Annotated in this window: 58 protein-coding genes, 1 tRNA gene and 2 pseudogenes (1 of these 61 running past the window's edge); 43 read left to right on the top strand and 18 right to left on the bottom strand. The window is 68.8% G+C overall.

Annotated features, from left to right (window positions below):
- Both ACWCXB_RS02940 and ACWCXB_RS02935 read left to right on the top strand, forming a co-directional pair.
- Positions 1–2,221 carry the 3' portion of a bifunctional FO biosynthesis protein CofGH gene (locus ACWCXB_RS02940; RefSeq protein ID WP_450718330.1) on the top strand. The gene continues 359 nt to the left of window position 1, outside the view, so 2,221 of the gene's 2,580 nt are visible here — the last part of the coding sequence; its start codon lies beyond the left edge, outside the window; the stop codon is at positions 2,219–2,221.
- A 303-nt stretch (positions 2,222–2,524) separates the two neighbouring features.
- Positions 2,525–3,640 carry an ADP-ribosylglycohydrolase family protein gene (locus ACWCXB_RS02935; protein ID WP_450718328.1) on the top strand — a complete coding sequence of 372 codons (1,116 nt, stop codon included), beginning with the start codon at positions 2,525–2,527 and terminating at the stop codon, positions 3,638–3,640.
- A 70-nt stretch (positions 3,641–3,710) separates the two neighbouring features.
- Here ACWCXB_RS02935 and ACWCXB_RS02930 read toward each other — a convergent pair whose 3' ends face one another.
- Positions 3,711–5,291: a sodium:solute symporter family protein gene (locus tag ACWCXB_RS02930; protein WP_450718326.1), complete on the bottom strand. Its 1,581-nt coding sequence runs from the start codon at positions 5,289–5,291 to the stop codon at positions 3,711–3,713.
- Between the two features lie 201 nt (positions 5,292–5,492).
- On the bottom strand, positions 5,493–6,275 hold the full coding sequence (locus ACWCXB_RS02925; RefSeq protein ID WP_450718324.1) for an SDR family oxidoreductase: 783 nt from the start codon (positions 6,273–6,275) through the stop codon (positions 5,493–5,495).
- An 81-nt stretch (positions 6,276–6,356) separates the two neighbouring features.
- Between ACWCXB_RS02925 and ACWCXB_RS02920 the strand changes: the two genes are divergently transcribed.
- Positions 6,357–7,199 (top strand): hypothetical protein, encoded by an 843-nt coding sequence (locus tag ACWCXB_RS02920; RefSeq protein WP_450718322.1) that lies wholly within the window; start codon positions 6,357–6,359, stop codon positions 7,197–7,199.
- Positions 7,200–7,367: 168 nt separating this feature from the next.
- Here ACWCXB_RS02920 and ACWCXB_RS02915 read toward each other — a convergent pair whose 3' ends face one another.
- The 3 genes from ACWCXB_RS02915 to ACWCXB_RS02905 form a co-directional block, all read right to left on the bottom strand.
- Positions 7,368–7,568, bottom strand: coding sequence for a DUF397 domain-containing protein (locus ACWCXB_RS02915; RefSeq protein ID WP_450718320.1), 201 nt, complete (start codon positions 7,566–7,568; stop codon positions 7,368–7,370).
- Positions 7,569–7,754: 186 nt separating this feature from the next.
- Complete coding sequence (locus ACWCXB_RS02910; protein WP_450718318.1) at positions 7,755–8,612, bottom strand: helix-turn-helix domain-containing protein; 858 nt, start codon at positions 8,610–8,612, stop codon at positions 7,755–7,757.
- 278 nt (positions 8,613–8,890) lie between these two features.
- Positions 8,891–9,613: a GOLPH3/VPS74 family protein gene (locus ACWCXB_RS02905; RefSeq protein ID WP_450718316.1), complete on the bottom strand. Its 723-nt coding sequence runs from the start codon at positions 9,611–9,613 to the stop codon at positions 8,891–8,893.
- A 193-nt stretch (positions 9,614–9,806) separates the two neighbouring features.
- Between ACWCXB_RS02905 and ACWCXB_RS02900 the strand changes: the two genes are divergently transcribed.
- Together ACWCXB_RS02900 and ACWCXB_RS02895 are read left to right on the top strand one after the other, a co-directional pair.
- On the top strand, positions 9,807–12,218 hold the full coding sequence (locus ACWCXB_RS02900; protein WP_450718314.1) for a D-alanyl-D-alanine carboxypeptidase family protein: 2,412 nt from the start codon (positions 9,807–9,809) through the stop codon (positions 12,216–12,218).
- Positions 12,219–12,473: 255 nt separating this feature from the next.
- A complete protein-coding gene (locus ACWCXB_RS02895; protein WP_450718936.1) occupies positions 12,474–14,189 on the top strand; it encodes an MFS transporter in 1,716 nt (571 codons plus the stop codon).
- A 142-nt stretch (positions 14,190–14,331) separates the two neighbouring features.
- Here ACWCXB_RS02895 and ACWCXB_RS02890 read toward each other — a convergent pair whose 3' ends face one another.
- Both ACWCXB_RS02890 and ACWCXB_RS02885 read right to left on the bottom strand, forming a co-directional pair.
- Positions 14,332–15,162: a MerR family transcriptional regulator gene (locus ACWCXB_RS02890; RefSeq protein ID WP_450718934.1), complete on the bottom strand. Its 831-nt coding sequence runs from the start codon at positions 15,160–15,162 to the stop codon at positions 14,332–14,334.
- Between the two features lie 213 nt (positions 15,163–15,375).
- Complete coding sequence (locus ACWCXB_RS02885; RefSeq protein WP_450718312.1) at positions 15,376–15,723, bottom strand: hypothetical protein; 348 nt, start codon at positions 15,721–15,723, stop codon at positions 15,376–15,378.
- A 136-nt stretch (positions 15,724–15,859) separates the two neighbouring features.
- On the opposite strand from ACWCXB_RS02885, the gene ACWCXB_RS02880 reads away from it, so the two are divergent.
- Entirely contained in the window at positions 15,860–16,327 is a 468-nt protein-coding gene (locus tag ACWCXB_RS02880) for a hypothetical protein (RefSeq protein ID WP_450718310.1), read from the top strand.
- 159 nt (positions 16,328–16,486) lie between these two features.
- Positions 16,487–17,305 (top strand): adhesin, encoded by an 819-nt coding sequence (locus ACWCXB_RS02875; protein WP_450718308.1) that lies wholly within the window; start codon positions 16,487–16,489, stop codon positions 17,303–17,305.
- Between the two features lie 74 nt (positions 17,306–17,379).
- On the opposite strand, the gene ACWCXB_RS02870 is transcribed toward ACWCXB_RS02875, so the two are convergent.
- The gene (locus ACWCXB_RS02870; protein ID WP_450718306.1) at positions 17,380–18,315 is read right to left on the bottom strand and encodes a hypothetical protein; all 936 of its coding nucleotides are present in this window, start codon (positions 18,313–18,315) and stop codon (positions 17,380–17,382) included.
- A gap of 267 nt (positions 18,316–18,582) precedes the next feature.
- Here ACWCXB_RS02870 and ACWCXB_RS02865 point away from each other — a divergent pair, with 267 nt between their 5' ends.
- On the top strand, positions 18,583–19,578 hold the full coding sequence (locus ACWCXB_RS02865) for a hypothetical protein (protein ID WP_450718304.1): 996 nt from the start codon (positions 18,583–18,585) through the stop codon (positions 19,576–19,578).
- A 58-nt stretch (positions 19,579–19,636) separates the two neighbouring features.
- Here the strand turns inward: ACWCXB_RS02865 and ACWCXB_RS02860 are convergent, their stop codons facing one another.
- Positions 19,637–20,131, bottom strand: a complete 495-nt coding sequence (locus ACWCXB_RS02860) for a hypothetical protein (RefSeq protein WP_450718302.1) — start codon at positions 20,129–20,131, stop codon at positions 19,637–19,639.
- A 463-nt stretch (positions 20,132–20,594) separates the two neighbouring features.
- On the opposite strand from ACWCXB_RS02860, the gene ku reads away from it, so the two are divergent.
- From ku to ACWCXB_RS02845, 3 genes are all read left to right on the top strand, one after another.
- Positions 20,595–21,515, top strand: a complete 921-nt coding sequence (gene ku, locus ACWCXB_RS02855) for a non-homologous end joining protein Ku (protein ID WP_450718301.1) — start codon at positions 20,595–20,597, stop codon at positions 21,513–21,515.
- 219 nt (positions 21,516–21,734) lie between these two features.
- Positions 21,735–22,433 carry an SDR family oxidoreductase gene (locus ACWCXB_RS02850; RefSeq protein ID WP_450718299.1) on the top strand — a complete coding sequence of 233 codons (699 nt, stop codon included), beginning with the start codon at positions 21,735–21,737 and terminating at the stop codon, positions 22,431–22,433.
- Positions 22,434–22,820: 387 nt separating this feature from the next.
- Positions 22,821–23,423 (top strand): DUF4328 domain-containing protein, encoded by a 603-nt coding sequence (locus tag ACWCXB_RS02845; protein ID WP_450718297.1) that lies wholly within the window; start codon positions 22,821–22,823, stop codon positions 23,421–23,423.
- A 528-nt stretch (positions 23,424–23,951) separates the two neighbouring features.
- Here the strand turns inward: ACWCXB_RS02845 and ACWCXB_RS02840 are convergent.
- Complete coding sequence (locus ACWCXB_RS02840; protein ID WP_450718295.1) at positions 23,952–24,524, bottom strand: GNAT family N-acetyltransferase; 573 nt, start codon at positions 24,522–24,524, stop codon at positions 23,952–23,954.
- A gap of 269 nt (positions 24,525–24,793) precedes the next feature.
- Here ACWCXB_RS02840 and ACWCXB_RS02835 point away from each other — a divergent pair, with 269 nt between their 5' ends.
- On the top strand, positions 24,794–25,099 hold the full coding sequence (locus tag ACWCXB_RS02835) for an immunity 53 family protein (protein ID WP_450718293.1): 306 nt from the start codon (positions 24,794–24,796) through the stop codon (positions 25,097–25,099).
- 123 nt (positions 25,100–25,222) lie between these two features.
- Here ACWCXB_RS02835 and ACWCXB_RS02830 read toward each other — a convergent pair whose 3' ends face one another.
- Positions 25,223–25,621, bottom strand: coding sequence for a hypothetical protein (locus tag ACWCXB_RS02830; protein ID WP_450718291.1), 399 nt, complete (start codon positions 25,619–25,621; stop codon positions 25,223–25,225).
- Positions 25,622–26,104: 483 nt separating this feature from the next.
- Between ACWCXB_RS02830 and ACWCXB_RS02825 the strand changes: the two genes are divergently transcribed.
- The 8 genes and pseudogenes from ACWCXB_RS02825 to ACWCXB_RS02790 form a co-directional block, all read left to right on the top strand.
- Positions 26,105–26,527: a hypothetical protein gene (locus ACWCXB_RS02825; protein ID WP_450718289.1), complete on the top strand. Its 423-nt coding sequence runs from the start codon at positions 26,105–26,107 to the stop codon at positions 26,525–26,527.
- A gap of 90 nt (positions 26,528–26,617) precedes the next feature.
- Positions 26,618–27,361 (top strand): ATP-binding cassette domain-containing protein, encoded by a 744-nt coding sequence (locus tag ACWCXB_RS02820; protein ID WP_450718287.1) that lies wholly within the window; start codon positions 26,618–26,620, stop codon positions 27,359–27,361.
- Positions 27,362–27,430: 69 nt separating this feature from the next.
- Positions 27,431–28,621 (top strand): DUF7224 domain-containing protein, encoded by a 1,191-nt coding sequence (locus tag ACWCXB_RS02815; protein ID WP_450718285.1) that lies wholly within the window; start codon positions 27,431–27,433, stop codon positions 28,619–28,621.
- On the top strand, positions 28,618–29,208 hold the full coding sequence (locus tag ACWCXB_RS02810) for a hypothetical protein (RefSeq protein ID WP_450718283.1): 591 nt from the start codon (positions 28,618–28,620) through the stop codon (positions 29,206–29,208). The genes ACWCXB_RS02815 and ACWCXB_RS02810 overlap by 4 nt, the downstream gene beginning before the upstream one ends.
- Positions 29,209–29,394: 186 nt before the next feature.
- Positions 29,395–29,715: pseudogene (locus ACWCXB_RS02805) on the top strand (transposase); the annotation flags it as partial.
- A gap of 787 nt (positions 29,716–30,502) precedes the next feature.
- Positions 30,503–30,829: a hypothetical protein gene (locus tag ACWCXB_RS02800; protein WP_450718281.1), complete on the top strand. Its 327-nt coding sequence runs from the start codon at positions 30,503–30,505 to the stop codon at positions 30,827–30,829.
- A gap of 595 nt (positions 30,830–31,424) precedes the next feature.
- The gene (locus tag ACWCXB_RS02795; protein WP_450718279.1) at positions 31,425–31,598 is read left to right on the top strand and encodes an excisionase family DNA-binding protein; all 174 of its coding nucleotides are present in this window, start codon (positions 31,425–31,427) and stop codon (positions 31,596–31,598) included.
- Positions 31,598–31,944, top strand: a pseudogene (locus ACWCXB_RS02790) (site-specific integrase); the annotation flags it as partial. The gene ACWCXB_RS02795 and the pseudogene ACWCXB_RS02790, both read left to right, overlap by 1 nt.
- A 131-nt stretch (positions 31,945–32,075) precedes the next feature.
- Here ACWCXB_RS02790 and ACWCXB_RS02785 read toward each other — a convergent pair.
- Positions 32,076–33,665 carry an MFS transporter gene (locus tag ACWCXB_RS02785; protein WP_450718277.1) on the bottom strand — a complete coding sequence of 530 codons (1,590 nt, stop codon included), beginning with the start codon at positions 33,663–33,665 and terminating at the stop codon, positions 32,076–32,078.
- A gap of 12 nt (positions 33,666–33,677) precedes the next feature.
- On the bottom strand, positions 33,678–34,376 hold the full coding sequence (locus tag ACWCXB_RS02780) for an SDR family oxidoreductase (protein WP_450718275.1): 699 nt from the start codon (positions 34,374–34,376) through the stop codon (positions 33,678–33,680).
- 108 nt (positions 34,377–34,484) lie between these two features.
- Between ACWCXB_RS02780 and ACWCXB_RS02775 the strand changes: the two genes are divergently transcribed.
- The 7 genes from ACWCXB_RS02775 (at position 34,485) to ACWCXB_RS02745 (ending at position 39,032) form a co-directional block, all read left to right on the top strand.
- Positions 34,485–34,976, top strand: a complete 492-nt coding sequence (locus ACWCXB_RS02775) for a winged helix-turn-helix transcriptional regulator (protein ID WP_450718273.1) — start codon at positions 34,485–34,487, stop codon at positions 34,974–34,976.
- Positions 34,977–35,408: 432 nt separating this feature from the next.
- On the top strand, positions 35,409–35,675 hold the full coding sequence (locus ACWCXB_RS02770; protein ID WP_450718272.1) for a DUF6959 family protein: 267 nt from the start codon (positions 35,409–35,411) through the stop codon (positions 35,673–35,675).
- Positions 35,676–35,970: 295 nt separating this feature from the next.
- Positions 35,971–36,552: a DUF6932 family protein gene (locus ACWCXB_RS02765; protein WP_450718270.1), complete on the top strand. Its 582-nt coding sequence runs from the start codon at positions 35,971–35,973 to the stop codon at positions 36,550–36,552.
- The gene (locus ACWCXB_RS02760) at positions 36,549–37,457 is read left to right on the top strand and encodes a hypothetical protein (protein WP_450718268.1); all 909 of its coding nucleotides are present in this window, start codon (positions 36,549–36,551) and stop codon (positions 37,455–37,457) included. Before ACWCXB_RS02765 ends, ACWCXB_RS02760 begins: the two co-directional genes overlap by 4 nt.
- A 257-nt stretch (positions 37,458–37,714) precedes the next feature.
- On the top strand, positions 37,715–37,981 hold the full coding sequence (locus ACWCXB_RS02755; protein WP_450718266.1) for a hypothetical protein: 267 nt from the start codon (positions 37,715–37,717) through the stop codon (positions 37,979–37,981).
- 249 nt (positions 37,982–38,230) lie between these two features.
- Complete coding sequence (locus ACWCXB_RS02750) at positions 38,231–38,557, top strand: hypothetical protein (RefSeq protein ID WP_450718264.1); 327 nt, start codon at positions 38,231–38,233, stop codon at positions 38,555–38,557.
- A gap of 205 nt (positions 38,558–38,762) precedes the next feature.
- Entirely contained in the window at positions 38,763–39,032 is a 270-nt protein-coding gene (locus tag ACWCXB_RS02745; protein ID WP_450718262.1) for a barstar family protein, read from the top strand.
- Between the two features lie 71 nt (positions 39,033–39,103).
- Here ACWCXB_RS02745 and ACWCXB_RS02740 read toward each other — a convergent pair whose 3' ends face one another.
- From ACWCXB_RS02740 to ACWCXB_RS02730, 3 genes are all read right to left on the bottom strand, one after another.
- Positions 39,104–39,562 (bottom strand): hypothetical protein, encoded by a 459-nt coding sequence (locus ACWCXB_RS02740; protein WP_450718260.1) that lies wholly within the window; start codon positions 39,560–39,562, stop codon positions 39,104–39,106.
- A 352-nt stretch (positions 39,563–39,914) separates the two neighbouring features.
- On the bottom strand, positions 39,915–40,139 hold the full coding sequence (locus ACWCXB_RS02735; RefSeq protein ID WP_450718258.1) for an e9imm peptide: 225 nt from the start codon (positions 40,137–40,139) through the stop codon (positions 39,915–39,917).
- A gap of 5 nt (positions 40,140–40,144) precedes the next feature.
- Entirely contained in the window at positions 40,145–40,609 is a 465-nt protein-coding gene (locus ACWCXB_RS02730) for an NUDIX hydrolase (RefSeq protein ID WP_450718256.1), read from the bottom strand.
- An 18-nt stretch (positions 40,610–40,627) separates the two neighbouring features.
- Here ACWCXB_RS02730 and ACWCXB_RS02725 point away from each other — a divergent pair, with 18 nt between their 5' ends.
- The 13 genes from ACWCXB_RS02725 (at position 40,628) to ACWCXB_RS02665 (ending at position 48,496) form a co-directional block, all read left to right on the top strand.
- Positions 40,628–41,407, top strand: a complete 780-nt coding sequence (locus tag ACWCXB_RS02725; RefSeq protein ID WP_450718254.1) for a GntR family transcriptional regulator — start codon at positions 40,628–40,630, stop codon at positions 41,405–41,407.
- Positions 41,408–41,545: 138 nt separating this feature from the next.
- Positions 41,546–41,878 carry an SCO3933 family regulatory protein gene (locus tag ACWCXB_RS02720; protein WP_450718252.1) on the top strand — a complete coding sequence of 111 codons (333 nt, stop codon included), beginning with the start codon at positions 41,546–41,548 and terminating at the stop codon, positions 41,876–41,878.
- Between the two features lie 3 nt (positions 41,879–41,881).
- On the top strand, positions 41,882–43,225 hold the full coding sequence (locus tag ACWCXB_RS02715; protein ID WP_450718250.1) for an FtsK/SpoIIIE domain-containing protein: 1,344 nt from the start codon (positions 41,882–41,884) through the stop codon (positions 43,223–43,225).
- A 4-nt stretch (positions 43,226–43,229) separates the two neighbouring features.
- Positions 43,230–43,871 (top strand): DUF2637 domain-containing protein, encoded by a 642-nt coding sequence (locus ACWCXB_RS02710; RefSeq protein WP_450718248.1) that lies wholly within the window; start codon positions 43,230–43,232, stop codon positions 43,869–43,871.
- Positions 43,872–43,882: 11 nt separating this feature from the next.
- Positions 43,883–44,140 (top strand): hypothetical protein, encoded by a 258-nt coding sequence (locus tag ACWCXB_RS02705; protein ID WP_450718246.1) that lies wholly within the window; start codon positions 43,883–43,885, stop codon positions 44,138–44,140.
- Between the two features lie 13 nt (positions 44,141–44,153).
- Positions 44,154–44,342 (top strand): mobile element transfer protein, encoded by a 189-nt coding sequence (locus tag ACWCXB_RS02700; protein WP_450718244.1) that lies wholly within the window; start codon positions 44,154–44,156, stop codon positions 44,340–44,342.
- Positions 44,343–44,361: 19 nt separating this feature from the next.
- Positions 44,362–44,517 carry a hypothetical protein gene (locus tag ACWCXB_RS02695; protein ID WP_450718242.1) on the top strand — a complete coding sequence of 52 codons (156 nt, stop codon included), beginning with the start codon at positions 44,362–44,364 and terminating at the stop codon, positions 44,515–44,517.
- 23 nt (positions 44,518–44,540) lie between these two features.
- Entirely contained in the window at positions 44,541–44,831 is a 291-nt protein-coding gene (locus ACWCXB_RS02690; RefSeq protein WP_450718240.1) for a SpdD protein, read from the top strand.
- An 89-nt stretch (positions 44,832–44,920) separates the two neighbouring features.
- On the top strand, positions 44,921–45,478 hold the full coding sequence (locus ACWCXB_RS02685; RefSeq protein ID WP_450718238.1) for a diguanylate cyclase domain-containing protein: 558 nt from the start codon (positions 44,921–44,923) through the stop codon (positions 45,476–45,478).
- 96 nt (positions 45,479–45,574) lie between these two features.
- Positions 45,575–45,769: a hypothetical protein gene (locus ACWCXB_RS02680; RefSeq protein WP_450718236.1), complete on the top strand. Its 195-nt coding sequence runs from the start codon at positions 45,575–45,577 to the stop codon at positions 45,767–45,769.
- Positions 45,766–47,160 carry a replication initiator protein RepSA gene (gene repSA, locus ACWCXB_RS02675; protein ID WP_450718234.1) on the top strand — a complete coding sequence of 465 codons (1,395 nt, stop codon included), beginning with the start codon at positions 45,766–45,768 and terminating at the stop codon, positions 47,158–47,160. Before ACWCXB_RS02680 ends, repSA begins: the two co-directional genes overlap by 4 nt.
- Entirely contained in the window at positions 47,157–47,345 is a 189-nt protein-coding gene (locus tag ACWCXB_RS02670) for a helix-turn-helix domain-containing protein (protein WP_450718232.1), read from the top strand. The genes repSA and ACWCXB_RS02670 overlap by 4 nt, the downstream gene beginning before the upstream one ends.
- Positions 47,345–48,496 (top strand): site-specific integrase, encoded by a 1,152-nt coding sequence (locus tag ACWCXB_RS02665; protein ID WP_450718230.1) that lies wholly within the window; start codon positions 47,345–47,347, stop codon positions 48,494–48,496. Before ACWCXB_RS02670 ends, ACWCXB_RS02665 begins: the two co-directional genes overlap by 1 nt.
- A 68-nt stretch (positions 48,497–48,564) precedes the next feature.
- Here ACWCXB_RS02665 and ACWCXB_RS02660 read toward each other — a convergent pair.
- Positions 48,565–48,640: transfer RNA gene (locus tag ACWCXB_RS02660), tRNA-Arg, on the bottom strand.
- Between the two features lie 378 nt (positions 48,641–49,018).
- Here ACWCXB_RS02660 and ACWCXB_RS02655 point away from each other — a divergent pair.
- Positions 49,019–50,719 carry a class I adenylate-forming enzyme family protein gene (locus ACWCXB_RS02655; RefSeq protein WP_450718228.1) on the top strand — a complete coding sequence of 567 codons (1,701 nt, stop codon included), beginning with the start codon at positions 49,019–49,021 and terminating at the stop codon, positions 50,717–50,719.
- On the opposite strand, the gene ACWCXB_RS02650 is transcribed toward ACWCXB_RS02655, so the two are convergent.
- The gene (locus ACWCXB_RS02650; RefSeq protein ID WP_450718226.1) at positions 50,692–51,960 is read right to left on the bottom strand and encodes a M6 family metalloprotease domain-containing protein; all 1,269 of its coding nucleotides are present in this window, start codon (positions 51,958–51,960) and stop codon (positions 50,692–50,694) included. The two genes, ACWCXB_RS02655 and ACWCXB_RS02650, sit on opposite strands and share 28 nt — an antisense overlap.
- 312 nt (positions 51,961–52,272) lie before the next feature.
- On the opposite strand from ACWCXB_RS02650, the gene ACWCXB_RS02645 reads away from it, so the two are divergent.
- Positions 52,273–52,923 carry a TetR/AcrR family transcriptional regulator gene (locus ACWCXB_RS02645; protein WP_450718224.1) on the top strand — a complete coding sequence of 217 codons (651 nt, stop codon included), beginning with the start codon at positions 52,273–52,275 and terminating at the stop codon, positions 52,921–52,923.
- A 244-nt stretch (positions 52,924–53,167) separates the two neighbouring features.
- The gene (locus tag ACWCXB_RS02640; RefSeq protein WP_450718222.1) at positions 53,168–54,718 is read left to right on the top strand and encodes an MFS transporter; all 1,551 of its coding nucleotides are present in this window, start codon (positions 53,168–53,170) and stop codon (positions 54,716–54,718) included.
- Positions 54,719–54,902: the final 184 nt, after the last annotated feature.

Here is a 54,902-nt window from a genome sequence, read left to right as displayed (position 1 = left end):
ACTGGGCTGCAAGGAAGCGCTGATCACGCTCGGGGACAAGCCCGAGGACCGCTGGCCCGAGGCCCGGGAGTGGCTGGAGGCCGAGGGGTACGACGACACGATCGCGTACGTACGGGCCATGGCGATCCGCATCCTGGAGGAGACCGGGCTGCTGCCGCACCTCAACCCCGGAGTGATGACCTGGACCGACTTCCAGCGGCTCAAGCCGGTCGCCCCGTCGATGGGGATGATGCTGGAGACCACCGCCACTCGCCTGTGGAGCGAGCCCGGGGGGCCGCACTACGGCTCGCCGGACAAGGAGCCGGCCGTGCGGCTGCGGGTGCTGGAGGACGCGGGACGGTCCTCCGTGCCGTTCACCAGCGGGCTGCTGATCGGGATCGGGGAGACGTACGAGGAGCGTGCGGAGTCGCTGTTCGCGCTGCGCCGTGTCTCGCGGGCGTACCACGGCATCCAGGAGCTCATCATCCAGAACTTCCGCGCCAAGCCCGACACGGCGATGCGCGGTATGCCGGACGCCGAGCTGGACGACCTCATCGCGACCATCGCCGTCGCCCGGCACATCATGGGTCCCTCCGGCTGTCTGCAGGCGCCGCCGAATCTGGTGGACGCGGAGTACGGGCGGCTCATCGCGGCCGGGATCGACGACTGGGGCGGGGTGTCGCCGCTGACTCCCGACCACGTCAACCCCGAGCGGCCCTGGCCGCAGATCGACGAGCTGGCCGCCAGGTCGCGGACCGCCGGCTTCGAGCTGCGGGAACGGCTCGCGGTGTACCCGGAGTTCGTGCAGCGGGGCGAGCCCTGGCTGGACCCCCGGCTCCTGCCGCATGTACGGGCGCTCGCCGACCCGGAGACGGGGCTCGCGCGCCCCGAAGCGCTCCCCGTCGGTCTGCCGTGGCAGGAGCCCGAGGAGGCGTTCACGTCCGCCGGGCGCACCGATCTGCACCGCACGATCGACACCGACGGGCGTACGAGCGATCGCCGCGACGACTTCGACGAGGTGTACGGCGACTGGGAGGCGCTCCGCGAGGCCGCCGCGCCCGGCATGGTGCCGTCCCGCATCGACACCGACGTGCGCGCCGCGCTCGCGACCGCCGCCGACGACCCGACGAAGCTCAGCGACGACGAGGCCCTCGCCCTGCTGCACGCCGACGGGCCCGCGCTGGACGCGCTCACCCGGATCGCCGACGACGTCCGCAGATCGGCCGTCGGCGACGACGTCACGTACATCGTCACGCGGAACATCAACTTCACCAACGTCTGCTACACCGGCTGCCGCTTCTGCGCCTTCGCGCAGCGCCGCACGGACGCCGACGCGTACACCCTCTCGCTCGACCAGGTCGCGGACCGGGCGGCACAGGCGTGGGACGTCGGGGCCGTCGAGGTCTGTATGCAGGGCGGCATCCACCCGGACCTGCCCGGCACGGCGTACTTCGACATCGCCCGGGCCGTGAAGGAGCGGGTGCCCGGCATGCATGTGCACGCCTTCTCGCCGATGGAGGTCGTCAACGGGGCGACCAGGACCGGGATGTCGATCCGCGAGTGGCTCACGGCTGCGAAGGAGGCGGGGCTCGACTCCATCCCCGGGACGGCCGCCGAGATCCTCGACGACGAGGTGCGCTGGGTGCTCACGAAGGGCAAGCTGCCCACCGCCACCTGGATCGAGGTCGTCACCACCGCCCACGAGCTGGGCATCCGCTCGTCGTCGACCATGATGTACGGGCACGTGGACCAGCCCCGGCACTGGCTCGGGCACTTCCGTACGCTGGCCCGCATCCAGCAACGGACCGGCGGTTTCACCGAGTTCGTGACCCTGCCCTTCATCCACACCAACGCGCCTGTGTATCTGGCGGGCATCGCCCGGCCCGGCCCGACGACCCGCGACAACCGGGCGGTGACGGCCATGGCCCGGCTGCTCCTGCACCCGTACATTCCGAACATCCAGACCAGCTGGGTGAAGCTCGGCACCGAAGGCGCTGCGGAGATGCTCCGCTCCGGGGCGAACGATCTGGGCGGCACGCTCATGGAGGAGACCATCTCCCGGATGGCGGGCTCCAGTTACGGCTCGTACCGCTCGGTCAAGGACCTGGTCGCCATCGCGGACGCGGCGGGGCGGCCCGCGAAGCCGCGTACCACGCTGTACGGGGAGGTGCCGGAAGAGCGGGTCGCGGCGGCAGCGGCGTCCGACGGCCATCTGCCGGAGCTGCTGCCGCTGGCCGACTGAGTCCCGGCCCCGTCACCACCGTGCAGGGTCCTGGGCAGGAATCCGGCCCCGGTGCCCAGGGGTCCGGCCCCTGGTCCCGGGCCGGGTCCCGGGCAGGACCCCGGTTCCGGGCAGGACCCAGCCGGTCAGCAGGTCCCGCGCCAGTACGGGTGCGCCGAGGTGGAGTCGGGCGCGGTGAGGGACAGCGATCAAAACCGGCCTGAAGGGCGACCGGTCACATACCCTTCCGGCTTGGTTCCGCCCATGAACCGATCTCACGCGGTCGATTACAGTGCTGCGCACAAGTGGGGGAGGGGCAGCCGCGTGACCACAGCAGCCACAGCCGTCTGGGGCCGTACCGAGCAGCAGGACTTCCGCGCCCGCGTACGCGGCTGTCTGCTCGGCGCCGCCATCGGTGACGCGCTCGGCGCCGGTGTGGCGGAGCTGACGGTCGAGGAGATACGCGCCGCCCACGGCCCCGACGGCGTCACCGACTACGTGCCCGCGTACGGCCGCCGCGGCGCCGTCACCGCCGCGACCCAGCTGACCCTCTTCACCGTCGACGGCCTGATACGCGCCCAGGTCCGCCGCGACACCGGCGCCTGGCACCCGCCCACCGACGTGCACCGCGCCCATCTGCGCTGGGCGGCGACCCAGCGCGACTGGGGCCCCGACGAGCGCCGCAAGGACAACGGCTGGCTCGCCCGCGAGGAATGGCTGTACGCCCGCCGCGACCCCGACCGCTCCAGCCTCACCGGGCTCGCCGACGAGACCCTCGGCACCCTCGACAGGCCCAAGAACCCCACCGCGCGCGACGCGGGAGCGCTCGTCCGCTCGGCGCCCTTCGGGCTGCTGGTCGGCTGGGAGCCGCAGCTGGTCTGCCAGCTCGCCGTCGAGTGTGCCGCGCAGACCCACGGCCACCCCACGGCGTATCTCTCGGCCGGAGCCTTCGCCGTGATCGTGCACGGCCTGGCGCGCGGCGAGACCGTCGACGGGTCCGTCCAGCGCGCCCTCTCCCTGCTCGCGCCCCGCCCCGGCCACCAGCCCGTCACCGACGCACTGAAGCAGGCCCTCGGTGCCGTACGCCAGGGCATCCCGAGCCCCGCCCGCATCGCGGCCCTCGGCAACCCGCAGCACGCCGAGGACGCCCTCGCGGTCGCCGTCTACTGCACCCTCGTCAGCGAGGACATCCGCCACGGTCTCCGCCTCGCCGTCAACCACGACGGCCCGTCGCACACCACGGCCACGCTCTGCGGCGCCCTCCTCGGCGCGCTCCACGGCGAGACCGCGCTGCCCCCGGCCTGGCTCGCGGAGCTCGAGGGCCGCCCCACCATCCTCGAACTCGCCGACGACTTCGCGATGGAGATGACCCAGGGCCCGGCCCTCCACGGCCCGTCGGTCTCGGCGCCCGGCTGGCTGCTCAGGTACCCGCGCGGCTGAGGTCGAAGCACACGTACAGAGGGGCGGGCGGCCCTCGTTCGGACCGCCCGCCCCTCTCACGAGTCCGCCGCTAGTCCTTGGCGGCCGCCGGCTGCGTCACCGTGTCGCCGGCCACGGCCGGCTCCGGGACGGCCGCGGTGCCCGCCCCGTCTCCGCTGCCCGGGTTGAGCTGCGCGAGGATCCCGTCGCGCTCCGGCGTGTCCTCCGGCTTGATGTAGCCGATGAGGACGAAGAGCACCAGCGAGACCGCGAGCGGGATGGACACCTGGTACTGCAGCGGGACACCGCCCTCGACGTTCCAGTTGATCGGGTAGTTGACCAGCCAGAAGGTCACCAGGCCGAGGCCCCAGCTCAGCAGCGCCGCCGTGGGGCCGCTCTTGCGGAACCAGGGGAGCAGGCCCAGCATCAGCGGGATCGCGATCGGGCCCATCAGGCCGGCCACCCACTTGATGACGACGGTGATGATGTCCCCGAAGAAGTCCGAGTTGACCTGCGTCGCGATGGCCATCGACAGACCGAGGAAGAGCAGCGTCGACCAGCGGGCGGCGACCAGTCCGGCGCGCGTGTCCCACTCGCGGACCTTGCGGGAGACGGCGGGCATGATGTCGCGGGTGACGACCGCCGCGATGGCGTTGGCGTCGGAGGAGCACATCGCCATCGTGTGGGAGAAGAAGCCCACGACGACGAGGCCCAGCAGACCGTGCGGCAGCAGCTGCTCGGCCATCAGTGCGTACGAGTCGGCCGGGACGACGTTCTGCTCGTCGCTGAGGATCACCGGCGCCACCCACATCGGGAAGAACAGCACCAGCGGCCAGATCAGCCAGAGCAGGGCGGACAGCCGGCCCGAACGCTCGGCCGACCGGGCGGAGTCGGTGGCCATGTAGCGCTGGGCCTGGTTCCACATCCCGCCGTTGTACTCGAAGGTCTTGATGAAGAGGTAGGCGATCAGGAAGACCATCATGTACGGGCCGGCGAGCGGCTCGGTGTGGCCCGACAGCACCGGCTCGTCCCAGACGCTCCAGAGGCTGCTGAAGCCGCCCAGCTCGGCCATGACGGCGACCAGCATCGCGATACCGGCGACGAACTGGATGATGAACTGACCCAGTTCGGTGAGGGCGTCCGCCCACAGGCCACCGACGGTGCAGTAGACGGCGGTGACCGCGCCGGTGATCAGGATGCCCATGTTGAGCGAGACACCGGTGAAGACGGAGAGCAGGGTGGCGATGGCGGCCCACTTGGCGCCGACGTCGACGATCTTCAGCAGAACGCCGGACCAGGCGAGGGCCTGCTGGGTCGGCAGGTTGTAGCGGTCCTTGAGGTATTCGAGCGGTGAGGAGACACGCAGGCGTGAGCGGACCCGGTTGAGCCGGGGGGCGAAGAGCCGGGATCCGATGGCGATGCCGATCGCGATGGGGAAGGACCAGGTGACGTACGAGGTCACGCCGTAGGTGTAGGCGATTGCCGCGTAGCCCGTGAACATGACCGCGCTGTAGCCGGACATGTGGTGCGAGATGCCCGACAGCCACCACGGCATCTTGCCGCCGGCGGTGAAGAAGTCGCTGACGTTGTCCACACGCTTGTGGGACCAGATGCCGATGGCGACCATCACGCCGAAGTAGCCGATGAGTACGGTCCAGTCGAGACTGTTCATGTCCCCCTCCAGGGGTCCGCCTTGTGAACGCCGTTCATGGTGTGGCTATATGCGCAGCCACGACAACGCGTCGAAAGGTCAAGAGCAAGTAAAATTGTTCGAGTTATTGACCTTCGTTCACATCCATGACCGGGGATCGGGCGAAAAGGGGCCGCACGGCGGTGATCGACCGTGCGGCCCGAGGGGGAGGTGCGGCGTGGGTTACCGCATCAGCTCGCCGGCGTTGACCAGGAGCGACTGGCCCGTGATCGCCCGCGCCCGGTCGGAGGCGAGGAAGGCGACCGCCTCCGCCACGTCCCCGTCCGTGGCCAGTTCCGGCAGGGCCATGCGCTCGGTCAGCCGGCCGAGCACCTCCGACTCCGGTACGCCCTCGGTGTGCGCGGTGAACTGGACGTACGCCTCGACCGGCGGCCCCCACATCCAGCCGGGCAGCACGGTGTTGACCCTGATCCGGTGCGGGCCGAGCTCGCGGGCCAGGGAGTACATCGCCGAGGTGAGGGCGCCCTTGGACGCCGCGTAGGCCGCCTGGCGGACCTGGGAGGGGGCGGCCACCGACGACTGGGTGCCGATGATGACGACCGAGCCGCCGTGCTCCTTCAGTGACGGGAGGCAGGCCCGGGTCATGCGCAGCGTTCCCAGCAGGTTGACGTCGACGACCTGCTGCCAGGTCGCGAAGTCGGCGTCCTCCAGGCCGCCGAAGTAGCTGTCCCAGGCGGCCACATGGACGACCGCGTCGATCCGCCCGAAGCGCTCGGTGGCGAGCGCCGCCAGTGCCTCGCACTGGGCCTCGTCGGTGATGTCGGTGGGACGGTGGGCGGTGTGCCCGCCCTCGGGGTCGATCTCGGCGGCGGTCTTGGCGAGATTCGCCTCCGTGCGCGCGCCGAGGACGGCGTTGCCCCCGTCCCGTACGACGGTCGCGGCGACCTGGTGCCCCAGCCCGGCGCCGACGCCGGACACGATGACGGTCTTTCCCTGCAGCAGCATCTCGGCGGCTCCCGGCTCTGGTCCTTCATCTGACGGTGCGTCAGAGTAGGTGCGTCCACCGGAGGAGGGAAGGGGAGCGTCGTGAGCGAGGACACTCGGTCCGAGGTGTACGGGGAACTGGCGGCCGTCGGCCCCTACGGAGTCCACCCGGGCCATGCCCTGATCACCATGGTCGAGCCGCATCCCGGCCATGAGTACGCGTACAACCGCTGGTACGAGGACGACCACTACTACGCGGGCGCGATGGCGATGCCCTGGATGTACGCGGGGCGGCGATGGGTGGCGACCCGGGAGCTGCAGCTGCTGCGGTACCCGGAGAAGTCGGCGGTCGCCCAGCCGGTGACCGCGGGGTGCTACATCTCCACGTACTGGATCACCGAGGGGCGCTATGACGACCACATGAAGTGGACCGTCGGCATCAACAAGCGGCTGAACCGCGACGGACGCGTCTATCAGGACCGTACGCACGTCTTCACCGCGTTCCAGAACCATGTGGCGACTGTCTACCGGGACGGCGCCGCCGGCCCGCGCGACTATCACGCGCTCGACCACCCGTATGCGGGGCTGGTGGTGGAGGTGATCGACGCAGAGGGGCCGGAGCGGCGGGCGGAGCTGCTGGAGTGGCTGCGGTCGCGGGAGCTGCCGAAGCGGCTCGCGCCCAAGGGGGGTGTCACAGCCCCGGCGGCGATGGTGACGGTCTTCCGGCCGACGCCGCTCCCGCTGGACCGGATGTCGTACGTCAAGCAGGTGGAGGGCGTCGACACGCGGCTGACACTGCTCTGGTTCCTGGACCAGGACCCGCGCGTCTGCTGGGAGGACGGGTTCGCGGACCTGGAGGCGGGGGAGCTGGGGAGGGTGGAGCTGGTGGCGCCGTTCATCCCGACGGTGCCGGGGACGGACCGCTATGTGGACCAGCTGCGCTGACAGGGGAATTGCCGAGCCCCCTCGGCCGGGACGGCGGACCAGTCGAGAGGGCTCTGTCGTTGAAATCCGGTATTTTCCGTGACTTCCGGTATTTCCCTGTTCCTTGAGGTCGAGGTGCTTGAGGTCGAGGTCCAGGAGGTCGAGGTCCAGGAGGTCGTCCTGGAGGTCCTAGAGGGAACCCTTGCTCACCTCGTGCACGAAGGCGTTCCACGAATCCGGGACGAAGGTGAGCGAGGGCCCCGTGGGGACTTTCGAGTCCCGCACGGCGATCGCTTTCACGACGGGGGACTTGACCTCGACGCAAGCGCCGTTACCGCCGGAGTACGAGGACTTGGTCCACGTGTCCAGGGTGCCCTTTTGAATAGCCATGTGCATCTCCGGTTCCAGGTTGGTCGTTGCCGCCGACGTTCTTGACGGCGTGATCACGACGCTACTTGGCGGGCTCTCCCGATGAGAACGCCCGTTCACCCGACCGGATGGCATATTCCGGGGTGGCCTTCCAGGAAACGCTTGTCACGGTGTACCGTGCGCGCCCGCGGCCTCGTTACCCGGATGTCACCTGGCGTATCCCTTGGCGATGTCCTCGATGAACTCCCGGGTCTGGTCCACATTCAGCGCCTGTGCACGCAGGTGCTCGTACATCACGGTGTATTTGTGGACGTCGTTGGCCTTCTCCAGATAAAGGTCGCTGGTGACGCCCTCGATGTAGACGACGCTCGAGTCCGATGCGTCCGGGAACTCCAGCACCGCGTAATGCCCGGTGATGCCGGGATGCGCGCCCATGCTGAACGGCAGTACCTGGACCGTGACATGCGGCAGCTGGGACTGCTCGACCAGGAACTCCAGCTGGTCGCGCATCAGCTGCTCATTGCCCACCACGCGGCGCAGCGCGGCCTCGTCGACCACCGCCCACAGCCGCAGCGGATTGTCGGGCGTCGCGATGCGCTCCTGCCGGCGGAGCCTGACCTGCACCCGCTTCTCGACGTCGCTGACCGGCGTCTCGGGCAGCGCGCCGGCGATCAGGGCCTCCGCGTACTGCCTGGTCTGGAGCAGACCGGGCACGATCTGCGGCTCGTACACACGCAGACTCGCGGCGTCGGTCTCCAGGCCGATGTAGACGCTGTACGGGATGTCGCCGAAGGCGTGCCACCAGCCCTGCTGGCGGGAGTCCTTGGCCATCTGCATCAGCGAGTCCACGACCCGGTGGTCATCGACCTCGTACACCCCGCAGAGATCGCGGACATCGCGCTGGCTGATCGAGCGCCGGCCGTTCTCCAGTCGGCTGATCTTCGACTGGGATACGAGAAGGCGCTCCGCCACCTCCTCCGCGGTCATGCCCTTGAGCTCGCGGAGCCGGCGCAGCTCCTGGCCCAAGCGGCGGCGCCTTACGGTGGGGTTGACACTGGACGCCACGGGAACTGCACCTCCGGCTATGTACTTCTCTGTTCGTTGCTGTGCGTATCTAGGTCTCTGCAGACTGCCACCAATGGTGCTGGCTGCGCTGGAAAATGACGACACGCGCGACAACGCGAACACGCGGAGCAGTCTCGATGACTGCCCCGCGCGTTCATGCGGCTCCCGAACCGGGTCTTCGATGCGTGGTGTTGCTCGTATTGCTCGCTTTGCTCGTGTTGCCGGCGTTGCTCGTTCCTGCTCGGGTTTGCAGGGTTTGCTCGACCGGCGGGGCTTGCTCAGTGCACTGCGGCGCGGGCCATGCTCCCGCGGCGCGACTGCACCGGTACGGCGGGCTGGCGACCGGGCGCCGCCGCCGAGTTACGGCGGGGCTGTGCGGCCACACCGTTCTGGACGTCCATCACGGCGTGCGCCACGAGGCCGCCCATGGGGTCGTGCCTGATCAGATCCCGGAGCCTGGAGCGCGATGAACGCCCCTCGTTCCCGGGATACAGGTGCTTGCCGAGGCCGACCGCATGGGCCAGCGCGGCGAGCGCCGCGGTCCGCGGGTCCGGCGGTACGCCGGTGCGGATCGCACTGTCCAGCCGGGCCCTGATGTCCCGGCTGATCGCCGTGTCCGTCGCCTGGTAGCGAGTCGTCGGCAGCACCCCGCACATCTGGCCCGCCACGGCATGCACCATGCCGCACCGCTCCAGGTGCGCGAGATAGATCTGGCGCAGCCCCAGCCGGGGCCCGCCGATCCAGTGGACGGCCCGGACCGGACTGCCGCGCCTGCGCAGCAGTTCCAGTGCGGAGTCCAGTGTCGGATCTCCTGTCGGCCGTGGCATCACCACGGCGATACGATCCCCGTCAGGGGCTATCCGTCCTGCCAGCGCCAGCTCCACTAGCTGTGCTCCGGCCAGGCCGAGGTCGAGCGACTGCGGCTGCGCTGTGGTACCCGTGGCCGGGTCCAGAGCGAGCAGCAGAAGCTCCTCCGGAAGTGTTCTGCGGCTCCTGCCCATCCATGCCTCCCCGCGTGGATGAATGACAGGGTGACGCCTCTCACATTGGTCTGTCGAGAGTGCCTGGGTGCTTCGTACGGGAACCAGTAGGTATGTCGTTCTCGTCTTGCACGGGGGCCAAGCGCTCACACAGGACACTGGTAGATGGTTCGGACAGCGACGTTTCGCGGCGCGCAGGCATGAAGGAGGCACGGTGGCGGGCGAGTCCCCCGACAAGTCGGAGCAGCAGAAGTCGTCGGGGGAGACGGCTTCGGGCGAACGCGATCCGAGGCTTGCCGTGTTCCGTCCGACGGGGGCGGCGTCGCGCACGGAGGGGCGTGTCGACCAGCCGACGGCGGTGTTCAAGACGCTGCCGTCGCCTGCTGGGCGGGACGCGTCGGAGTCGGCTTCCGGTTCCGATTCCGGTTCCGGGTCTGATTCCGGGCCTGATTCCGGGCCTGATTCCGGGTCGGCTTCGACTGGTTCGTCCGATGTGCTTGATGTGGTGGAGGAGTCCGACTCGCACGACCCGTCTGATGCCTCGTCGGACCGCGACAACGCGCGACTGAGAGCTGCGGTGGCGGCGTGGGTCTCCGGCTCGGACGATGGCGAAGCCGATGCCGAGGACGGCGACGACCCGGATGCCGTCCAGGAATCGGAGACCACCGGTGAGGCGGCGGACCCGGCCACGTCCGAGACGTCCGAGCCGGCTGAAGACGACGACGATGACGACGATGACTCGACCCCGGACGATGAGGACGGTGACTCCGCTCCTGGCGAGCCCGCGCCTGTTTCGTCGGAGTCCGACGAGCCCGAGTCCGACGAGCCCGAGGCTGAGGTCGAGGAGCTCGAGTCCGACGAGCCCGAGGCTGAGGTCGACGAGCCCGAGTCCGAGGCTGAGGTCGACGAGCCCGAGGCGTCGGCCGCCGCTGCCGATGACCCCGACGCGCCCGACGCCGACTCCGACGAGCCGAAGGACGGGAAGGCCGACGTCAAGGCCACGGTCGAGGAGCAGGCCGAGCAGCCGGTCGACCAGCCGACCGCCGTCTTCAAGGCGCTGCCCCGGCCGGCTGTGGATCAGCCCACCACCGCGCTGAAGATCACCCCGCCGCCCGCGTCCAAGCCGGAGGCCGCACGCCCGTCCAAGCCGGAGGCCGCACCCGCACCCGCGCCCAAGCCCGAGCGCGAGCCCGAGCGGACCAGCAAGTTCGTACCGCTGCGCCGTGACGAGGCGTCTCCCGCCGCGTCCGCGCCCGCCGCGCCCGCCGCGACCGAGTCTGCCGCGCCCGCGCCCGCATCGCTCACCGAGGTCGAGCGGACCAAGCAGCAGCCGCTGCCGCCCAAGCCGCCGCTCGATCTGCTCGCCGAGCTGACGAACACGCCGCCGCCGCCCCAGACCCCGGTCCGGACCGTCATGCGACGGATCAAGATCTGGACGCCGCTGGCCGTCGTTATCCTGATCGTCTTTGCGATCGTGCAGCTCGTGCGCCCTCTCCCGGACCCGGTCCTCGAGCTCACCGCCACGTCCGAGTACACGTTCGACGGCGACGCCCTCGCCCTGCCGTGGCCCGCCGAGGGCCAGTCGGCCGTCGAGGTCGAGGGCGTCGGCAGCCTCGGCACGCGCGGCGCCCAGAAGCCCGCGCCGATCGCGAGCGTCACGAAGACGATGACCGCGTACGTGATCCTCAAGGACCACCCGATCAAGGGCGACGAGACCGGCCCGCAGATCGAGGTGGACAAGAAGGCCGAGGACGAGTCCAAGGCCGAGGACGAGTCGACGGCACCCATCCGCGCGGGCCAGAAGTTCACCGAGAAGCAGATGCTCCAGCTGCTGATGATCCCGTCCGGGAACAACGCGGCACGGCTGCTCGCCCGCTGGGACTCCGGGTCCGAGGCCGCGTTCGTCGACAAGATGAACGCCGCGGCCAAGGAGCTCGGCATGAGCGACACCACGTACACGGACCCGAGCGGTCTGAAGGCCACGACCGTGTCCACGGCCGGCGACCAGCTGAAGCTGGCCAAGGCGGTCATGCAGTACGACGTGTTCCGGGAGATCGTCAACACGCCCGACATCGAGATCCCGGGCATCGACCAGAAGATCTACAACAACAACAACATCCTGCTGAACCCCGGCGTCAGCGGCATCAAGACCGGTTCGTCCACGCCCGCCGGCGGCAACCTCCTCTGGTCCGCCGACACCGTTGTCGACGGCAAGGAACGCCGGATCTACGGCGCCGTCTTCGGTATCCAGCGCGGCGCCACGCTCGACGCCAAGCTCCAGTCCGCGCTCCAGGACAGCCTCAAGCTGATCCAGGGTGCCCAGAGGGCGGTCACGTCGGCGACCGTCGTGAAGAAGGGCGATGTCGTCGGGTACGTGGACGACGGCCTCGGCGGCCGCTTCCCGGTCGTCGCGACCAAGGACGTCAAGGCACTCGGCTGGCCGGGCCTGAAGGTCGACCTCCGCGTCGACGCGGGCAGGGCCGCGCTGCCGCACGCCGCGAAGGCCGGCACGGTCGTCGGCGAGGTGTCGGTCGGCTCCGGCACCGGCAAGGCGTCGTCGCCCCTCGTGCTCCGGTCCGACCTGGTGGAGCCCGGCCTCGGCGCGAAGCTGACCCGCGTCGGCTGAGGCCTGTGCCGCCCGGACCACGGAACGCGGCCCCGGTACGAAGCACCCCCCGTACCAGGGCCGCGGACCGCGGACCGAGGACCTGCCGCACCAGAACTCCCGTGCTAGCGTCCGGGCAACGTGACATCCCCGCAATGCGTCCCTGTACGTACGGGGTCGGGCCCGTGGGAACGGACGGGGAGAGCCGAAGTGATCACCGCTGAGCCGCCACCGGCGTACGCCGACCCCGAGGTCGAGCCGTACGTCCGTGACGGCCTGCGGCAGCGCGCCCTCCGCCACCCGGTGGCCGTCGCCACGGTCGTCGCGGGCGTCGCCCATGTCGTCTGGTTCTTCGTCTTCGCGAACAGCGGAGGGGACCTCGCCGCCCAGGACGCCTGGGCCGAGTTCGCCGGGCGGCACCCCGACTCCGCGTACAACCTCGCCTGGTACGGGGGCATGCACCCCGTCTCCTACAGCGTGGTGTCCCCGTATCTGATGTCCATCCTCGGCGTGCGGACGACGATGATGATCGTCGGCACGCTCTCCGCCGCCCTGACGGCGCTGATCCTCATCCGCGTCCGCGCCGTCCGCAATCCGCTGGCCTGCGCGCTCGCCGCCGTCTTCGCGTTCCTGTGCAACGCCCTGTCCGGGCGGGTCACCTTCGGGCTCGGGATGCTCTTCGCACTGGGCGCGGTCGCCGCCGTGTTCTGCTGGCCGTACCGCTGGCGTACGAAGCGATGGGCGAAGGCCGCCGTCGCCGCGCCGCTCGCGGGGCTCGCGACCGCGTCGAGCCCCGTCGCCGGGCTGTTCCTCGGGGTCGTCGCGGCGGCGCTGTTCCTGAACAAGCGGCGCCCGGGTGCGTACGCGCTCGGTCTCGCCCCGGCGGCGGTGGTGGCGCTGTCGGCGTGGCTGTTCCCGTTCTCCGGTACGCAGCCGATGTCGCTGGCGTCGACGTCGCTGCCGTTCCTGTTCGGCGTCCTCGTCCTCGTTCTCGTACCGAAGGACTGGCGGACGGTCCGTACCGCCGCCGCCGTGTACAGCGCAGGCACCCTCCTCACCTTCGTCGTCGACTCGCAGATCGGCTCGAACGTCTCACGGCTCGCGATGCTGTTCGCCGGTGTCGTGCTGCTGGCGGCGCTGCCGTACGCCGCCCCGCGCACGCTCAAGTGGTATGCGGTCGTCCTCGCCTTCACCGGCCTCAACGGTTGGATCGGCTTCAAGAGCGTCGACGACATCGTCCGTACGGCACCGGCCGCGTCCTGGACGCGCGAGCTCGCGCCGCTCGTGAACGAGCTCCAGGAGGTCGGCGCCGAGAAGGGCCGCGTCGAGGTCGTCCCGGCCAGCAGCCACCGCGAGGCGTCCGCGCTCGCGCCGTACGTCAATCTCGCGCGCGGCTGGAACCGCCAGGCGGACATGGAGCGCAACCCGCTCTTCTACGACGACACCCTCGACGCCGCCAACTACCGCGAATGGCTCGACCGCTGGGCGGTGCACTACGTGGTGCTGCCCAAGGGCAGTCCCGACTCGGGCGGCGGCCAGGAGGAGGCGGAGCTCATCGAGCGCGGGCTGCCCTACCTCAAGCGCGTCTGGTCCGACGCGAACTGGCAGCTCTTCGCCGTCCGCGACCCGATGCCGCTCGCCGACCCGCCCGCCACCGTGGACCGTGCGGGCGCGGGCGAGCTGACGATCCGCGTGCGCTCGGCGGGCCGGGTACTGATCCGCATCCCGTACTCGCCGTGGCTCGGCCTCGTCGACGAGGAGGGCCGGAGCGTGCCCCAGCCGGAGGAGACCGAGGCGTCGAAGGCACGGTCGGGCGACGAGCCGCGCACGTACGCGAACGTGGCCGGCTGCCTGCTGAAGGCGGAGGAGGACGCGGAGGGCGACGAGTGGACGGAACTCGTCGCCCCCCGCCCGGGCGTGTACCGCCTGGCGGCGCCCTATCAGCTACCGCGGGGGACACCGTGCCCGGAGGAACTCCGCGAAGCGCGCTGACGTCGTCGGCGCCGGGCGCACTTCACGACGGTCCGGTGTTCGAGGACGGACACGCGGGCTCACCGGAGGGACACGCGGGCTCACCGGACGGACACGCGGGCTCACCGGACGGCGGCCCCACGCACACGCGGTCGCGGCCGGCTCAGGCCACCGGGAAGGCGATGTCGCAGACCTCGTCCGTCGACGACGCCGCGTCCCAGTCCGCGAAGTACACCTCCCTGCACGGGCCCGTGATCGTCAGGCCCTCCCGCTCGACCCACGCCTCCACGGCCTCGAAGGCCGAGATGATCTGCGGGTAGGCCACCTGGGCCTTGGTGATGCGGGTGTACGCGAGGCGCTGCGCGGGCTCGACGCGCACAACCGTGCCCGACGTCGCACCGCGGCCGTGTGCCGCCGCCCACGCCTCCGCGGCCTTCGCATCGGCGACCGGCACGCACGCCTCCGCCGGGCCGTCGCTGTCCGGGGTCACCTCGGCGTGGTACGCCACGTACGGGACACCCGCCACGCCCCCGCACTCCTCGGCCGCCCGCTCCAGTCGGCCGAGCGCGGCCGGTATCCAGCGCGGCAGCTCGTCGGAGAGGAGGCGCCTGCGCTCGGCGAGCACGGCCTGCTCCGGTATGTCACATGTCCTGATCTCGTACATCGTGGGTCTCCTGCCCGAGAGGCGGTCACGGAGATGGGCCACGACGGCGCCCTGCACGGCACGCCGTTCCTCGACTTCCGCCCAGTACGCGGTCACGGCCTGCGCAGCCTCCGCACCCGGCAGCTCCACCACCTCGGCGATCCGCGCGAGCGGCATGTCGATCTGCCGCAGCAGCGCGACGAGCCGGGCGCGATCCACCTGGTCGGCGCGGTACCAGCGGTAGCCGGTCGCCTCGTCGACGTACGCGGGGGCGAGGAGCCCGAGCCGGTCGTACAGGCGGAGCGCCTTGGGCGACAGCCGCGCACGGGCGGCGAAGGCCCCGATGGTCAGCGGAGCCTCCTGCCGGGTGTCGGGCGGTGGTCCGTCCGGGGACTCGTCCGGGGACGCGTCCGGGAAATCGTCGTGCACGGTCCCATCCTCCGTCACCGGGCGGCGCTTCCTGTGGCCGCCCGGCAGGAGGACGGTGCGCCTTGCCCCTGGGACAAGGTCAAACGCTCTTGGATCGATATCGCGTTGAGACGCACTTATGCCTACCGGTCGGTATCAACTCCGCTGCATAGTGAGGCGCATGGTGTGCGAGAGATGCGGCGGCACGCACCGGGGCGCGCTCCCGGGGATGGTGACGGACTCCTGCACCGTGGATGCAGCGCCGGGACGATCCAGAGCGGTGAGGGAGTCGGGGCCCGCGTTGAAGGCGTTGCTGACGGCGGGCGTTGTGCTCGGCGTCGGGGGACTGCTGGTCAGCGCACTGCTCCTGGCGGGCGGGGAGGAAAACCGAACGGCCACGACGGGTCCGGCGGTGGACGACATCTCGCTGGGCGGACTGCCGAGCCGCGTGGGCCCGACGTCCGTGTCGGAGGACTCGCCGTCGCCGAGCGCGACGAGTCCCACGCCTTCGCACAAGCCGAAGCCGAAACCGACACCGAAACCCAGCCCGAAACCCTCCAGGTCGTCGCCCCCGCGTCCCGGCTCCGGCAGTCAACGGCCCACGTTCAGTGAGTGGGTGGGCCCGGGCTGCCCGCATGGAGTGCGTACGTACGGACGGTTCTCGGACGGGCGCGACGGCTGGTACGACGTCTATTCCGGTGGTCACGAGGGGGACTCGTGCGACGGCCGGTTCATCGCCGTACCGATGTCGGGGGCACGGGACCAGGACCGCGGCAACACGGTCACCTGGAACTGGCGCCCGGGCGGCGGCTACGCGAAGTGCTCGGTGGCGGTGCGTATTCCGTGGAGCCCGCGGGCGGAGGACGTCGCAGGTGACCCGACGCGCTACAACGTCCTGTCGGACGCGGACGACAACGGCAGTGTCGCCACGTACTTCCAGATCGACCAGCCGGACATGCGGGGCGGTGTCGTGATCGTGAACGATCTCCCGGTCAGGGACGGTGAATTGACGATCCAGCTCGTGGACCGGGGCCAGGACTGGGGCCAGGGATACGTGTACGGCGGGCATCACGCGGCGGCGCAGATACGGGCGGACTGCACGGCGTGACCGAGCGCGTACACCCGGACGTCGATGAGGTGTTCGATGGGACGTTCGTGTGGGTGCTCGTGTAGGCGTTCGCCCCTCGTGGCGGTTGGGGTTCCTGCATAGTGAGCTGGTATGGCGTGCGAACGTTGCGGTAGTGAAAGACGAGGCCCGCTGCCCGGCATGGGTTGCCCCGACTGCGGGTTCGTGGTGCGGGCCGGCCGTGGCTCGGGCACGTCCTGGGTCGCGCGCGAGACGTTCGCGGGCCGTATCTCGACGCTCACCCGGTTCCGTAAGACCGTGCTGGCGACGGGAGTCGTGGTCGTCCTGGGCTGTTTCATCGCCGCGGCAGCGCTGATCGGCGGCTCCGATGCGGACGGCGGCGGGTCGGGCGGCGGGGCCCAGGCTGCGGAGGGCGACATCGAGGGCCCGGGCATACCGACGAGGCTGGGCCCCACGTCGCTGCCGGAGCCGGACGACAGCTCGCCCGGTGTGGACGAGTGGGCGGGCCCGGGCTGCTCTACTGGCCACTACCGCGAGAAGGGGCGCTTCGAGAACGGCCATGCCGCCTGGTACACCGTGCCCTCGGGTGGTTGGCGCGACGAGGGGTGCGACGGCAGCTTCACGGCGGTGCCCATGTCGGGCAGCCTCACCAAGGACCACGGCGGCACGGCAACCTGGAGCTGGGACCTCGACCAGGACTACAAGCAGTGCTCGCTCGCCGTCTTCGTCCCCCTCACCTCCCGCGCCACGGACGTCGCCGGCGACCCCACCTTCTACCGCGTCCTCGCCGACCCCGCCGACCCCGCTTCCGGCTACACCGGCTTCGGCGTCCGCCAGACCGCGCACCGCGGCGCCCTGGTGCCGGTCGGCAGCTATCCGGTCAGGGGCGACGGCGTCTTCGCGGTCCAACTGATCGACCGGGGGCGGGACTGGGGGACGGCGGCGCGGGTGGGGGCGCATCATGCGGCGGCGCAGATGAGACTGACGTGCCGTAGCTGAGCGGGCGCGGATGCAGGGCGGCGGCACCCGGGACGCCGGTCCCGGGTGCCGCCCTGCGGGGGTGCGGGGGAGGGTCAGCCGGTGCAGTCGGGGACGTTGGTGCAGTTGTTCGGGTGGTTCTGGCGCACCTTGGAGCCGGTCAGTGTCACCGTGCCGGTCGCGTTGAAGATGCCGCCGCCGCTGTTGGGGCCGGCTCCTGCGGTGTTGCGCTCCACCTTGGAGCGGATCAGCGTCACCGTGCCGGTGTTGTTGAAGATCCCGCCGCCCTGGTTCGTCGCTGCATTGCGGAACACGGTGGAGTCGGACAGCGTCACCGTGCCGGCGTCGTTGAAGATGCCGCCGCCTGATGTGGCGACGTTGTGGCGCACGGTCGAGTGGTTGAGCGTCACCGTGCCGCTGACGTTGAAGATCCCGCCGCCGTCGCCTGCCGCCGTGTTGTGCCTCACCGTGGTGCGGATCAACGTGACCGAGCCGATGTTGCTGTCGCTGTTGCCGTTGAAGATGCCGCCGCCGTCGTCGGCGATGTTGTGGCGCACCGTGACATCGGCCAGCGTCACCCTGCCGCCGTTGTTGAAGATGCCGCCGCCGTCTCCGCCGGGGGCGGTGGCGTTGGCGGCGCCGTTGGCGATGGTCAGATCCTTCATCCGGGCCTGGACGCCCGGGTCTACGGTCACGGTCGAGCCGGCGAGGTTCCCGTCGAGGACCGTGCGCTTGTTGCCGATCAGGGTCAGGTCCTGCCTGATGCGGAAGGGGCCGGTGCAGGTCCCCTTCACCTTCAGCTCCGCCTTGACATCGGCGGCATCGATCGCGTTCCGCAGGGCCGAGGGGTTCCTCGTGCAGTCCACCACCGTGGATCCGGCGGCCACGGACTCGACCGCCCCGACCGGGCCGGCCGCCCCTGTCGCCACCACCACCGTCGCCACGGTCGCCATCCATGCCCACCGGCGCTGCGCCGCCCGGGCTGCTCGCTTGATGAGCATCCAGATACTCCCGTCTCTGTGCAGGGGCATGCCCGACGGTCCTGCCCCGCTGCCGTTCTCCCGCACGGGCGCCCTGAGCGCCTGCGCACTGCAGTAACCGGTCCCCCGACCGGCGCGCGACGCGCCGGAGAAGGCCCTCACTTCCCCCGAACGGCTCGGGACAATGACCAGTACGGCCCACTGAGGCCGACGGCCGACGGCCGACGGGACGCCGCGATCGCCTTCAGGCCGACCGGGGCGGCGGGGGCTGTCCGGCAGGCCGGGCGCTGTCGGACCTGGACGCTAGCCTCTGCTTCCATGTCTCGTACGACACCGCCCCGCCCCGTTGACATCGCCGCGGTCTTCCCGGAGCTGGCGCCGCTCGCGCGTACCGCCGTTCGGCTGCACCCGCGGCCGGGTGCACCGACGGCGGCCGACAGCTCCGTCGGCGGACCGCTGCTGTGGCCCGTGGACGAACCGTGGCCCACCTGCCCCGAGCACACGGGCCCCTGGCTGGTCGGCCATACCCCGGCCGATCTGCGGGAGCGGCGACGCATACTGACCGAGGGCCGGGCCCGTCCCCAGGTCCCGGGGACCGACTTCCTCACCCCCGACGAGCGCGCTTTCGTGGACGGTCTCGGATTCACGGGTGTGCGTCTGCCTGTCGACGGTCCTGTGCCCCTGCTGCCCGTGCTGCAGCTGTACGCCCGTGACGTTCCCTCGCTGCCCCGCCCGCCCGACACCGACCTGCTCCAGGTGCTCTGGTGTTCCTTCGAGCATGGTGAGGACTGCATGCCGGGGGTGCAGCTGCGCTGGCGCTCGGCCGGCACCGTGGGCGCGGTGAGGGACGCACCGTCGCCGCCTGTGGTCAGCGAGGACGAGGCCCTGCCCCAACCGTGCCTCCTCCACCCCGAGCCGGTCCTCGAGTACCCGGCCCCGCACGAGCTGGAGGAGGACCTCCGCAAGCGGATCCACTCCTGGGAGGAAGATCGCCCGTACGACTATCAGTTCGACCTCGGGGTCGCCCCCGGCTGGAAGATCGGTGGGTGGGGCAACTGGAGCTTCTGCGACCCCTGGCCGATGCTCTGCGAGGACTGCGGCAGCACGATGCGTCCCTTCCTGACGCTGGACAGCTCCGAATGGGACGGGGGCACCGGCAGCTGGTGCCCGCAGGAGGAGCCGCCCCCGGCGGAACGACCGCTGTACCCGCACTCCCACGAACCCACAATGATCTCGATCGGCCGCGGCTACACGATGCAGGTCTATCTGTGCCCCGAGTCCTTCGACCACCCTCATCTGCAGGTGATGCAGTAGGCCGCCGAGGGACCGCCCTTCCCGGGTGACCGGCCTGGCGGCGCACCCAGCTCGTTCGTCAACGGCGGCCCAGCCGGCCTCGTGAACCCACGCGCGCCGGCATGGCCAGTTCGGCCCGTAGCGCGTCCTCCAGCGCTGAAAGGCCATCCTCCACGCCCTGGAGCGGCCATTCGTCCGCCGCTGTGGTGCCATCCGAGATCACCGTCTGGACGCGAAGCAGGGCACGGTGCACGTCACTCACGGCGGAACGTACCGCGTCGCCAGATATGAGGGACGCCTCGACGATCCACTTGTAAGCGGTCGACCGATTGTCGGACAGCTTCCCGTCGTCCTCGCCCTTCAGGATGGAGGCAAGAGAGTCATGCCAGCCGTAGAGCCTGATCAAGAGGTCCCTGTACAGGCCCTTCTTGTCATCCAGCCAGCGCACCTGTTCTGCATGCGCCCGTTGTTCCTGCTGGATACGTATCTGTCCGCGCTGAGCAAGCCATGCGCCCGCAAAGCCGGTCACAGCTCCCACCGTTGTGCCCGCAAGTCCGACCAGTGCTGCTTCCATGACTGCTTCCTAGCAGAAACCTGACTCTGCGAGGGGCGAAGGATCAAGGTCCGTGGAGCGGCCGGCCGAGCCCGAGCATCCACTCGGCCAGGACGTTGGAGCGGACGCATCGGTAGAAAATCGGGACCTGGCGACCCGTCCGCTCACGCACCGCTCACGCACCGCTCACGCAAACGGCCCCGGACGTGGAACCCGAGGCCGAAGAGAACGCCTTCCTGGGGCAGAACCCCCGGTCAGCGACTCAGCGTTGTGGTCCCTGGCCGCAGCGTGGGCAGATCGGTGGCGTACTCATGCCTGTCACCTTACGTACGCCCCTCGATGGCACGGCGAGGTGTGTGCCGGGCGGCTGCTGGAGCGGGTGGCCGAGGGTGACGAGCCTGGGGCCTCTGGCCGGCCCACCTCGCATGCCACCTCACGGCGCTCGTCATAGCCTGGTGGTCCGAGGGGGGCCTGGAGGTGTGTCATGCCCCGCCCTGTGTGGTCCGGCGCCATCAGCTTTGGCCTGGTCACGATTCCGATCAAGTTGCTGCCCGCGACCGAGGACCGCAGCGTTCATTTCCGGCAGGTCCACCTCGAGGATCAGGGGCCGATCCGGTACAAGAAGGTCTGCGAGCTCGACGGCAAGGAGCTGTCCCAGGCCGAGATCGCCAAGGGGTACGAGCTGCCGGGCGGGGACACGATCACGATCACGGACGAGGAGCTCGAGGCGATCCCGCTGCCGACGGCGAAGGCGATCGACATCGAGGGGTTCGTGCCCGCCGCGAGCATCGACCCGATCCGGATCGGCGAGGGCTACTACCTGGCCGCGGACGGGCCTGTGGCGGCGAAGCCGTACACGTTGCTGCGGAAGGCGCTGGAGCGCAGCTCGAAGGTCGCGGTCGCCAAGATGGCGTTCCACGGCCGGGAGCGCCTCGGGCTGCTGCGGGTGGTGGGCGACGCGATCCTGATCCACATGATGCGGTGGCCGGACGAGATCCGGAGCCCGGAGGAGCTGACGCCCCCGGCCATCGAGCTGGGCGAGGACGAGCTTGAGGGCGCGCTCGCGCTGATGGACACGATGAGTACCGAGGGCATGCCGGACCTGCACGACGAGTACCGCGAATCCCTGGAGCAGGTGATCGCCGCCAAGACCGAGGGGAAGGCGCCCCCGGAGACGCCGGAGCGGGAGGAGCCGGCCGGGCAGGTCGTAGACCTGATGGCCGCCCTGAACGCATCGGTGGCGGAGGCGAAGGAGCGGCGAGGCGACGCGACGGTGCACGAGATGCCGAAGAAGAGGACCGCGGCGAAGACCACGGCCAAGAAGACCGCGGCCAAGAAGACGGCGAAGGCCGCGAAGAAGGCCCCGGCGAAGAAGACGTCAGGCCGCAAGCCCCGCAGCGCCTGAAGGCCTGAGCCGAGCCTGCCCCCTCACGGGGGATGACGCTCCCCTACTGCACGTTCTCGCAGGTAGGCCACGGGCATGTCCGGCACGCGCAGCTTGACCATCGAGTGCGCGAAGAGGCATCGACGCAGGTGCAGTCAGGTGACGGGTGGATCAGGCGCTGTCCGGGGCCTAGCGTCGGGAGTAAGGAGTCCGCCGCATCCGCCCGCAAGGAGGGTGATCATGGACATCAAGGGTTCGGTAGCACTTGTCACGGGAGCCAACCGTGGCATCGGGCTGGCTTTCGCCCAGGCACTGCTCGCTCACGGCGCCGCCAAGGTCTACGGCGGTGTCCGGGAGCCGGAGACCGTCCGGGACCCCGGGCTTGTTCCGCTGCGACTGGACGTCACCGACGAGGAGCAGGTCGCCGCAGCCGCACGTGCCGCCGACGATGTCAGCATCGTCATCAACAACGCCGGGGTCGCCGGTGGCCCGTCCCTCCTCGAAGGGTCATTCGACGGTGCCAGGCGCGAGATGGAGGTCAACTACTTCGGCACCTGGGCTGTCTCGCGTGCGTTCGCGCCCGTATTGGCCGCCAATGGCGGCGGAGCGCTGGTCAACATGCTGTCCGTGGCGTCGTGGGTGGCCAACACGCGGCTTCCGAGCTACGCGGCCTCCAAGTCCGCTCAGTGGTCACTGACGAACGCCTTCCGACTGGCGCTGCGGCAGCAGGGCACGCTGGTGGTCGGCGTGCATGCCGGCTACGTCGACACCGACTTGGCGGCGGACATCGACTCCCCGAAGATCCTTCCGGCCGACGTGGCCGAGAAGACGATGGCGGCGCTGCTCAATGACGAACCCGAAGTGCTGGTGGACGAGGCCACCCGCCACGTACGCGCCGCGCTCTCGGGGGAACTGGAGGCGCTGTACGCCAATCGGTGACCGCCCCAACCCGCCGTCGTCCTGACCGCCGAGCAGGCCAGTGACGCACCCGCGTTCCCGGCATCAGGGGATACGGACATGGCGGGACCCGTTCACTCAGGCCAGACGACAGGAACGCCGGCGCCGACCGCTGCGTGCGATGACTCCGTGCTCCTCCAGCCGCCCCAACTTCACGACGTGTACCGACACGTGCTCGAGGAAGTCATCGCAGCCAAGCCGGCCGGCAAGAGGCCCGCCGCGCGGAGCGGAAGGAATGAGGAGCCGGCGGGGCAGGTCGCGCTGCGCTGGATCCCGCCTTGGGATCCGTTCAACCTGGACTGAATGCCGAGCTCGGCAGTAGTTTGCGGCCCTGTGAGTCAAGACGACGCCATCGCCATATCTCCGCCCGTGCCATCGACCGAGCGCGAGCCGCTCTTCGTACCGAAGGCGATGACGACCGTGGTCGTGGCCGCGCTCGGGGTCTGCGTGCTGGTGAATGCCGCGTTGCTTATCGCCCAGCTACGCCTTTTCCGCGCGGCTGACGGCTCGTATGCCGCCTTCGAGAGGGAGATATGGGTCGGCAACCTCACCGGCATGAGGCTGCTCGCCTTCCTGCTGACCGGAATCGTCTTCCTGCGCTGGCTGTGGCAGATGCGGGTGAACGCGGAGGCGCTGGCGCCCGGCGGGCATCGGATGAAACGCGGCTGGACTACAGGCGCGTGGCTGGTTCCGGTCGCCTGCTTCTTCCTGCCCAAGCGGATCATCAACGACATCTGGGCCGCCAGCTCTCCGCCCGATCGCCCGCGGCGCACCGGTGTACTGCTGACCTCGTGGTGGCTGCTCTTCGTGGCGGCGCAGCTTCTCGCCTATCCCTCCACCTCCCGAGGCTCGCTGTCGACAGAGATGGCCGGGGCCGCGCTGTATGTCGTCTCAGGAGCGCTGTGCATCGGTGTGGTGCGGCGGCTTGCCGCGATGCAGAGGGCGCGCCTCCGGGTGCGCCTCCGGGGTTGAGACTCGTAAGCCTGCCTGTTGAGGTGCCGCGCATTCGCCGCTCGAGCGGGTCACATCCCGCGTAGACCCGGATCTGGAAACCGTCGCCGTGGGGGCGGATGCTGCCGCGTTGACGTCGCTTGGATGCCGTGTTCGCCATGACAACGGAACCTATTCGTGGCCAATGCCGTGGCCACGATGAACAGCGCGCCTACCTCAGTGAGGTAAGCGCGCTGGTCAGACACTGTGCCCCCGGCAGGATTCGAACCGCTCATCTCTGCACGATCCCGATTGACCGGGGACACAGACTCGAGAGCGTGACGCGTGCGATCGACGGAGTCTCAGCGACGAGTCAAGCGCCGCGGCGGGTCGTGGATGTGCCGAAGCACGATAGTTGGCACCAGGGAGGACGACTGAACTGCGGCCCTCCCAGCCTCGAGGCACCGTAGTCGTCACCGAAACGGCACGCTGCTTGTCACCAATGGCAGGACCGGCAGGGTTGTTGCCACCGACCTCGCTGCTCCTCTGGCGCGCTGGGATGAGTCCGGGTCAGGCCGTCTGCCGGCCTCTGGCGCTGGGCTGATCCGAGGCAGGGCTTCTGTCTGAGGCGATGTCGTCGCGGAGCACGCTGTAGCGCACGACGTCCCGCCACTGTCCGTCCCGGAACACGATGCTGCGCAGCACGCCCTCGCGGGTGAAGCCCGACTTTTCCAGTGCGCGCTGCTCAGCGAGGTTCCCCGTCTCAGTGTCCGCCTCGAGCCTGACCACCGGTGTGTGCGCGAACAGGTACCGCGTCAGCAGCCGCTGGGCCTGCGTGCCGACACCCCGGCCCCGGGCTTCTGGCAGCAGCTGGGCTCCGATGTTCCAGCAGTAGGAGCTCCGCGAGGTCTCGACCTTCCGCCATGCCACGAAGCCGAGCCGGTCGGCACCGGTTACCACCATCAGCTGACCCCCCTCATCGCTGAGTAGGCCGTCCTGCACCCAGCGCCGCCGCCAACGCCCCGGATCTGACCACCCCAGCCACTGGAACGGCCCAGTCGCCTCCGGATCTGTCAGGAACTGCTCAAGCACTGGCAGATCACCCTCGGTCACTGGACGCAATATCACGGGATCGTCGCTCATCGAGTCACTCTAGGAGGTGCCGACGATCTCGGGGCAAACAATCCTGCTGACGTGCCAACCATCGAGCTTCGGCACAGTGGAGCACCAGTTCGGAAGACCACGTAACTGGTTTGCTTGACCAGGCAAGACGCCGGCCTGCGTGTTCCGGCGAGGTTCGCTGAGGTTCCCCGCGGTTCCCCGCCGCTCACTCTCTGATCGGGCACGCAGGGGGCACGGGTGGCGTTCTCGCTCTTCCGGCACCATGGGCCTGCGGACCTAGGATCACCATCATGACCGACGCAGGTTCTGTTCTCGGCTGGCTTCAAGGGTGGTACGCCGAGCAGTGTGATGGTGACTGGGAGCACGAATGGGGTGTCAAGATCGAGACTCTCGACAACCCTGGGTGGTACATCACTGTTGATCTCGAAGGCACTCCGCTCGCTGGCCGCGTATGGCCCGAGAGCGTCGTCAGACGCGACTGCGACGACTGGATCTTTGCGCGGGTCAGGGATCGACGCTTCGATGCTTCGTGTGGTCCTGGCAACCTGACCGAGGTCCTGACGATGTTCCAGGCATGGGCCACCAAGGCGGAGTAGCCGTGCAGCAGGTCGCGGTGGCGCGGTTCTGAGCAGGCTCAGATCGCAATCACCACCGCGGACACACCGCGCCCGCAGGCAAACCACCGCCAGCCGCGTCCCCAACCTCACAAGGCAATACAGCTAGGGCTCGATGGTGACGTTGGCATAGACGACTCTGTGCTTGTTCGAGTAGCAGCCGAAGTAGATGGGCTCCGCGGTTCCGCGCTTGGCGTGTTCGTTGATGGTGGCGTAGCCGACGAGCGTTCCGGGAGGGAGCGTTCCGGTGGCGTCGGGCTTGAGATGCGTAATCCCGATGGGGGACCTCGCCGTGGTCTCGCCGCCAATGAGCGCGCCCTCGGCAATCCCGCCCTCGCTGGGGTTCTTGCAGTTGCGCAAGGTCAGCATGATGGTTTCGCCGGGCTTCGCGGTCTCGGGGCTGACGGTGCCGATGGGGTCGGCGCCGTCGGTGGCCAACGCAACGGGAGTCGACAAGCCCAGCACAAGGCACCCTGCGACGGCGACAGCGGGTATTCGGAGCATGTTGCCTCCCTAGGGCGCGGCCTGCGAAGGCGGGGGGCTCCCGAACACATGACCGCACGCCGTCGTTTCCGACCGTAGGAACGCACGGCGTGCACCGCGATGTCGATTACTCCAAACGGGTGAACGCCTCGGACGGCGGTCGCTCACGGCGAGCGTTGCATGCTTGACCGTGCCGATCCATCCAGAGGCGACAGGTGCCCACGCGGTCGGTGGACACCGCCCCGGCCCGAACAGGTCTGCCTTCATTCCCGCAGCACGGGGCGCGCCGCTGGGCGCGGCCAGGCCGGGCGAAGACAGGGGCCAGGCGCGCCGCCAACGGCAGGTTGACCTCCATTGCCCGGAACCTCAGATACCCCTCAAATCGAACGAACTTACTATACAGGCGCTTCGAGTAGTCATACGATCACTGCGTATTACCTCGTCTGTCACGTACGGACCATGCGGCATGACCAGCCGCGTGTCTAAAAATCCAGGAGGGGGAACGTGAACGCGAAGCGCAAGATCGCTACGGTCGCTGTGGGGGTTGTGGCCATCGCGGGGTTCGGGATCGGGCCAGCCTTTGCTGAGGGGGGCTGGAGCAGCAGCATCGGGGGGTGGCTTCCGGGCAAGGAGTCGCGTCACTGGCAGGATGGCAACCGCGACAATGTCGCGACGACTGTCAGGTTCTCCGGTTGCTCGGCGAAGGACGGTAATGGCCGCAACAGGTTCGAGTACGCGGGGCTTCAGCTGAAGAAGGAGCGCTCGGGTCTTCCGGACCCGGTGGTTGCTCGGGACAACAACTCCTGCGACACGTCCAACTTCGGCGACAGGGCTGCGGGCGGCTACTACTTCAACTACGCCAATCTGAACGGATTTGACCAGACTGGCTACCACCTGTCGGTCAGCAGCGTGGCTGTCAAGTACTGATCCCTCTGTCAGGGTGCCCGGTCCAGAATGAAGCGGACCGGGCACCCTGCCTCCGTTCGCCGCGTTTCGCGCTGACCCTCTGGACATGCCGTGCCACTTTGCTTCACTGAATGTTCCTTCGCCTACCGTGCGGGAGTCCCTGTCCTTGATGGCCTGACATTGGAGTTCCCCACGGGGTGCACCGTGCTGTTGGGACCCAACGGGGCTGGAAAGTCAACTCTGTTGTCTCTGGGGGCTTCTGTCCTCACCCCGGCTTCCGGGCGGGTGCAGCTGGGGAGGCTGACCAGCACGGAAAGGCGTCACCGTAGTGACTACCGGCGCAGAGTCGGATGGTTGCCTCAGAATGTAAAACCCGTACCGTCGCTGACGGTACGGGAGCAGGCGGCCTATGCCGGTTGGCTGAAAGGCCTGTCGAAGTCCGAGGCGTGGGAGCGTTCTGCGAGGGCCCTGGATCAGGTCAGGCTCACCGAGTTGGCGAAGCGTCGCAGCCATGAGCTGTCCGGTGGTCAGATGCGGCGGCTTGGCATCGCACAGTCGCTGATTCACGACGCACAGGTCGTGTTGCTCGACGAGCCAACGGCCGGCCTTGATCCCGTGCAGCGTGGCGTCTTCCGCGAACTGGTGGCGGAACTGTCGGAATCCGTCAACTTCGTGGTGTCTACCCACCAGACGGAGGACCTGGCCGATATCTACGAAAGCGTCATCGTCTTCGATCAAGGACAGGTGGCATTCCAAGGGAGGGTGAGGGACTTCTTCGCGCGGGCTCCCGAAGGTGTGCCGCTCGAGCGCCGCGCGGAGAGCGCCTATCGCGGCCTGGTGCGCGGGGAGGTCTGACATATGCGTCTGGGGACTCTCCTCCGATCAGGCCCGGCTGCCTGGGTTGCTCTTGTCATGGTCCCGGTCTTGTTCTGGTTCGGCGTGCAGAACACTGAATCGGTGATTCAGTACTGGGAGTCTGCGACTGCACAGTCGCTGATCGTGCTCGGTTTCGTGAGTGCAGGGTGCGGCGCCTGTGCCGCTTGGGAGTCTGCGAGGATTCACCGCGCGGAGGTCGACGGTTGGGCTCCGGTCCGCAGTCGCCTTCACATCGCCTGGCTGCATCTCGCCCCCGTAGCGGTTCTGGGGCTGCTAGGCGTGCTCGCGAGTCTCGTAGCCTTCTCCTCCACTGCTCTGGGAGCGCCCGGCTTCCCCAGCCTGGGAATACTTTTCACCGCCTACGCGGTTGTGGTTTCCCATATCGCGCTCGGCTGGCTCGTGGGGCCGTTGATGCCGCGCGTCCTGGGAGCAGCGGTCATGCTCATCTTCGGCTACCTGTGGGGTTTTTGGCCCGCTGCAATTGGTGAGCTGCCCTGGCTTCGACACCTCAACGGCCAGGGGCTGAGCGAGTGCTGCGGCCTTGATCAGACCGCCTCGCTCCGCAGCATGGCCGCCACCTTCGTCTTCTCCGCCGGGCTTGTTGCTGCGGCCCTGATTTCCACTGTCCTCGGTACCGAACACCGACGCCACATGGGCTATGCCGTGTCGGCGACTGCGTTTGGCACTGTCGGTGCCCTCATCTTGGCTGTGCCGCTTGAGTTCCAGGGAGTGCAGGCTCGAGACCCCGAACTTCGGAGGTGCACGGGTAAACGTGTCCAGGTATGCGTATGGCCGGAGCAGTACGACAGGCAGGACGACATAGTCCGCTGGGCACAGGACACTGAGAACCGCCTGAGCAAAGTAGGCGTCACCCCAGCGGCGCACGTTGAGTTCGGGGAACCCCGCCCCAGCGAGAGCGTTGTCCGAGCAACCACGGCGACCAGCGTCCTACCGACCGCACCACCGGACTGTGCCACGAAGCCCGGCGCTGAGTATCCAGGAGATGCTGCGCACAGCGCGATCTACGCCTGGCTGTCGCTCACTTCGGGGGAGCCTAAGGACGAGTTGGTGCAGCACTGGCAGCCCGAGGCCGTGGCCCTCGCCGAACAGGTGCGCCAACTGCCTGTCGATCAGCAACACGCATGGTATGAGCGCAATATGCGATCAGTTCTGGACTGCTCAGTGAAGCCGGAGCTCCGCCCGGCTTCCTTCCAGCAGGCGGGAGAGAAGCAGTCGTGACCTGGTGGCTCCGCGTTCACATGGTGCACGTGTCCTCGGCCTGCGTGCTGGGGTGTTTCATCCTTGCCCCCCTGCTCGCCGGCTCTGCGCTTCCCATTCCCTCGCTGCTTGGCGGCTTCGGGGCCGGAATCCCGCTGCCCCTGGTCCTCCCGGTGGCTCCCGTGTGCGTCCTCCTGCATGCGATGAGCAGAGCCCCTCTGGAGACCAATGTCACCGCTGTCCGGCCGGTCTGGTCGTACCGGACCTTCCTGTTCGGATGCGTCGCCTTCACCGCGGTGATACTGGGACTGTGTGAGGCCCAGTGGCTCGACTTCGGCCTTGGCCTTGGCACGGCACGGAACCTCGTCGGGTACCTCGGCGTGGGCCTGATTGTTCAGCACTTCGTCGGCTCGCTGTATGGCCCGCTAGCCGTCGCTGCTGTCCCTGTACTCTGCGCGCTCATCGGCCTAGGGCCGGGCAGAAGGCCGTATCCGTGGGCATGGCCCCTGCATGAGAGCGCCTCCGTCCTGGCCGCAGCCGCGGCACTCGGCCTCTTTGCTGTTGGAGCAGCCTTGGGACTGAAACGAACTGCGGAGTCACGCCCGTAGCGTCATTCCTGACCGACATCGACCTGCTATCTCTTCGGTTTGCTAACGGTAGTTCGTTAAACCCGGCTGTAGTGCGGGTTGACGGCAGGGCGGGCTTAACGAACTACCGTTAGTGACCTGAGTCGGAGATTTGTCGTTAGTTCGGCATGAGTCGTCCTGGACCGAAGATCCCGCCCTTGTCGTTAACCGATGGCCGGCCTGGTGCTGTGTGTCAATGAGAAGTCGCAGATCCAGGCGCTGGACCGCTCGCAGCCGGTCTTGCCGATGATGCCCGGGGTGCCCGAGCGTCGAAGCCACGACTACATCCGCGCGGGCACCACCGCACTCTTCGCCACACTCGAGGTCGCCGCCGGCAAGGTCATCGGCTCGCTGCACCGTCGGCACCGGGCGGCCGAGTTCAAGAAGTTCCTGGGCACTGTCGACAAGGAGGTGCCACCGGAGCTTGAGGTGCATCTGATCCTGGACAACTATGCGACCCACAAGACGCCGGCGGTCAAGCAATGGCTCCTGGTCGGGCGGAGGGTGCCATGCAGCTCGCCGGCGTTGATGTGTGACGACCGTATTCGACTGCCAGCTGCTCCTGTCGGACGGACGAATGGCCGTTGGCGACGTGGAGGGACTGACCCGCTTCGTGCGATTGGTGGGGACCGCGGTGCCTGGGACGTCCGCGTGGCGGTGCCCGGGGCCGGACGCTCGCGCCATCGACGTCACTATTGAATGGCCAGGCGAGTAACCCAATGAAGCCGCGGCCCACATAGACGGAGGGCCCTGACCACGGGGCCAGGACCCTCGTACGTGGCAACCTTCTGATCCGTAGCTAGAGCGGAATCGGTCGTACCAGTTGCCTCAAGGCCGCAGAAGGGCGGTGCGGGGTGGGGTCGGCCGCCGGGGTTGCTGTACTTCGCTGCTGTATGCCGCTCCTCTACCAGCGTCGCCACCTGTCAGTGATCTCGTACCCGCTGATGCCGTGACGCGCGGCGAGCCTGGCAACGTCGATGCCGTGCCAGTGTCGTAGGCGCTCGTTTCGTGGCGGTCATTGACCTCGTTGAGGGCCAAGACAACACGCTCCACGACCTGGAGCACCCGGTCGTCCGAGGGCTCGGCGAGTGCGCTCATGTTGCTCTCGAACACTGTCAGGACGGCATCGGTGTCGCTCAGGAAGATCTCGGACTGGCACGGTTGAGATCATCTCAGTGAACCGGCAGATGCGTGACCCGCACGTCCGGTGGTGTGAGATGAGGGCCGGGCGACCCGGCCCTCCTACTCGATTTTTGTGAACGAAAAGGACTGACAAATGGTGTTCCCTGAAAGTCGAAAGGGGCTGTGGTTCAGGGCGGTCGTGGCGGCAGTTCTGTACCTTGCCGCGCTGTTCTGGTTGGCCTTGAGCCTTCCGTCCGTGGGCGAGGAAGTGGGACCGACGAGCGATCCCGACGACGTTTTTGGTGCCAACTTCGTCCTCTTGTTTTCCGCCTTCTTTCTGCTGGGTGCCGCCGTGGTGTCACGCAGGTGGAAGGTCGCCTGGTTCATATCCCTGAGTCTTCTGGTGGTGCTCGTCGTTGTCTGGACCCAAGTTCCTTCGCTGCTCGCGAACTGGGATTATGAGGGGCCCCGTCGGTTCTGACGGTCGACAGTGCCTCGCTCCCCCCTACCCTGCATGAGGGCTCGTCAGCTTGCTGACGAGCCCTTTCTTGGACCGCCTCACCACGCGGGACACGGTCTAAAGGGCGTTGCGGTTGCCGAGGTTCCCTGGGGGTGCCATGCGTACGCATCCCGGTCCGTAGAGCTTCGAGCTCCGTTCGGGGGAACGGGCGGCCCCATTGGGATGCGTAACCCTCCTCGCCCAGCTCATGAGCGACCTGGTCGAAGGCGTGCACAGCCGCCCGTGCCAGTGCCATGGCGATGTGGCGTCCCGACCAGAGAACGGTCCCTGAGCTGTCGGGCGCTCGAAGGTCCTTTGCCTCGACCAGTCGGATGTCGACGCCGGACCCGTCTCGGTGGAAGAACCACCGGTAGACCTGAGGTTCCCCCTCGAACTCAGCTCGTGTGTCTTCATAGCCACCCACAAGCCTGGCAATCGCGTACAAGAACTGCTCGGGCCCATCCGTGACGTACGAGGCGAAGACCTCCGACTCGCCGTGATCGTCGGCGATCTCTATGAAGGCCCAGCCGTGATGGCGCAGCGTCCAAGTAATTGTGAGAGAAGCCATCCGACCCCTATGAGGCCTGCACCCATCCGATTTCCTCGGCGGCTCATCGAGGAACGGCGCATCACCTTCGTGGAAGTCGGCCGACACGTCCGCATCCCCGAGAGCGCGGTTGCTGCCTTCGTCAGCGCCAACACCACCGAGCCGGTGACGGTCCGGCGCGCCACTCTGCGGAGGGTTGCCTGATGGCCAACACGAAGGGCAATCGGCGGCGCTTCGGCTCGGTCCGGCAGCTCAAGTCGGGCCGCTGGCGGGCTCGGTACCGCGACCCAGTCACAGGCCAACTCCGCAGTGCCGAGCAGACCTACCGACCAAGACAGATGCCGAGGTGGCGCTGACGCACATCGAGGCGGACATCACGCGTGGGCAGTGGGAGGACCCTGACACGGGAGCTGTGCCGTTCGCCGAGTACGCGGATGCGTGGCTGCGGGACCGCAAGCTGGCTGACCGCAGCAGGGAGCGCAATGAGGCGGTGATCCGGCTCCATCCCGCCTGCTGTACAGCAGGCGGGACCGGCCGATGGCGTGGTCGGCCGGTCCCCGGGCCGGCACCAGCGTGCTCCCGGCTGATTCTGCGACTGGTGTAGGTCCTTCACTGCAGGCCCCGGCCCCGTCGGCATCGCTGCGCAGGCGAATCCACGGTTCTCGGCGCCGCCCCTGGAAGCTACGCGTCAGTCGTCGTGACGGTGGTGTGGTGCGGTCGGTTGTGCACCAGAAGCGCTGAGGCGAGGGCCGCGCACAGGAATACGGCGGCAATGATGGTCATGCCGGCGTGGACGCCGGAGGTGAAGGCGTCGCCGACCGCAGCGGTCACGTTCGGCGGGGCCGCTCGGTGGCCGCCGCTGCCGGTGGAGACGGCGTGCTCGACGGCGGGCCAGGCTGCTCGGGGCACGTGGTGAGCGCCGAGCTGGGTCGGCAGTTGGGACTGAAGCCGGCTGGCGAGGAGTGCGCCGAGGAGGGAGGAGCCGGTGACGGATCCGATCTGGCGGAAGGCGTTGACGGCTCCGGAGGCCATGCCGGCGCGTTCATGGGAGACGCTGACCAGGGCGGCGGCGGTGCTCGGCGCGGCTACCATCCCGCATGCGGCTCCGAAGAGCACGTACAGCCACCACACCCGGGCATAGGGGGTGGTCGGCTCCAGCGTGGTGAGTCCGGCCGTGGCGGCGGCTCCGATGAGGAAGCCCAGGGTCAGCGGGAGCTTGAAGCCGGTGCGGCGGATCACGCGTCCGGTCGCGTAGGCGACGATGACGTAGACGCCGAAGAAGGCCAGCAGTCGCCATCCCACGTCCAGGGCGGACAGATGCTGGACGCGCTCGTAGAAGAGCACCGACAGGATGGCCACGCCGGTGAAGCCGAACAGGGAAACGGCCGCGACGAACATGACAGCGCTGAACGACGCCGAACGGAACAGGGTGACGTCCAGCATGGGTGTGCGGCCGACGCGCTCGACAAGAACGAAACCGGTCAGGGCCGCGGCCGCGATGAACCAGGTGATGAGCATCCGGGGGCTGGTGTAGCCGTCGTGTCCGCCTTCGATGAGGGCGTAGACGAGGGCGGCGATGCCCAGGACGGCAAGGAGCTGGCCGGGGATGTCGAGCTTGCCGCCCGGGCCGCGCGATTCGGCGACGAAGAAGGCCACGGCCATGGTGACAACGGCAAGGACAGTGGTCGACAGGAAGACCGTGTTCCAGTGGAAGTGGTCCAGCAATGTGCCCGCGACCAGGGGGCCCAGGGCCAGCCCGATGCCGGAGGAGGCCGCCCAGGCGGTGACGACTTCGGTGCGTCGGTGGGGGTCGGGGAAAGTGGCTCCCAGGATGGCCAGGCTGTTGGGCAGGATGAGAGCGCCGCCGAGACCGGAGACGAGCTGGCCGGCGATGACGCCTCCTGCTGAACCCGCGGCGTAGACGGTGAGCGACCCAATGATCATGATCGCGGTGCCGGCGAGGAAGGTGCGCTTGCGGCCGTAGAGGTTGCCGACGGTGCCCGCGGACATCACCAGGCTGGCCACGAGCAGGGAGTACGCGGAGGGGATCCAGACGAGGCCGGTTGGGGAGACGTGCAGGTCGTCCTGGATGGCCGACAGCGCCGACACCGATGCGGTGATCAGCAGAAAGGTCGTCATGGCGCCCAGGCACATCGCGACGAGCGTGACGGCCGCGGCGAACCGGGAGGGCTGGTGTGAGGAGAGCCGGTTGCCGTTTTGCTCGTCGGCCGGCTTGAGTCGGCCCGGGGCGGGGGACGGGGTGGAAGCCATGGTGTCCTCGTCTCAGCCGAGCTGCGGGTAGAGGGCGGCGACGCCACCGGAGAGGTCGGCCTGTATCTGGCGGCTGAGGTCGTCGACGACGATCTCGGCAGCGCCGGAGGCGATGCCGTCAACGGCCGCGCGGGCGACGTCCGCCGGGTCGCTCTTGGACCCGGTGACATGGCGGGCCATGTCGGTGTCCATGTAGCCGACGTGGAGTCCGGACACGGAGATGCCCCGGGGTGCAAGCTGCTGACGAATCGCGTTGGTCAGGCTCCACTGCGCGGCCTTGGCGGCGGAGTAGGCGCCGACGGTGGGAAAACTGATCCACGACAGCGCGGACAGGATGTTGAGGATGACGCCTCCGCCCTGCGACTCGATCACCGGGGCGAAAGTCCGGATCATGCCCAGGGTGCCCAGGTAGTGGGTCTCCATCTCCAGGCGGACGGCGTCCCAACTGCCGGTCAGCAGATCGGCGCCCGTGGAACTGCCCGCATTATTGATCAGCACGGTGATGTCACGGGCCTCCTCGGCAGCCGCGGCGACGGAGGCGGGGTCGGTGACGTCGATCCGGATCGCTTTCACGCCGGGTAGATCGATCTGGTCCGGTCGGCGGGCCGCCCCGTACACCGTGGCGCCGCGCGCGACCAGTTCCTGAGCGAGTGCCCTGCCGAGCCCGCGGTTGGCCCCGGTGACCAGGACGGTTGCTGTGCTGATGTCCATGATTCCTCCCTCGGGATGCGCACACCCCAGCTGGCTTACGATTGAAGAAGTTAGCCATGACGTTATAGCCTGGCTATGCATGAGGCAAGTCAGGTGGAGGGTAGAGAGATGAAGGATCTGCTGACGGAACGGGACGCCTGGTCCATGGCCAACTGCTCCATCGCCAGGACTCTGGAGATCGCCGGCACCAGGACAGCGCTGCTGATCATGCGCGAGGCGTTCTTCGGCACTCGCCGGTTCGACGACTTCGCCAAGCGCGTGGGCATCGGCGAACCCGCCGCCTCGGCGCGCCTGAAGGAACTGACCGCCGCCGGACTCTTGGAGCGCGTCCCCTACCAGGAGCCCGGCCAGCGGACCCGGTACGCCTATCAACTGACCGAGAAGGGCCGGGACTTCCTGCCCGTCCTCGTGGCGCTGCGGCAGTGGGGCGACACCTGGGCCACGGACGAACAGGGGCCCCCCGTGGTCCTGAGCCACAAGGAATGCGGTAGCGCGGTGCACGCGGTACTCCGCTGCGACGACGGCCACGACGTGCAACTCGGGGACTCGTTTGTCCACGCCGGCCCGGGTCTCATTCGCGTCAGCCCGGAGAGCCCCTGAACCCAGCGGCGGCTGAAACACCGGGCAGGTCGATTCCACCGAGCAACGATCACCGGCTGACCGCTCCCCCCTGCCTGCGAGGCACGATCCAGCAGGAGTCGCCCGCCCTCGCCATCGCCGCCCGGCACGCGACACCGACACGCACGCCCCCCGCTTCGTCGGCGAGCTCGGTGACCTCCTGGCGGGTGGCCCAGCGCAGCGCGCGGGTCTCGTCACCGGTGGTATGCCAAAGGCCCCGGACCATGATCGGTCCGGGGCCTTTTCGCTGGTGCCCCCGGCAGGATTCGAACCTGCGACACCCGCTTTAGGAGTTCGATCCGGTGTGCCTGACAGAGCACTCGACTGCGCACGGCCTGGCCGCTCACGACCGCCCAACGCCGTTCCTGTCTGCTGTCGTTGATGTCACCTGGTGATGTCAGGTTGGATGGCCCCATGGAACGTGTGGAGGCCGAGCTGCTCACGGACGGTGGGAACAACGCTGTGCTGCGCCTCCCCGGTCGACGGTTCCCCGGTGTACTGATTCAGGGTGACTCTCTCTCCACCCTTCGCAGCGACGTCGCGGAGGTGGCGGAGGCCTGCGACCAGGGTGACTTGGACGGGGCCCGAGAAGCCGCGGGCCTTCTGCTTGCCGACCTTGACGCGCTCCTGGCACGCTACGCCGCTGCGTTGGAAGCGCACGGGATCCAGCAGCCGTACTGACGTCGCGAGGGAGTCACCGCGCCTTTGCGTGTCGATCGCGCCCTGATCTGTGCAACGGGCGCCGGAGCGAAACACTCGGGCACGCCATTGGCACCCGCAGTAGGCCGTGGTTTACCGGCTAGGCGGGCACGGATCGGGCACGGCCGTGAGCTTCCCCGTGTCGGTTGCCAGGTCTTCTGAGCCCTTGTGGAGACCAGCCTGTCGCTTGTGGCATTACTCCACGTGACGAACCCTTGCCGGTTCGTGGTGTATCAGAGGATCATCCTCCGGGACAGCTATGCACCTAGGGGGGTACATGGTTCCGGAGTGGGGCGACAGCGGCTTCCTGCCGCCGGGCAGGTACAGACTGGACCCTGATGGTGCCGAGCGATTGCTCGTTACAGACGAGCGGTTCAGTGGTTCGGAGACGCGTCAGCAACTCTGGGCCGGCCTGGAGACCTACCTCAGTCGCTTCTTTGAACTAGAGGAACGTCACAGGGGTGTCATCGGCGATCAGGAACTCGTCCATGCCATTTGGCTGGGGGGCAGCTACGTCAGCACAAAGCTGAACCCTCAGAACGTCGATCTCACGGTGCTGATCGACGAGGGTGCCGTTGCTTCCATGAAGGGGCTGGGCGGCACCCGGTGGCTGAGTTCTGCCTTCAACCGTAAGGCAAGGCTCGCCGAGCTTGGAGTGTCCCCGTTGCGGGTTGGGTATCGACCCGTTGTCTCTGTGTTCCGTGCCGAGCTGCTAGAGCCTGACGATCAGGCGTACCTTCGGGAGCGAGGAGCGTGGGACGACTGGTGGCAGCGTTGTCGGCCCGATGGGGTAGACAAGACAGAGCCAACGCTTGAGACAGTGGCACCACGGCGAGGCTACGTGGAGGTGACGCTATGAGCACGAGCTGGAGGCAGCGTGCCCTTGAGCGGAACCGGCAAGCCAACCAGCACTTCTTCGCTGATCTGGACGACGATCACCAGGACGGTGACAGCTATCACGAGGAACTGCGGCGTTTCTGGCTCGAGGCTGCCCGTCACTATGACCCGACCGCAAGCCTGGACGAGGAGCTGACCGTTCGCCTCAAGGGGGATGCGGCAGATAGAGGGGCACTAGATTTCAGGATCGGGGATGCCCTGCTAAAGCCGCTGAGGGACGGTGTCAGTGCTGCTGCTCGAAAGGATATTGAGCTGGAACTGACGGGTCTCTCCCAGGGGAGTACCGTGCTGCACGTCCGTCCCAAGGTTCCAGATTTTGTTGAGATGGATGGGCAGGGTGAGTTTTCGCATATCGACACGTCAGTTGCCGACCCTGCTATGCGAGATCTGCTAAAGCTCGTCGACGCAGCTGAGAACGAGCTTGACGTTCGGCAGTGGGAACGCATGGTGCCAGGCCTGGATGGCGTGGTCGAAGCCCTGGATAAGTTCGACCTCTCAATGGAAATGCGCTGGCGGAGCCTGGACGGAGCGGTGCGTTCCTCCTCTCTTTCCGGGCGAGGGAAGGGTTACGTGCGTAGCTTGCGGAACCTTGAGCTGCACAAATCTAGGACCACAGTTACGGGGCGCATCACGGAACTCCGTGAGTCGGGGTTGGTCAAGGTTAAGACTGGGGTGAGTCGCAGGTCGGCCGCTTACGAGGTGCGTGTAGAACCCGAAAGCTTGATTGATATGCACTTGGAATTGGGGATGACGGTCTCGTTCGTGGTGCAAGTCATCAAGAAGAAAGACAAGATCGGGCGCGAGCGGTCAACGGAGTACCTCTTCCTCAGGATGGGTGAGGGGCAGGCGAGCTTCATCGAGGAGTAGGGCGGGGGACTCGATGGGCCCGTCAAGCACCGCCGCTGTGTCTTGGAGTACCTGTTTGGATGACGTCGCATGCGGATCCGCGCGAGTTGCGGCTGCGCTGACTTCGGCTTTCGCAGGGATGGCGCTGTAGCTCTCCCCGTTCTCCCCGTGCTGTCGGACACGTATCGAGCGCGATTACGCCTGCCGCGGGCTGCTGGCCGCTATCCTCCTCCATGTCTGTGACTCAAATCACTCGACTGGGGATCCTTGGGGGGATCGTGGAAGACAAAGAACCACCAGCGTGGGTGGCGGCGCTGACAGTCCTGCTCGCCGCTGCTGCCGGCCTCTGGGGGCTGTGGTGTGTCGTGATCGGGTTCGTGGGCGGCACGATGCCCCTCATCGGCGTGGAGGTTGAGGGAAGCATCCTTCTGGGGCTCTTCATGCTCTTCGTCGGCGAACCCATCCTCTTGGCCGTCGCACGCTTCGCCGCCATGGCCCTGGTGCTTCCGATCATCTTGGTGACAACGAGGCGTCGGGCAAGCTGAGGTTGGCGGAGTCTCAATGCCCGAGTCAACCGCGTGCGCGCTCTTGAAAACCGTCGTGGCGGCGACGTCACCGTGGGTTCAAATCCCAATGTGAACGGCCTCTGACCTGGATGAACGGTCGGAGGCTGTTCTCGTTCCCAACTCCCGTGAAGTCCCGCTCTTCCCCGCGGTTTCCCGGCAGATCGGGCACGCCAGGGGCACGGTGCCCCTCGGTGAGGGCGGCTGCTGTGCTCGTTGGAGAATGTCCGCATGGGATCCATGCAGCCAGACGTGAGCTGGCCCTTCGAAAACGGGACCTTTCCCGTAGAGCTGCTGGCCATCGTCCAGCGAACCGTCTCGGAGGGTCAGTTCCCCGCACTGACCGTGATCCACGACGATGAGGGTGACTGGCTGGTCAGCGACGACGTTCACGACCCGAACGCGGACGGCGCATCCATCGTCCAGCACTTGCTCCACGTACTTGAGCTGGATCCGTCACTTGCCCAGCTCGCCGCACTTCCGCCAGGGCACGTCGCGCGGCGAGCGAGCGTTGATGCCCCCTGGATCATCAGCGAATGGGCCTACGCCGACGGGTAGCGAGACCTCGTCGCTGAGGTCGGCGGAGTCTCCAGCTATGCCTGAGCAGAGAGCCCTAGTTTGGAAGACGCCGTATGCGGATGCGTGCTGACCTGCGAGGGCGTTGACCTGCGGGGCAGCGGTGACCTCACCCTCATTCCCCGTGGCTCCCCGTTCGCTCCCTTCCGATCGGGCACGGAAGGGGCACGCACTGAGACCATGCCGCATGGTCATCATCGATGTGAGCACCACCCGTGCTGCGCGACAGCTCCACACCGCCCTGAGTCAGTCGCTCGACTTCCCTTCGTTTTACGGGATGAACTGGGACGCCTTCTGGGATGCAATCACGGGCCTGGTGGACATGCCGGATCACATCCGCTTCGTCGGATGGGGGAGCCTGGCTGAGCACCTGCCACACGAGGCTGAGCTACTGCGGGCATCTCTCGACCGCTTCCGGCATCAGTACCGCCCCGACTTCGTAGCCGAGTACCGATAGGTGCCACGGCGTCCTGGGCTGGTCAGCGACATTCCAGAGGTCGGTGGAGTCTCAATGGGGCGAGTCAGCCTTCAACGATCTTGAAAACCGTCGTGGTCGATGTACTGGGGAGCCGGTGACCATGACGAGGGCAGTTCGTCGTCGGGCTGACCGAAGAGGCGACGAGGGTAGCGATCGTGCCACCACTTGCCGTTCCGCCGGCCTTCGGCCTTCTTCCCCTGCATCGGGGCTGTCGCAGCGGTGAACCGATCATCCATCGCGTTCAGGGAGGGCTGGCGTAGTGCGCGTACCCGATCGGTCAGGAGCGGCCATGCTTCACACAGCCAGTCACGGCAGGCCAATTCGTTGTGGTACTCCCAGACCCACTGCGTGTCGAAACCCTCCTCGATGTCCGTCACGACCAGTTGCCACCTGGCCAGGGCCTCGTTGAGCGTCCAACCGCTGCGGTATCGGTCGGCCAGGGTGTGCATGGCCGCGAGAACGGACGCGTAGTCCGCTTCCGTCAGCGGGGTGTCGGCCTGTTCATCCACGCAGGGCACCGTAGCGCGTAGGTCGGTGTAGCGGCTTTGGGCTGGAGCTGCCATGGGGCGAGAGATCATGGCCCCTTACGCTGGCCGCGAATCGGGCTGGCTCCTCGCCTGCCCGCAATAGCCCGATCTGGGACCATGATCTTCGAGGCTCGCCCCATGGTGGCTGCGTAAAGCCGCGGAGCCGACCGCCCCAGCCCCGTGCCGGCCGTTCTCTCTACGTCTGCTCGCGCAGCGCGCGTCCGGCGGCCGGGCGGAGCGGGGCGGAGACAGGAGCGTCGCCCGGCGCCAAGCCGGGCGCGCGGCGAGCGGAGCGAGCACTTGATCAAGTAGAGAAACTCTTACCGCGCTGGGCTCAGAGCGCGATCGGCTTGTAAGCCAGGGCTCGATCGACGATCTTCGCGGCGCTCAACTCCGGGTCGAAGTCCCAGTAGACGTAGTCGCTGATGTGGGGGCATCCCAGTCCGCGTTCCAGGACGGCCAGGATCGCGTCTGTTTCCGCTTGGTCTGCGGTGTTGGCGTCCATCAGTTGTTGAACGAGTGGGATCGCCGCGTCGCGGCTCATCCGCTGGGGTGCCACGTCAACTACGCTGTGATCAGCCGTCGGCCGTCGTGGCTGCGGACATGCGGGCCGTTCCCGTCCAGGGCATCGAGCAGCCGGATCGCGAAGACCTCGGACATTCGCTCGGCGACTTCCGCAGGCGTGAGCCAGTCGACTGCCAGGGACTCGGCGGACGTGCGCTCAGTGCCTCCGGAGGGCTTGCACCGGAAGACCAGGGCGACGATGCCTCGGGCCGTGTTCTTGTAGACGCCGGTGAGCTGGTCAACCTCAACGCGGATGCCGGTCTCTTCCCAGACCTCCCGCGCCACCCCTTCCTCCGGGGCCTCTGTGAGTTCCAGTACTCCGCCCGGCAGCTCCCAAGTCCCGTTGTCCGCCCGCCGGATCGCCAGCAACCGCCCGTCCTCCCGCACCACCGCTCCCGCCACGGACACGGAATGCAGTGGCGTTGACTTGTGCTGCTGGGAACCCGTACTCATGTACAGGAGCATAGGAGGAAGAGAAGGACTATGGGAACTGCAGTAGGAGGTGGCAGGGCCGTACCTCGGTACGTTCAGATCGCCGACGAGATCGTTCAGCAGATCCGGGCTGGTGTCCTGAAGCCTGGTGACATGGTGCCGAGTGAGTCGGAGCTGGTCGAGCGCTACGGCGTCGCCGGCGGCACGATTCGCAAGGCCATGGTGGAGGTCCGGGCAAGCGGCCTGGTAGAAACGCGCCACGGCAAGGGCTCGATCGTGAAGGACCGGCCGCCGGTGCGGCTGCGGTCGTCGGATCGGTTCCGGGCCTCGCATCGGCGGGGCGGTAAAGCGGCCTACCTGGCCGAGTCCGAGCAGTCCGGCGCGACCGCCAAGGTGAGCGTCCTCTACATCGGTCCGATGGAGGCCCCCGAGGAGATCGCCGAACGGCTCGGCGTCGAGGCCGGCGCCCAGGTGCTCGCGCGTCGGCGGCTCTACTTCCGGAACGGGACGCCCGTGGAGACGGCTACCTCGTATCTGCCGTGGGACGTGGTCAAGGACATCCCAGAGTTGTTCGGCGAGAACCCCGGCCCCGGTGGCATCTACGCCCGGCTCGAGGACGACGGCCACGTCTTCGCCGAGTTCGTCGAGACTCTTCAGGCGCGGTCGGCCTCCAAGGCTGAGGCGTCCGAGCTGGCGCTGAGCCCTGGAGCCCCCGTCGTCCACCTCATCCGTAACGCGGTGACCGAAGCGGGGCGCGTGGTCGAGGTCTGCGACACCCTCATGGCCGCTGACCAGTTCATTTTCGAGTACCGCATCCCCGCCAGGGACTGACGCTCACTCAACTCCCCACAACCCGCCGCGACTTCTTCGTCTCGGCGGGTTGACTCATGTATAGGAGTGATGCACTCTTCTTCATGTCACTCATGTACATGAGTGACGGAGTCCAGCACTTCTAGAGGAGTGATCTCTGTGCGTGTGATCCCCGTCGACATGAGCGGCGTGACCGCGATGGTCGCCCAGCCGCCCCGGCGGAAGATGAAGGACAAGAAGAACGGCGTGATGGCCGTCGACGCCGAGACTGGCGTGCCCCTGATGATCGTGGACGTCCTGTTCGTCGCGAACGGCAACGCCGAGGTCGTCACGGTGGCCGTGGCCGAGGGCGACATCTCCGGTGAGCTGACCACCGGCACCCCCGTGGCGCTGACCGGACTGGTCGCCCGGCCGTGGGAGAACGAGATCAACGGAAAGCAGCGGCACGGGATTTCGTTCCGGGCGGCTGCCGTCACCTCGTTGGCGGGCTGATCGATGACCGGTGGACAGATCACCGCGCTCGTCGGCGCCGGGCTGTTAGCCACGGGCCTGCTCGTCCTGCGCCGGCAGCGCCCCACCTGGTACTGGTTCGCCTTCGGCGCCCCGGCCAAGCTGGTCCGGATCGCGTTCACGTACCGCTCGGTCATGGAGGCATGCGGCCTCACCGAGCCCCCCTCCCGACTCCGGCTCACCATCGCGGCGGCCACCAAGCGCCCCGCATCCCGCATGGTGCCCCGCCTGACCCGCGTCCGCGTGACCGCCAGCGGCCTCATCCTCCGGGTCAAGATGCAACCCGGTCAGGAAGTCCACGACTTCGAGACGGCGACCGAACGCCTGCGGCACTCCTGGCGCGCGTTCGCCGTGCACGTCTCCGCGCTCAAGCCGGGATGGCTCCAGGTCAAGGTCATCGGTTACGACGTCCTGCGTCGGGTCGTGATGCCTCGCACGGCTGAGTCCGAGCTTCTGAGGATCCCCGTTGCCCTGCGCTCCGACGGTGCAGTCCACATGCGGGACTTCCGTACCGCGCCGCGCGAGTTGGTGATGGGCGCGACGGAGTCGGGGAAGTCCGTGTACCTGCGCGGCTTGGTGGCGGGGCTTGCTCCGCAGCCGGTTGCCCTGGTCGGTATCGACTGCAAGTGGGGAGTTGAACTGGCCCCGTTCGCAGCCCGTTTGTCGGCCCTGGCCTGCACGCCTGAGCAAGCCGCGGACCTGCTCGATGCCATGGTCCTGGAGATGACCGAGCGGTACGAGCTGATCAGGACCGTCCAGCGGCTCGGCCCTGGCTCGTTGGAGGCGATCACCTCGGACATCTGGGGTCTGCCCGATGACATGCGGCCCGTGCCGGTCGTCGTCTTCATCGACGAGGTGGCAGAGCTCTTCCTCACTGCTGGCAGTGCCGAGGAGAAGCGCCGCGACCAGATGGTCACACAGCTCGTACGCCTTTCCCAGCTCGGCCGTGCTGCCGGCATCTACCTGGAGGTCTGCGGCCAGCGCTTTGGCGCCGAACTCGGCAAGGGGGCAACCGCCCTGCGGGCCCAGCTCACCGGCCGTATCTCGCACCGGGTCAACGACGAGGCCACGGCCAAGATGGTGCTCGGGGACGTCAGCCCCATGGCTGTCCTTGCCGCGACCGCCATAGCGCCGGAGCAACGTGGCGTGGCCGTGGCAGGTGACTCCTCGGGCGGATGGTCGCTCGTCCGGAGCCCCTTCACCGACCTCGCCGATGCTGTGGCGGCCTGCGTCGAGCACACGGCTCTGACCCCTGCCATTCCCGGTCTCGAACCCTTCCGGCCCGAGGCTTCGTCCGGAGCCTTCGCCCTGGTCCCCGACAAGGACTGACGTCATGCGGTCAACGCTCCGGCTCGACGCCGTACTCGTACAAGCCCTGATCGCCGGTGCCCTGTCCTTCTCCCACCTCCACGACCTCGCCGAGGCTGCTGGGCAGGACGGGTGGAAGGCGTGGGCCTACCCGGTCTCCGTGGATCTGCTGCTCGTCGCCGCCTGGCGCCGACTGCGGACCCTGCGGGAGTCAGGCGGATCACGGCGGGCCGCATGGTCCTGGTTCGCGGTGGCGCTCGCTGCCTCCCTCGGCGCGAACATCGCCACGGCCGGGCTGCTCGACCTCAACGACGTGCCCGACTGGCTGCGCATCCTCGTCGCCGGTTGGCCGGCACTCGCGTTCCTCGGCGGCACGCTCCTGGTGCACGCCCCGGAGCCGGACCGCCGCCAGGCCCCGGAGCCGTCCGCCCCTGCGGAGCCGGAGCCGGAGCTGGTACGCGAAGAGGTCGCCGAGCCCGCTCCCGGCACTGCCCCGGCGCTCCCGGCTGCGGCTCCAGCCGTACCGCCCGCCCTGATCACCCACGCACGGAAGCTCGCCGACTCGCACCGCTCAGCGACCGGCCGCGATATCGACGCCGACACCCTGCGCGCCCGGCTCGGCGTCCCCGCCCCGATGGCCGACGCCATCGCCGCCCAGCTCACCTGACGGAGGTCCCCATGCCCAGCACCATCGGCGCTTCGATCAGCTTCCACCTCACCGAGAAGCCGTTCGCGATGTGCCACGACTACGGCGCCAAGCGCACACCGATCCTCACCGTCCAGGACCGGTACGCGTCGCTGATGCTCTACGCCCGCGACTCCCTTGCCCCGGCTGAGCAGCTGACGTTCGCCCGTGAGCTGCTGGCCGCGGTCACCGCGTACGCCGCTGCTGTGGAGGCTCACACCGCCGCCCAGCTCGCCGTCCAGCCGACCTGAAAGGAGGTGACCCATGCCCCGCAACCGCTTCTGGGACGTCGACCGCATCGGCCCCGTCCAGATCGGCACTCACCACGACCGCCACGGACGAGAGGCCCACGCCGCCGCCTGCACCGCGCCCGGCTGCGACTGGTCCGCCGACTACCTCAGCCGCCCCGCCGCCGAACTCGCCGCCCGCACGCATCGCTGCAACCCCCGCTGATAGCAGAGGAGATCACGTCATGGACGTCCCGCTCTGGCTCGCCCTCATCGTCGTCGGTGCCCTCGGCATCAAGCTCGTCCGCCCGCCCTGGTGGCTCGTCGCCGTGCTCCTCCTCGGCGGCTACCTCCTCGCCGACAGCTTCCTGACCCCGGTCATCGACCCGCTCGCCAAGTAGCCAACCCGGAAGGAAAAACGGCCGTGTTCAAGCCCAAGTACCCGACGCCCGACACCTACATCCCGACCAACCACAGCCACGTCCCGGCCACCGTCGAGCAGGCCGCCCCGCCGGCGCCCGCGCCCGCCGCCCGGTCCGGCGTCGTCGACCTGGTCCGCGCCAACCCCGTCGCCACAGTGACCGGCGTCGTCGTGGTCGGCGCGGTGCTCACCTCCATGCTCCTCGCCGTGGCCATCACCGGACTCGCGCTCTCCATCAGCGGCGTCGTCCTCCTGGTCCTCGTCCGCACACTCCGCCAGGAACTCAACCGCTGACCGGCCTCCGGGCAGTGCCACAAGCCGCCAAGCATCGCCACTGCCCGGACGGCCCACGCATCCCCTTCCAACCGCTACGAAGGAGAACCGTGGACACGCAAGCACTTGCCTTATCCCTGCCGCTCCTCGGCTGGGTCGCCCACTCGGGCTACCTCGCCCATCGGCTGGCCACAGCCCGCCGCGACCCGCTCACCGGCCTGCGTACCCGCGCCGGTTGGACGGCTCGCGCCGAGCGGTTCATACGCCGCCACCCTGACGCCCTGGTCCTGCTTCTGGACCTGGACGACTTCAAGAACCTCAACGACAGCCACGGCCACGCCGCCGGAGACGCCGCGCTCACGGCCACTGCCGCTCGCCTCGCCACCTGGTGCGGCCGCCATGGCATCGCGGGTCGCCTCGGCGGAGACGAGTTCGTCGCCGTCGTCCGCTCGAAGGGCACCCAGCAACTCGACGACCTCGCGGGCCTGCTTCACGAACCCCTCGCCTACTGCGGACGAACGCTGCCCCTGTCCGTCTCTGTCGGCGCCTGCCGCCCCGCCGACCTGCCGGTCCGCAGCCTCTCCGACGCCCTCGCCGCTGCCGACTCCGCGATGTACGCGGTCAAGGGCAGTGCCGGCCGCCGTGGCACTCGCGCTCTCTCGCACTGAGCACTGACCGGCCTCCGGGCGGCGCACAAGCCGCCAAGCATCGCCGCCGCCCGGACGGTCCGGCCCCTTCCAACCGCGATCGAAAGGACCACCATCATGGCCCAGCACAGCCGTGCCCAGACACGTATCTGCCCCGACTGCGACGGCTTCCCCATCGTCGCCATCGACACCGGAGCCCTCCTCGCCGACGGCACCCGCGCCACTCTCGATGCGATCTGCCGCCGCTGCCACGGAACGGGCCGCGTCCACGTCCTGGCACCCGCCGCCGTCGGCCACCAGGAGCGAGCGTGACCGACACCGCGACCCTCGCGGGCCTGGACCCGGCCACCCTCGGCGACATGCTGCGGGTGGCCGGGTCCCCCGGCTTCGACCGCTGGCGCGACCAGATCCGCCGCACGGGCGGCTGCGCGAACCCCATCCACCTGTCCGGCTGGACGCTCACCAAGGACAAGAACAGCGGCGAGACGCTGCACCGCTACTCCACCGACACCGAGCCCGACGGACGGCTCCGCGTCGCCTGCGGCAACCGCCGTACCTCCCGCTGCCCGGCCTGCGCCTGGATGTACGCCGCCGACACCTACCACCTGATCCGCGCCGGACTCGCGGGCGACCAGGACAAGGACGTGCCGAGTACGGTCCGTGATCACCCGCGCGTCTTCGCCACGCTCACCGCCCCGTCCTTCGGCCCGGTCCACAACCGTCCCGACTCCGGCCGCTGCCGCTGCGGAGCCCGGCACGCCGCCGACGACGACGCGCTCGGTACGCCGCTCGACCCGGCCACGTACGACTACGCCGCCGCCGTGCTCTTCAACAACCACGCCGGGGAGCTCTGGCAGCGCTTCACCAACCGACTCCGCCGCGAGATCGCCGCCCGCGCCGGGATCACGCAGCGCGAACTCAAGGAGCAGGCCCGGGTTTCGTACGGCAAGGTCGCCGAGTTCCAGAAGCGCGGGGCCGTCCACTTCCATGCCGTCGTACGCCTCGACGGACCGGACGGACCGGAGGACGCGCCGCCTGCCTGGGCCACGATGCAGCTGCTCACCGACGCCATCCGCGCGGCCGTGGTCCACTCGTACACGACCATCACGGTCCCGGCCGCCGCCGACCAGCCCGCCCGCGCACTGCGCTGGGGCACCCAGCTCGACATCCGGCCCATCCGCGCCTTCGAGGCTGGCACCGCCATCACGGAACAGGCCGTCGCCTCCTACGTCGCCAAGTACGCGACCAAGGCGGCCGAGACGACCGGCACCGTCGACCGCCGCGTCGGCAACCGTGAGGCCCTGGTCCTCCTCGATGTGCCCGACCATCCGCGCCGACTCATCGAGGCCTGCTTCGACCTTGACGCCGCATATCCGGACCGCAGGCTGCGCGCCTGGGCTCACATGCTCGGCTTTCGCGGGCACTTCTCCTCGAAGTCCCGCCGCTACTCAACGACCCTCGGCGCACTCCGCCAGGTCCGCGCCGACTACCGCGCCGCCCAGCAGCGCGAAGAACTCGGCCTGCCCGACCCCGACCAGGACCCGACCGTCCTTGTTCTGGCCGACTGGCGATACGCCGGGCAGGGCCACAGCCCCGGCGAATCGGTCCTCGCCGCCACCATCGCGCGAGACATCCAGCTCAACCGCGAAACCGCCCGCGAAGCCCTGCACGACCAACTCGCCCTGGAAGGAGCCGCTGCATGACCACAGCAACCGCGGAGCTTCTGACCGTGCCTGAAGTCATGGCGCGGCTCAAGCTCGGGCGCTCGAAGGTCTACGACCTCATCCGCTCACGCCGCCTGACCTCGTTCAAGATTGACGGCTGCCGCCGAATCCCGGCCGACGCAGTCCGTGACTTCGTCCTCGGCCAGATCGAGGAGGCTGCCTGATGGCGACGCAGCGCAAGCGCAACCCCAACGGCGCGGGCACCATCACCAAACGCAAGGACGGCCGCTATCAGTGCGCGGTCTACGTCCTGCAGCCGGACGGCACCCGCGCCCGCAAGTTCGCCTACGGCAAGACCTGGGCCGAGTGCGATGCCAAGCGCCGCGAACTGCTCGACAAGGTGGACCAGGGCGTGCCCGTGCCCACCCGCTCAGCCAAGCTCTCCGAGTGGCTGCCGTACTGGCTGGACAACATCGTCAAGCCCCGGCGCAAGCTGAGCACGTACGACAAGTACGAAGCTCACGTGCGGCTCTACCTCGTGCCCATGCTGGGCTCGAAGCGGTTGGAATCCCTCGGCGTCGCCGACGTCCGGCGCTTCATCGTCCAGCTGGAGAACAAGACGACCTCGGCCACAGCCAAGGAGTCTCACCGCGTGCTGCGCACGGCTCTCAGCGCCGCGTGCCGCGAGGAACTGGTGACCCGCAACGTGGCGGCCCTCGTCGAGCCGCCGCGGGCCAAGTCCCGGGAGCTGAGCCCCTGGACACTCGACGAGACCCTGGACTTCCTCGCCGCCGCCCGTAAGGACCCGCTGTACGCGGCCTTCGTGCTCGCCATCGCCATGGGCCTCCGCCGGGGCGAGATCGTCGGTCTCCGCTGGACCGATGTCGACCTCGACAACCGCGTGATCTACGTCCGGCAGCAGACCCAGCGACGGCGCGGAGTCCTCTACGACGACGAGACCAAGAACCGCCGCCGTCGCGCGCTGCCGCTCCCGGCGATGTGCATCCCGCCGCTGCGTTGGCATCGGATGCGCCAGGCGGCCGCGAAGCGGCGTGCGGGGGAGTCCTGGGACGAGAACGGCCACGTCTTCACTACCCGCACCGGCCGCCCGGTCGAGCCGCGCAACGTGTACCGCTCCTTCACCCGCGTCGCCGACTCCGCCGGCCTTCGCGTCGTCCGGCTGCACGATGCCCGGCACGGCTGCGCGACGCTGCTCACCGCGGCCGGGGCCGCGCCCCGCGTCGTGATGGAGATCCTCGGGCACAGCCAGATCAGCATCACCATGGACGTCTACACGCACGTCGTCCACGACACGCAGCGCGAGGCCATCAGCCACATGGACCGGCTGCTCAAGAGGCGCCCCGGCCGTGAGTGACCGCCCTCGTTGATGTCAAAAACTGATGTCAAAGGCCCCGGACCATGATCGGTCCGGGGCCTTTTCGCTGGTGCCCCCGGCAGGATTCGAACCTGCGACACCCGCTTTAGGAGAGCGGTGCTCTATCCCCTGAGCTACGAAGGCGGGACAGGACGGCGCACCCGACGAGGGCTGCGCCACCGCGGACAGTGTAGCGGGTGGGGTTCCGGCGGTCGGCGTCTTAAGGGGGCCTTGATCCGCGGCCGGCCGCCCCTGCAGCAGCGTCGAGGGGAGAGGGGAGAAACGGGATGGTGCAAGCGTCGGGGTCGGAGCAGGGTGGCGTTGGGGTGGCCAGTGGCCAGTGGCCAGTGGCCAGTGGCCGGTGGCTGCGGGCTGGGGGCTGGGGGCGCGCGGGCGGCGGTGGCCCTGCCCCTGGCAGATCTTGACGGGGTGCGGAGTCGCGCATAGCGTCGCACGGAGCTGAGCGGGCGCTTAGACCGCGTACGACAGCGCGACAGCGACAGCAGGACAGAAGGGCGACCCGTGCCGCACCCCCGTTCCGCCGCCCTCAGTGCCCTGACCGCCCCCGGTGCCCCTTTCGCCACCGCCGATGGTGTGTACGTGTCCGGGCCGCGCACGCTCCGGGAGTTCGTCGAGGCCACCTGGGTGTTCGGGGAGCGGCCGTTCCTCGTGGCGGAGAGCGGGACGTACACGTACGGGGAGTTCTTCGCGGCCGCGTCCGCGCTGGCGCGGCGGTTCACCGAGGAGTACGGGATGCGGCCCGGCGACCGCGCCGTGGTCGGGATGCGCAACCACCCCGAGTGGCAGATCGCCTTCTGGGCCACGCAGCTGGCCGGTCTGGTGGCCGTGCCGCTGAACGCCTGGTGGACCGCGGAGGAGTTCGCGTACGCGCTCGACGACTGCGAGCCGAGTGTGCTGCTCGTCGACGGGGAGCGGCTGCCCAGGGTCGTCGACTGGGCCAGGGCGAGACCAGTGCCTGTGCCGGTGATCGTCTTTCATCACGAGGGGTCGCCGGTCGACCGCGTCGTACGGTACGAGGACCTGCCCGCCGCGGACCCCGCCGCCGCGCCGCCCGACGTCCACGTACGCCCCGAGGACGACGCCACCATCATCTACACGTCCGGCACCACGGGCCGGCCCAAGGGTGCCGTCGCCACTCAGCTCGCCCAGGCGGGGGCCGCGATGAACCCCCGTTACACCGCCGCGGCCTCGGCGCTCGCGAGGGGCGTGCTCCCGGGGCAGGGGCCCGCGCCCGTCAGCCTCATGACCTTTCCGTTCTTCCATGTGGCGGCCTTCACGACGCTCTACTCGGTGATGGCCGTCGGCGGGACGCTCGTCCTCATGCGGAAATGGGACGCGGACAAGGCGCTCGCCCTGATCGAGAAGCACGGTGTCACGCACTACTCCGGGGTGCCCACCACCGCGCTCCATCTGCTCGACGCCGCCGAGCGGCAGGGCGCCGGGCTCGCGAGCCTCACCCACCTCAACACGGGCGGGGCCGCCGCGCCGCCGGATCTCGTCGGGCGGCTCACCGCCCGCTACGGGCAGCGGATCGAGCCCCGCAACGGCTACGGGCTGACCGAGACGAGCGGCGGCGTGACGGCGAACTTCGGTGCCGAGTACCGGGAGTTCCCGGACAGTGTCGGGCGGGCCACCCCCGCCACCGAGGTCCGGATCGCCGGACCCGCCGGGGAGGCGCTCCCGGAGGGCGAGGTCGGCGAGCTGTGGCTCCGCGGGCAGTCGCTGGTTCGGGGGTACTGGCGGGATCCGCAGGCCACGGCGGCCGCGTTCACGGAGGACGGCTGGTTCAGGACCGGTGACCTCGCGACCGTTCGGGACGGCGGCCGGGTCTCGATCGTCGACCGGATCAAGGACGTCGTCATCCGCGGCGGCGAGAACGTGTACTGCGTCGAGGTGGAGGCCGTCCTGCACGAGCATCCGGACGTCGCCGACGCCGCCGTCCTCGGCGTACCGCACCCGGTGCTCGGTGAGGAGGTCGCGGCCGTCGTCCAGCTGCGGCCCGGCGCTGCCGTTACCGCCGACGAGCTGCGGGCCCACGTGGGCAGAAACCTCGCCGTCTTCAAGGTGCCGGCCCATGTCGTCGTACGGGACGCGCCGCTGCCCCGCAATCCCACCGGGAAGATCCTCAAGCGGGAGCTCAGGGGCCGGGTGGCGGACCAGGTGCGGGCCGTGGCTCAGGAGCGCGTGACGCGCACGCGGTAGGTCCCCTCCGCGTCTTCCGAGAGCACCGTGATCCGGATCCTGTTGCGGCTGTCCATGAACGACTCGCCCGGCCGGTACGGCGCGTCCGACAGCTCGGCGTGCACATTGGGCCGCCGCGTACAGCCACCGCTGTCCACGTCACTGTCGGCGACACGCACGGGCCCCTCCCCGGTGTCGATGTCCATCTCGACGCGGTAGACGAGGACGCCCGGCTCGCAGACCGCCTCGTCGTTGCCGTCCCGGGTACGGACCTCCGCCGCGTAACCGGAGTCCGCGCCGGTCGGTACGAAGACGAGCTTGCGGCCGCCCTTGGTGGCGAGCGGCGTGAGGTCGTACTCGACCGTCCCGGTGCCGGAGACGCAGCCGACCTGGTCGTTGTCGAGCCAGCCGAGCTTCCACTTGTGCCAGCCCAGCAGATCGTTGTTGGCGCCCCAGTCCTCGGACATGATGTCCCAGTGGCCGACGGCGCCGCCGCCCTCGGAGGTGTAGAGGTCGGGCAGGCCGAAGACATGGCCGTTCTCGTGGGGGAGGACCCGGTAGCCGGTCTCGTCGTACGACCCGGACCCGTCGTCCTGGCGGCTGTAGACGAACGAGGTGTTGGCGAGCGGCACACCGTCCGCGTGCGGCGCCTCGTGGTTCCCGGAGAAGGTCACGGACAGGACGGTGTCCAGCGCGGACGGGCCGGCGTTCGGCGTGACGAGCACGTTGACCAGGTCGTACGTGCTGAAGTCCACGCGCGGCTCGGCCGCCGTCACGATGTCCTGCACCAGCTGCCGGTAGCCCGGCTCGTACGGCGCGCCGCGCTCTATCCCGTACGCAGCGAACGGCAGCGGCATCCGCAGCCAGTCGGCCAGCGGGGCCTCCGGGCGGTATGTGAGGCGCCCGTACGAGCTGATGGCGAACCACCTCTGGGTCTGCGGGAAGAACTCCTCGAAGCGCTCGCGCGCCGGGCCCTCGCCCACCGCGTCCGGGAAGTCGATCATGATGTTGAGGGCGCGGATCTCGCCCGTGGAGCGTGCGTAACCGGTGGGTGTGGGCATGCCCTCCGACATCTGTACACCGGCGGCGGGCGCGATACGGCACGCGCCGAGCGCCGACTCCTCGCTCGTGGCCACGGGGCCGGCCGAGGCCCGAGAGGGACCGGGAAGCGTGGAGCTCGCCGAGGTCAGGGCGGCAAGGGCAACAGCGGCGACCACGCCGAGCACGCCTGGTCTGCGTATCCGGTGGCGGGTCTGCAGCATGCGGTCGCCTTCGGGTCCGCGGCAGCCGGCCGGTCCTCAGCTGCGCTCCGTTCGATCAGCGTGATTCGGCCGCGGGGCGCGCGCTCGCCGGGTGGGCCGATCGTGGGACACGCCGAGGAGAGGGGATCTGAACGGGGACTTCGGGATTGTGAGCCAGGTCACATGAAGTCTCCCGGGTGGGGGGAAATAACCGGGGACCGTTTCCCCGTTTGCATGGGTGCCCCCGCGAAACGGGGACGCCGTCCCCGGTTGCGGGTTGCGATCCGGTCGGGGTCGTCGACCCGGAGAAGGACCACGAGAGGAAGTGGAGCCGTGAGCCCCGCCACCGACACCGCAGAGCGCCGCGCCCCCAGGCCGCGGGCTGACGCGCTGCGCAACAGGGAGCGGATCGTGTCGGCGGCACGCGAGATGTTCGTCGAGTTCGGTCCCGACGTGCCGCTCGACGAGATCGCCCGCCGCGCCGGCGTCGGCAACGCCACTCTCTACCGGAACTTCGCGGACCGGGCCGCCCTCGTGCACGAGGTCGTCCTCTCCGTCATGAGCCGTACGACGGACCGGGCGGAGGAGGCGGCCGCCGAGGAGGCGGACCCCTTCGCCGCGCTGAGCCGTTTCACCCATGCGGCCGCCGACGAGCGGATCGGCGCGCTGTGCCCGATGATTTCCGGCGCCTTCGACAAGGAGCATCCCGAACTGCTCGCCGAGCGCGACCGGCTCGAGGAGGCCGTCGGGGGCCTCGTCGACCGGGCGCATGCGGCGGGGCGGCTTCGCGCCGACGTCGCCGTCGGAGACCTGATGGTCGCGCTGTCCCAGCTCACCCGGCCGCTGCCGGGCACCGCGTGCCTGGACATCGACCGGTTCACACACCGTCATCTGCAGCTGCTGCTGGACGGACTCGAGGCGCCCGCGCGCTCCGAACTGCCCGGTACGGCCGCGACCTTGGAGGGCCTGCGGCGCCATCCGTGACCAGCAGCACGCCGTGATCCGTCATCCCTGATCCGTCATCCCCGATCCGCCATCCGTCATCCCTGATCCGTTGGTCCGCAATCCGTCCTTCGAAGCCTCTAACGCCCGGCGCCGTACGTCGGCCCGTGCGGGCACCCCTTCCCGGGCCCGCACCCGTGCCCGTACCGCACCCGTGCCCGTACCGCACACGCGCCGGTACTGACGACCGTTTTTCACGCTTACGCACCCTTAGGTGGCCACTTCCATGCCAAAAACAGCTGAGACGCAGCTCCCGGACTCCGCCCGCCCTGACCCAAGCCGCTGGAAAGCCCTGGTCTTCATAGCCCTGGCCCAGCTGATGGTCGTGCTCGACGCGACCATCGTGAACATCGCGCTGCCGTCCGCCCAGCAGGACCTGGGGATCTCGGACGGCAACCGGCAGTGGGTCATCACCGCCTACGCCCTCGCCTTCGGCGGGCTGCTGCTCTTCGGCGGACGCATCGCCGACCTGTGGGGCCGCAAGCGCACCTTCGTCGTCGGCCTGCTCGGCTTCGCCGCCGCGTCCGCGCTCGGCGGCGCGGCCACCGGCGAGGCCATGCTGCTCGGCTCGCGCGCGCTGCAGGGCGCCTTCGGCGCACTGCTCGCCCCCGCCGCGCTCTCGCTGCTCGCGGTGATGTTCACCGACGCCAAGGAGCGGGCGAAGGCCTTCGGCATCTACGGCGCGATCGCCGGCGGCGGTGGCGCCGTCGGCCTCATCCTCGGCGGTTTCCTCACCGAGTACCTGGACTGGCGCTGGACGTTCTACGTCAACATCCCCTTCGCCGTCGTCGCCGCGGCGGGCGCGTACTTCGTGATCCGCGAGCCGGCCGGCGGCCGTAACCGCTCGTCGCTCGACATCCCCGGCGTCATCCTCTCCACCCTCGGCCTGGTGGCGCTGGTGTACGGCTTCACGCGCGCCGAGTCGGACGGCTGGTCGGACCCGGTGACCATCGGTCTCTTCGTCGCCTCGGCCGTCCTGCTCGCGGCCTTCGTCCTCACCGAGTCCAGGGTCCGCTCGCCGCTGCTGCCGCTGCGCGTCCTGACCGAGCGCAACCGCGGCGGTGTCTACCTCTCGCTGGGCCTCGCCATCATCGCGATGTTCGGCCTCTTCCTCTTCCTCACGTACTACCTGCAGGTGGTCAAGGGGTATTCGCCGGTCAGGACGGGCTTCGCCTTCCTCCCGATGATCGCGGGCATGATCACGGGCTCCACGCAGATCGGCGCCCGGCTCATGACCCGTGTGGCGCCCCGGCGGCTGATGGGGCCCGGCTTCCTGGTCGCCGCGACGGGCATGCTGCTGCTGACGCAGCTCGAGGTCGGCTCCTCGTACGCCGGTCTGATCCTGCCGGCGCAGCTGCTGCTCGGCCTCGGTATGGGTACGGCCTTCATGCCCGCCATGTCGCTGTCCACGTACGGCGTCGAGGCGCGGGACGCGGGCGTCGCGTCCGCGATGGTGAACACCTCGCAGCAGGTCGGCGGCGCGATCGGTACGGCGCTGCTGAACACGATCGCCGCCTCCGCCACCACCTCGTACATCGCCGCGCACGCGGCGGGTGCGATCGGCCCCGAGGCGCAGCAGATGCTGCAGCTGCAGGGCATGGTGCACGGCTACTCCAGTGCCATCTGGTGGGCCGTCGGCATCCTGGCTGCGGCCGCGGCCATCGCGTTCACCTTCATCAACACCGGGCGGCCGGGGACCGGCGCGGTGGCGTCGTCCGCTGACGGTGCCGGTGAGGGCGTCGAGGACGAGGTGAGGATCCCGGTCGTCGCGCACTGAGCGCACGGCGCGCGCACTGAGCGTGGACAGGGCGCGCGCTGAGCGCGCGCCCTCGGACCGCTGTGAGGGGGAGCGGGGCCCCGCCCGGATTCGGATGCACCGAATCCGGGGCCAGGTCGCCAAGTGGCGGGCCCAGGGCCTTTTCGTGCCGGTCGCCGTCAACGTGTCGCCGCGTGACGTCCAC

This window comes from Streptomyces sp. NPDC001514 (assembly GCF_053597075.1).
Note: the sequence above shows the minus strand (reverse complement) of the source record. Positions and strands in the feature narration are given on the sequence as shown.

Excerpts from the sequence above, each read along its gene's own strand:
- ACWCXB_RS02930 (WP_450718326.1), bottom strand. The coding sequence starts at position 5,291 with ATGAACAGTCTCGACTGGACCGTACTCATCGGCTACTTCGGCGTGATG.
- ACWCXB_RS02925 (WP_450718324.1), bottom strand. The coding sequence starts at position 6,275 with ATGCTGCTGCAGGGAAAGACCGTCATCGTGTCCGGCGTCGGCGCCGGG.
- ACWCXB_RS02915 (WP_450718320.1), bottom strand. The coding sequence starts at position 7,568 with ATGGCTATTCAAAAGGGCACCCTGGACACGTGGACCAAGTCCTCGTAC.
- ACWCXB_RS02905 (WP_450718316.1), bottom strand. The coding sequence starts at position 9,613 with ATGGGCAGGAGCCGCAGAACACTTCCGGAGGAGCTTCTGCTGCTCGCT.
- ACWCXB_RS02875 (WP_450718308.1), top strand. The coding sequence starts at position 16,487 with ATGGGTTGCCCCGACTGCGGGTTCGTGGTGCGGGCCGGCCGTGGCTCG.
- ACWCXB_RS02870 (WP_450718306.1), bottom strand. The coding sequence starts at position 18,315 with ATGCCCCTGCACAGAGACGGGAGTATCTGGATGCTCATCAAGCGAGCA.
- ACWCXB_RS02865 (WP_450718304.1), top strand. The coding sequence starts at position 18,583 with ATGTCTCGTACGACACCGCCCCGCCCCGTTGACATCGCCGCGGTCTTC.
- ACWCXB_RS02860 (WP_450718302.1), bottom strand. The coding sequence starts at position 20,131 with ATGGAAGCAGCACTGGTCGGACTTGCGGGCACAACGGTGGGAGCTGTG.
- ku (WP_450718301.1), top strand. The coding sequence starts at position 20,595 with ATGCCCCGCCCTGTGTGGTCCGGCGCCATCAGCTTTGGCCTGGTCACG.
- ACWCXB_RS02850 (WP_450718299.1), top strand. The coding sequence starts at position 21,735 with ATGGACATCAAGGGTTCGGTAGCACTTGTCACGGGAGCCAACCGTGGC.
- ACWCXB_RS02840 (WP_450718295.1), bottom strand. The coding sequence starts at position 24,524 with ATGAGCGACGATCCCGTGATATTGCGTCCAGTGACCGAGGGTGATCTG.
- ACWCXB_RS02835 (WP_450718293.1), top strand. The coding sequence starts at position 24,794 with ATGACCGACGCAGGTTCTGTTCTCGGCTGGCTTCAAGGGTGGTACGCC.
- ACWCXB_RS02830 (WP_450718291.1), bottom strand. The coding sequence starts at position 25,621 with ATGCTCCGAATACCCGCTGTCGCCGTCGCAGGGTGCCTTGTGCTGGGC.
- ACWCXB_RS02800 (WP_450718281.1), top strand. The coding sequence starts at position 30,503 with ATGGTGTTCCCTGAAAGTCGAAAGGGGCTGTGGTTCAGGGCGGTCGTG.
- ACWCXB_RS02795 (WP_450718279.1), top strand. The coding sequence starts at position 31,425 with ATGAGGCCTGCACCCATCCGATTTCCTCGGCGGCTCATCGAGGAACGG.
- ACWCXB_RS02785 (WP_450718277.1), bottom strand. The coding sequence starts at position 33,665 with ATGGCTTCCACCCCGTCCCCCGCCCCGGGCCGACTCAAGCCGGCCGAC.
- ACWCXB_RS02780 (WP_450718275.1), bottom strand. The coding sequence starts at position 34,376 with ATGGACATCAGCACAGCAACCGTCCTGGTCACCGGGGCCAACCGCGGG.
- ACWCXB_RS02775 (WP_450718273.1), top strand. The coding sequence starts at position 34,485 with ATGAAGGATCTGCTGACGGAACGGGACGCCTGGTCCATGGCCAACTGC.
- ACWCXB_RS02770 (WP_450718272.1), top strand. The coding sequence starts at position 35,409 with ATGGAACGTGTGGAGGCCGAGCTGCTCACGGACGGTGGGAACAACGCT.
- ACWCXB_RS02765 (WP_450718270.1), top strand. The coding sequence starts at position 35,971 with ATGGTTCCGGAGTGGGGCGACAGCGGCTTCCTGCCGCCGGGCAGGTAC.
- ACWCXB_RS02760 (WP_450718268.1), top strand. The coding sequence starts at position 36,549 with ATGAGCACGAGCTGGAGGCAGCGTGCCCTTGAGCGGAACCGGCAAGCC.
- ACWCXB_RS02750 (WP_450718264.1), top strand. The coding sequence starts at position 38,231 with ATGGGATCCATGCAGCCAGACGTGAGCTGGCCCTTCGAAAACGGGACC.
- ACWCXB_RS02745 (WP_450718262.1), top strand. The coding sequence starts at position 38,763 with ATGGTCATCATCGATGTGAGCACCACCCGTGCTGCGCGACAGCTCCAC.
- ACWCXB_RS02730 (WP_450718256.1), bottom strand. The coding sequence starts at position 40,609 with ATGCTCCTGTACATGAGTACGGGTTCCCAGCAGCACAAGTCAACGCCA.
- ACWCXB_RS02725 (WP_450718254.1), top strand. The coding sequence starts at position 40,628 with ATGGGAACTGCAGTAGGAGGTGGCAGGGCCGTACCTCGGTACGTTCAG.
- ACWCXB_RS02715 (WP_450718250.1), top strand. The coding sequence starts at position 41,882 with ATGACCGGTGGACAGATCACCGCGCTCGTCGGCGCCGGGCTGTTAGCC.
- ACWCXB_RS02710 (WP_450718248.1), top strand. The coding sequence starts at position 43,230 with ATGCGGTCAACGCTCCGGCTCGACGCCGTACTCGTACAAGCCCTGATC.
- ACWCXB_RS02705 (WP_450718246.1), top strand. The coding sequence starts at position 43,883 with ATGCCCAGCACCATCGGCGCTTCGATCAGCTTCCACCTCACCGAGAAG.
- ACWCXB_RS02700 (WP_450718244.1), top strand. The coding sequence starts at position 44,154 with ATGCCCCGCAACCGCTTCTGGGACGTCGACCGCATCGGCCCCGTCCAG.
- ACWCXB_RS02695 (WP_450718242.1), top strand. The coding sequence starts at position 44,362 with ATGGACGTCCCGCTCTGGCTCGCCCTCATCGTCGTCGGTGCCCTCGGC.
- ACWCXB_RS02680 (WP_450718236.1), top strand. The coding sequence starts at position 45,575 with ATGGCCCAGCACAGCCGTGCCCAGACACGTATCTGCCCCGACTGCGAC.
- ACWCXB_RS02670 (WP_450718232.1), top strand. The coding sequence starts at position 47,157 with ATGACCACAGCAACCGCGGAGCTTCTGACCGTGCCTGAAGTCATGGCG.
- ACWCXB_RS02665 (WP_450718230.1), top strand. The coding sequence starts at position 47,345 with ATGGCGACGCAGCGCAAGCGCAACCCCAACGGCGCGGGCACCATCACC.
- ACWCXB_RS02650 (WP_450718226.1), bottom strand. The coding sequence starts at position 51,960 with ATGCTGCAGACCCGCCACCGGATACGCAGACCAGGCGTGCTCGGCGTG.
- ACWCXB_RS02640 (WP_450718222.1), top strand. The coding sequence starts at position 53,168 with ATGCCAAAAACAGCTGAGACGCAGCTCCCGGACTCCGCCCGCCCTGAC.